This is a genomic window from Microbacterium sp. W4I20 (genome assembly GCF_030816505.1).
In the GTDB taxonomy this organism is placed as follows: domain Bacteria; phylum Actinomycetota; class Actinomycetes; order Actinomycetales; family Microbacteriaceae; genus Microbacterium.
Map to the genome: position 1 here is coordinate 1 of NZ_JAUSYB010000001.1, position 57,671 is coordinate 57,671.

Sequence of the window (57,671 nt, forward strand, 5' to 3'; positions counted from 1 at the left end):
GGGTGAGAATTCCTTTGGATCAAAGACCAACCTCCTTGTGGGGTTGGCATTCGGATGAAGTCAGCAATGATGTCATCTCTTTGGTCAGCATCAAACTCGCTGCGTCACCGTTTTCCCGGTGGGGTATGCATTTCTTTTTTACGGAGAGTTTGATCCTGGCTCAGGATGAACGCTGGCGGCGTGCTTAACACATGCAAGTCGAACGGTGAAGCCCAGCTTGCTGGGTGGATCAGTGGCGAACGGGTGAGTAACACGTGAGCAACCTACCCCTGACTCTGGGATAAGCGCTGGAAACGGCGTCTAATACTGGATATGTACCACGATCGCATGGTCTGTGGTTGGAAAGATTTTTCGGTTGGGGATGGGCTCGCGGCCTATCAGCTTGTTGGTGAGGTAATGGCTCACCAAGGCGTCGACGGGTAGCCGGCCTGAGAGGGTGACCGGCCACACTGGGACTGAGACACGGCCCAGACTCCTACGGGAGGCAGCAGTGGGGAATATTGCACAATGGGCGCAAGCCTGATGCAGCAACGCCGCGTGAGGGATGACGGCCTTCGGGTTGTAAACCTCTTTTAGCAGGGAAGAAGCGAAAGTGACGGTACCTGCAGAAAAAGCGCCGGCTAACTACGTGCCAGCAGCCGCGGTAATACGTAGGGCGCAAGCGTTATCCGGAATTATTGGGCGTAAAGAGCTCGTAGGCGGTTTGTCGCGTCTGCTGTGAAATCCGGAGGCTCAACCTCCGGCCTGCAGTGGGTACGGGCAGACTAGAGTGCGGTAGGGGAGATTGGAATTCCTGGTGTAGCGGTGGAATGCGCAGATATCAGGAGGAACACCGATGGCGAAGGCAGATCTCTGGGCCGTAACTGACGCTGAGGAGCGAAAGGGTGGGGAGCAAACAGGCTTAGATACCCTGGTAGTCCACCCCGTAAACGTTGGGAACTAGTTGTGGGGTCCATTCCACGGATTCCGTGACGCAGCTAACGCATTAAGTTCCCCGCCTGGGGAGTACGGCCGCAAGGCTAAAACTCAAAGGAATTGACGGGGACCCGCACAAGCGGCGGAGCATGCGGATTAATTCGATGCAACGCGAAGAACCTTACCAAGGCTTGACATATACGAGAACGGGCCAGAAATGGTCAACTCTTTGGACACTCGTAAACAGGTGGTGCATGGTTGTCGTCAGCTCGTGTCGTGAGATGTTGGGTTAAGTCCCGCAACGAGCGCAACCCTCGTTCTATGTTGCCAGCACGTAATGGTGGGAACTCATGGGATACTGCCGGGGTCAACTCGGAGGAAGGTGGGGATGACGTCAAATCATCATGCCCCTTATGTCTTGGGCTTCACGCATGCTACAATGGCCGGTACAAAGGGCTGCAATACCGTGAGGTGGAGCGAATCCCAAAAAGCCGGTCCCAGTTCGGATTGAGGTCTGCAACTCGACCTCATGAAGTCGGAGTCGCTAGTAATCGCAGATCAGCAACGCTGCGGTGAATACGTTCCCGGGTCTTGTACACACCGCCCGTCAAGTCATGAAAGTCGGTAACACCTGAAGCCGGTGGCCTAACCTTTTTGGAGGGAGCCGTCGAAGGTGGGATTGGTAATTAGGACTAAGTCGTAACAAGGTAGCCGTACCGGAAGGTGCGGCTGGATCACCTCCTTTCTAAGGAGCATCTGACACCTCTTGTAGGTGTCCAGAACCCAGATCGAAGGCGTTCGTTCTTCGCTGGGAGCTCATGGGTGGAACATTTGACATGGCATCAGGATCTGATCCTGGAATTAGTACACCGCTTGCGGTTGGAAGGTTCTGGGTGAGGGGGTGGGTGTCTGCACGCTGTTGGGTCCTGAGGGACCGGATGCGGGTCTTCGGATCCGAATCTGTACCTCTGGACCTTTTGTCGTTTCCCCGGTTGGGGAGATGGTGAGGGGTACCGCCCGTACTTTGAGAACTACACAGTGGACGCGAGCATCTTGCAACATCCTTTGGGGTGTTGCACAAGATGATCTTAAAGATCATTAGTCAATTTCAATGTCCGGATCCTTCGGGGTTCGGTGTCGATTCTGATTCAAACTCATGTGATTTATCAAGTCTTTAAGAGCAAACGGTGGATGCCTTGGCATCTGGAGCCGAAGAAGGACGTAGCAATCTGCGATAAGCCTCGGGGAACTGATAAGCAAGTTTTGATCCGAGGGTGTCCGAATGGGGAAACCCCGCTGGGCGGCGTGCCGACCTAGTGACTCCCGCCTGAATATATAGGGCGGGTAGAGGGAACGTGGGGAAGTGAAACATCTCAGTACCCACAGGAAGAGAAAGCAACCGCGATTCCGTTAGTAGTGGCGAGCGAAACCGGAACAGGCTAAACCTAGCGTGTGTGATAGCCGGCAGGTGTTGCACGTTGGGGGTTGTGGGACTTTTCAGTCATCTCTGCCGAGGTGGCAGCGTTACAAGAAGGTATAGACGAACGGTCTTGAAAGGCCGGTCATAGAGGGTGCCAACCCCGTAGTCGAAATGCCTTGCTTGGCGCGAAGAGTATCCCAAGTAGCACGGGGCCCGTGAAATCCCGTGTGAATCTGTCAGGACCACCTGATAAGCCTAAATACTCCCAGATGACCGATAGCGGACAAGTACCGTGAGGGAAAGGTGAAAAGTACCCCGGGAGGGGAGTGAAATAGTACCTGAAACCGTTTGCTTACAAACCGTTGGAGCCTCCTTAGTAGGGGTGACAGCGTGCCTTTTGAAGAATGAGCCTGCGAGTTAGCGATATGTGGCGAGGTTAACCCGTGTGGGGTAGCCGTAGCGAAAGCGAGTCTGAATAGGGCGATTCAGTCGCATGTCCTAGACCCGAAGCGAAGTGATCTATCCATGGCCAGGTTGAAGCGACGGTAAGACGTCGTGGAGGACCGAACCCACTTAGGTTGAAAACTGAGGGGATGAGCTGTGGATAGGGGTGAAAGGCCAATCAAACTTCGTGATAGCTGGTTCTCTCCGAAATGCATTTAGGTGCAGCGTTGCGTGTTTCTTGCCGGAGGTAGAGCTACTGGATGGCCGATGGGCCCTACAAGGTTACTGACGTCAGCCAAACTCCGAATGCCGGTAAGTGAGAGCGCAGCAGTGAGACTGTGGGGGATAAGCTTCATAGTCGAGAGGGAAACAACCCAGACCACCAACTAAGGTCCCAAAGCGCGTGCTAAGTGGGAAAGGATGTGGAGTTGCCTTGACAACCAGGAGGTTGGCTTAGAAGCAGCCACCCTTGAAAGAGTGCGTAATAGCTCACTGGTCAAGTGATTCCGCGCCGACAATGTAACGGGGCTCAAGCACGCCACCGAAGTTGTGGCATTGACATTATTGGTAGGCCTTCGTGGTCCAGCCGTGTTGATGGGTAGGAGAGCGTCGTGTGGCCAGCGAAGCGGCGGTGTGAACCAGCCGTGGAGGCTACACGAGTGAGAATGCAGGCATGAGTAGCGAATGACGTGTGAGAAACACGTCCTCCGAAAGACCAAGGGTTCCAGGGTCAAGCTAATCTTCCCTGGGTAAGTCGGGACCTAAGGCGAGGCCGACAGGCGTAGTCGATGGACAACGGGTTGATATTCCCGTACCGGCGAAGAACCGCCCAAGCTAATCCAGTAGTGCTAAGTGTCTGAATCCCAGTGACTGATCCCTTCGGGGTGACGCTCTGGGCCTAGCGCACGACCCCATTCTGGTGCGGTTAGCGTATTAACAGGTGTGACGCAGGAAGGTAGCCCAGCCCGGCGATGGTTGTCCGGGTGCAAGTGCGTAGGCCGAGTCGTAGGCAAATCCGCGACTCATACAGGCTGAGACACGATGCGAATAAAAAGTGGGTGATCCTATGCTGCCAAGAAAAGCATCGACGCGAGGTTCTAGCCGCCCGTACCCCAAACCGACTCAGGTGGTCAGGTAGAGAATACCAAGGAGATCGAGAGAATCGTGGTTAAGGAACTCGGCAAAATGCCCCCGTAACTTCGGGAGAAGGGGGGCCATCCACTTATACGGACTTGCTCCGAAAAGGGTGTGGTGGCCGCAGAGACTAGTGGGTAGCGACTGTTTACTAAAAACACAGGTCCGTGCCAAGTCGCAAGACGATGTATACGGACTGACGCCTGCCCGGTGCTGGAAGGTTAAGAGGACCGGTTAGCCGTAAGGCGAAGCTGAGAATTTAAGCCCCAGTAAACGGCGGTGGTAACTATAACCATCCTAAGGTAGCGAAATTCCTTGTCGGGTAAGTTCCGACCTGCACGAATGGCGTAACGACTTCCCAACTGTCTCAACCGCGAACTCGGCGAAATTGCATTACGAGTAAAGATGCTCGTTACGCGCAGCAGGACGGAAAGACCCCGTGACCTTTACTACAGCTTGGTATTGGTGTTCGGTGTGGCTTGTGTAGGATAGGTGGGAGACTGTGAAGCATGGACGCTAGTTCGTGTGGAGTCATTGTTGAAATACCACTCTGGTCACTCTGGATATCTAACTTCGAACCGTAATCCGGTTCAGGGACAGTGCCTGGTGGGTAGTTTAACTGGGGCGGTTGCCTCCCAAAAAGTAACGGAGGCGCCCAAAGGTTCCCTCAACCTGGTTGGCAATCAGGTGTCGAGTGTAAGTGCACAAGGGAGCTTGACTGTGAGACTGACAGGTCGAGCAGGGACGAAAGTCGGGACTAGTGATCCGGCAGTGGCTTGTGGAAGCGCTGTCGCTCAACGGATAAAAGGTACCTCGGGGATAACAGGCTGATCTTGCCCAAGAGTCCATATCGACGGCATGGTTTGGCACCTCGATGTCGGCTCGTCGCATCCTGGGGCTGGAGTAGGTCCCAAGGGTTGGGCTGTTCGCCCATTAAAGCGGTACGCGAGCTGGGTTTAGAACGTCGTGAGACAGTTCGGTCCCTATCCGCTGCGCGCGTAGGAAGTTTGAGAGGATCTGACCCTAGTACGAGAGGACCGGGTTGGACGAACCTCTGGTGTGTCAGTTGTTCCGCCAGGAGCACCGCTGATTAGCTACGTTCGGGATGGATAACCGCTGAAAGCATCTAAGCGGGAAGCCGGCCTCAAGATGAGACTTCCATACCTTCGGGTGAGAGGCTCCCAGCCAGACTACTGGGTTGATAGGCCAGATGTGGAAGTGCAGTAATGCATGCAGCTGACTGGTACTAATAAGCCGATGACTTGATAACACACCGTTTGTTGGTGCTACGCGTCCACTGAGTGGTTCTCGATGTACGGTCGAGAACCGCATGACAACATTGATTTTGTTATGTGTTTTGGTTGAAACATCAATAGTGTTTCGGCGGCCATAGCGTGAGGGAAACGCCCGGTTACATTCCGAACCCGGAAGCTAAGCCTCACAGCGCCGATGGTACTGCAGGGGGGACCCTGTGGGAGAGTAGGACACCGCCGGACTTCTTTTAGACAAAATGGCCACCCAACGCTGGGTGGCCATTTTGCGTTTATACGAGAACAGGGAGCATCATGCCGGAAGAAGAAGAGCGCCGTCCGCGTCGCAATGACGATGGTGGATCGCGCGGTCAGCGTCCTTCCGGCGGTCGCCCCGCATACAACCGCGACAGCGCGCCTCGCCGCGAGGGCGGCGGTTACAACCGCGACTCTGCCCCTCGTCGTGAGGGCGGCGGTTACAACCGCGATTCCGCTCCGCGTCGCGATGGTGACAGCCGCTCTGGCGGCGCTCCGCGTCGTGAGGGCGGCGGTTACAACCGCGACAACGCTCCGCGTCGCGACGGTGACAACCGGTCGGGCGGCGCTCCGCGTCGTGAGGGCGGCGGTTACAACCGCGACAGCGCTCCGCGTCGCGAAGGTGGCTACAACCGGGACTCCGCTCCCCGCCGTGAAGGTGGCGGGTACAACCGAGACTCTGCTCCGCGTCGCGAGGGCGACAACCGCTCCGGCGGCGCTCCGCGTCGCGAAGGCGGCTACAACCGGGACTCCGCTCCCCGTCGCGAGGGCGGCGGCTACAACCGGGACTCCGCTCCCCGTCGCGAGGGCGGCGGCTACAACCGGGACTCTGCTCCGCGTCGCGAGGGTGGCGGGTACAACCGTGACTCTGCACCGCGTCGTGAAGGTGGCGGGTATAACCGTGACTCTGCTCCGCGTCGTGAAGGTGGCGGGTACAACCGTGACTCTGCTCCGCGTCGCGAGGGTGGTGGGTACAACCGTGACTCCGCTCCGCGTCGCGAGGGCGACAACCGCTCCGGCTCCGCTCCGCGTCGTGAGGGTGGCGGGTACAACCGCGACTCTGCACCGCGTCGTGAGGGTGGCGGGTACAACCGGGACTCTGCCCCGCGTCGTGAGGGTGGCGGGTACAACCGCGACTCTGCACCGCGTCGTGAGGGTGGCGGGTACAACCGCGACTCCGCTCCTCGTCGCGACGGCGACAACCGCTCTGGTGACCGCGCTCCCCGTCGTGAAGGCGGTTTCGATCGCGACCGCGCGCCGCGTCGCGACGCCGACAGCGATCGCTCGCGTTCCTACCCGCAGCGCGGGGGTGCCGGCCGTGAGCGTCCGGTGCAGGCGTCGGACGATCGTCCCCGCTTCAACGACCCGCACATTCCCGATGAGGTCACCGCACGCGATCTGCACACGTCCGCGCGCAACGAGCTCAAGACGCTGAGCAAGGAGAATGCCGAGCTCGTCGCTCGACACCTCGCCATGGCTTCTCGTCTCATCGACGAGGACCCCGCGCTCGCTCACGAGCACGCACTGGCGGCCTCGCGTCGCGCCGGGCGTATCGCGATCGTCCGGGAGACTCTCGGCATCACCGCCTACGCGACCGAGGACTTCGCGCTCGCACTTCGCGAGCTGCGCACGTACCGGCGCATCTCCGGCAAGGACGACCAGATCGCTCTCATGGTCGACAGCGAGCGGGGGATCGGGCGGCCGGACCGCGCGCTCGAGACCGGACGCGCCGTCGACCGTTCGACGCTCGCGACGCCCGTCCGCGTCGCGCTCGCGATCGCGATGTCGGGCGCCCGTCTCGACCAGGGAGACCTCGAGCTTGCTCTCGGTGAACTGGAGATCCCCGAGCTGGATCCTGACCGCGCCTTCGAGTGGAGTCCCTCGCTGTTCGCCGCTCGCGCCGCCGTGCTCGAAGACCTCGGACGCGACGAAGAGGCTGCGTTCTGGGCTCATCGTTCCGAGGTCGCTGCCGAAGCCCTGGGCGTCGACGAGGCCGGCGATGAGGAGATCATCATCGAGGACGGCATGATCGAGGGCGAGTTCGACGACGAGGACGACGAGCCCGAAACGGACGATGATTCGGATGCCGCTGCGTCCGATGACCTGGCCGTCGACGAGTCGGCGCTCGAGGATCCTGTGCCTGACGCCCCTGTCGACGAGCCGACGGTTGAAGACGAGGTGCGCGAGCTCCTCGGCGAAGACGACGACGAACCCGAGGACGAGTCCGGAGAGCCGGAGCAGGAGGCGTAAGTGGCGCTCTTCTCCCGGAAGCGCCCCGCCGCGTCCACCCCGCTCGATGGCGTCGACACCGTCCTCGCCGATCTGGATGGGGTCGTCTACGCGGGTCCGGGGGCTCTGCCTCACGCGGTCGACAGCCTGAACCGCGCCGGTGAGTCTGCCCGCCTGGGCTACATCACCAACAACGCGTCACGGACCGATGCGTCCGTCGCGGCACATCTGAGCAGTCTCGGCCTCGATGTCGCAGCATCCGATGTCGTCACCAGTCCGCAGGCCGCCATGCGCCTCCTGGCCACCATGATTCCGCCGCCCGCGACCATCCTGGTGGTGGGCGGCGAGGGCCTGGTCGACGAGGTCACCAAGGCCGGCTACACCGTCACCCGCAGCGCGGAGGACTCGCCGGATGCCGTCGTGCAGGGCTTCGCGCCCGAGGTGGCGTGGACGGATCTCGCCGAGGCGGCGTTCGCTCTCAAGCTCCCGGAGGACGCGGGCGGCATACCGTGGATCGCCACGAACACGGACTGGACGATCCCGCGCGAGCGCGGTGTCGCGCCCGGAAACGGCACGCTGGTGTCGGCCGTGCACACCGCCATCGGCCGCCTCGCGACCGTCGCCGGGAAGCCGGAGGCACCTATCTTCGAAGAGGCGCTCGCCCGGTTCGGCGCGCAGAAAGCGCTGTTCATCGGCGACCGTCTCGACACCGACATCATGGGCGCGTGCCGGGTCGGCATCGACTCAGTGCTCGTGCTCACCGGCATCGATCGTCCGAAGCACGTCCTTGCCGCCCCCGAGGGCTCGCGTCCCACGTACATCCTCGGCGACCTGCGTGAACTGCACCAGCCGTACCCCGAAGTCGTCGAGAAGGACGGTGTCTTCCACGTGAACGGCGCCGCGGTGCGGGTCACCGGCGCGGACGTGGAGATCGTGGCCGAATCGGACGCGCAGATCGATCTGCTGCGCGCCGGCGCCGCGGCGATCTGGGCCTCCGGCACGCCGGTCTTCGTGCTCCGGGTGCCCGAACGCCTCTATGACGATCCGTTCCACCGTCCCTGACCCTGTCGTCGTCGTGCCTCCCTCCTCCGTCCGAGGCGCCGCGTACAGTAGGAGCTGTGACTGATGAGACGACGAGCGCGCCGACCGACGGCCTGTGGAGTCGCCTGCGGTTGATCGAGGGGCAGCCTCTCGCGGCGCGGGCAGACGCCTACTCTTCGCTGCATGACGAGCTCTCGCGCCGCCTCGACAGCGGAGCCAGGGCCGATCAGCGGGACGCCTCGGGATCCCGATGACGCGACTCGACGCCGCCCTCGCCGCGCGAGGACTCGCCCGTTCGCGCAGCCATGCAGCCACTCTCATCTCCGACGGTCTCGTGAGTGTGAACGGCCGGCCGGTCGTGAAGTCGTCCACCCCGGTCGATGACGCCTCCGAGATCACGATCGCGGGTGCCGACCACTACGTCGGGCGCGCCGCCCACAAGCTCATCGCCGGCCTCGACGGCTTCGACATCCCCGCGGATGGACGTCTCGCGCTCGACATGGGTGCGTCCACCGGCGGCTTCACGCAAGTGCTCCGCGAACGGGGCGCGCGACGGGTGCTCGCCGTCGATGTCGGGCACGGTCAGCTCGCTCCGGCGATCGCAGCCGACCCCGCGGTCATCGCGGTCGAGGGCTACAACGTCCGGTACATGACGGCCGAGAACCTCGCCGACGCGACCGGGGAGCGCGAGGCTCCGGACCTGATCGTCGGCGACCTCTCCTTCATCTCGCTCGAGCTCGTGCTGCCCGCCGTCGCGGCGGTCGCCGCCCAGGCATCCGACATCCTGCTGCTGGTGAAGCCGCAGTTCGAGGTCGGAAGAACGGCGGTGCGCGGCGGACTCGTCACGGATCCTGCGACACGCGCAGACGCCGTGGCGCGCACGGTGTGGAGCGCCTGGGACACCGGCCTCGGCATGCTCGGCATCCTTCCCTCCCCGATCCTCGGCACGCACGGCAACGCCGAGTACCTTGTGCACCTCGCGCCGGGGCGGGGCAGCAATCCGACAGAATGGTTGGACAGCATCAATCGACTGGCAGGAGGACGATGAACGCGCGCATGATCCTGGTCGTCGCCCACGCCGGCCGAGTCGAGACCGTGGAAGCCGCACGTCGAGTGATCGGTGCGCTGCGCGAAGCGGGAGCTCACCCCGTCCTCGCGCCCGATGACCATGACGCCCTGGCTGCCGTCGACGACTTCTTCAGCGACGTCGGCGTGCTCGGGGCGTCCGCGGATGCGACCGAGCTGGAGCTGGCGATCGTGCTCGGTGGCGACGGGACGATCCTGCGCGCGGCTGAGCTGGTCCGCGACAGCGGCGCACCCGTGCTCGGCATCAACATGGGCCATGTCGGGTTCCTCGCCGAGATCGACCGCGACGACATGGACGACGCGGTGCGCCGGGTGATCGCCCGCGACTACGAGGTCGAGGAGCGTCTCGCGCTGTCGGTGCGGGTCAAGGATGCTGCCGGCGCCGTCGTCTACGACACCTGGGCGCTCAACGAGGCCACGGTCGAGAAGGCCAGCCGGGAGCGGATGATCGAGGTCGTGCTCGAGATCGACGGCCGCCCCCTGTCGAGCTTCGCCTGCGACGGCATGGTCATCTCGACCCCCACCGGATCGACCGCCTACAACTTCTCTGCCGGGGGACCGGTGATCTGGCCGAGCGTCGAGGCGATCGCCGTGATCCCGCTCTCGGCCCATGCGCTGTTCGCGAAGCCGCTGGTGGTCAGTCCTGACGCCGCGGTGGCCATCGAGATGCTCGAGCGCACCGACGGCTCCGGCATCCTGTGGTGCGATGGCCGACGCTCACACGATCTGCCGCCCGGCGCCCGCGTCGTCGTCCGACGGTCCTCCCGTCCGGTGCGCCTGGCGCGCCTGCACCACGCCGCCTTCACCGACCGCCTCGTGCGCAAGTTCCGGCTGCCCGTCGAGGGATGGCGCGGCCAGGAACCGGGGAAGACCTCGTGATCGAGGAGATGCGCTTGCAGGGCCTCGGCGTCATCGCCGACGCTGTCCTGCCGCTGGGCCCCGGGTTCACGGCCATCACGGGCGAGACCGGTGCGGGCAAGACCATGGTCGTCACGGGACTCGGGCTCCTGCTCGGCGCGCGGGCCGACTCGGGCGCGGTGCGCGCTGGCTCGGCGCAGGCTTCTGTCGCCGGGGTCTGGATCGTGCCGCAGACGGGCGACGTCGCCGACATCGTCACGGATGCCGGGGGCGAGCTCGAACCTGCGGGCCAGAACCGGGCTGAGCTGTACGTGTCGCGCACTCTGAGCGCCGAGGGGCGCAGCAGAGCGAGCGTCGGCGGTCGCGCGGCGCCCGCGGGCGTCCTGTCGGCTCTCGCCGAGGAGCTCGTGGTGGTGCACGGTCAGTCGGAGCAGCTCCGTCTGCGCTCGGCGGCGGCCCAGCGCGATGCGCTCGACCGCTTCGGCGGCGCACCGGTGGCGACGGCGCTCGGCACCTACGCGGCATCCTTCGCCCGCTGGCGTGCGCTCGACGCCGAGATCACCGAGATCTCCGAGAACCGCGACCGTCGCGCCGAAGAAGCGGCGCGACTGCGTGAGGCGCTCACGCTCATCGAGGCCACCGCGCCCGAGCCGGGGGAGGACCAGGAGCTCAGTGAACGCGCCGAGCGCCTGGCGAACTCGGAAGAGCTGCGACTGGCGGCGACCCTCGCGCACGGCGCGCTGTCGAGCGAGGAGGGCGAGCCGGATGCCTCGGCCCTGGTCGCCGAGGCTCGCCGACTGCTCGAACGGGTCACCGACTCCAAGCTCGCCGAGATCTCCGAGAGCCTCGCCGACATCGGCTACCGCATCGCCGACGTCGCCGGACTCCTCTCTGCCTACCTCGCCGATCTGGACGAGTCCGGACCGCATGAGCTTGCCGCGGTCGAAGAGCGCCGTGCCGCGCTCGGAACGCTGATCCGCGCGCACGGCTCGCTCGATGAGGCGCTCACGGTGTGGCAGACCGGATCCGCGCGCCTGGCCGAACTCGACGATGACGGAGAGCGCATCGAGCGGCTGGTGGCGGAGCGCGACGTCGTGCGTGCCGAACTCGACGAGCACGCGGCGGCTTTGACCGCCGAACGGACGTCCGCGGCTGCCCGCCTCGGCGCGGCCGTCAGCGAAGAACTTCACGCTCTCGCGATGCCCGATGCCCGTCTCGAGGTCGCGGTCACTCCGGGCACGGAGAGCGCTCACGGCCGCGACGATGTCGCCATTCTGCTCGCTCCGCATCCGGGCGCCGAACCGCGCTCCGTCGGGAAGGGCGCATCCGGCGGCGAACTCTCCCGGGTGATGCTGGCGATCGAGGTCGTCATCGCGGGAACCGATCCCGTGCCGACGTTCGTGTTCGACGAGGTCGACGCCGGCATCGGCGGCGCCGCCGCGATCGAAGTCGGTCGGCGACTCGCCCGACTCGCCGAGAAGTCGCAGGTCATCGCCGTCACGCACCTCGCGCAGGTCGCCGCCTTCGCGGGCAACCATCTGTCCGTCGTGAAGTCCAATGACGGCGCGGTCACCGCCTCCAGCGTGCGGGCGCCTGGAGGGTTCGGAGCGAGAGGCCGAGATGGCCCGACTGCTGTCGGGACTCGCGGATTCGGATGCTGCGCTCACCCACGCCCGAGAACTTCTCAGCCTCGGCACCTCCGACGCCTGATAGGATCGAAGCCCGTGATGAACTCTTCTTCCGCGGGGCCCCAGAACGACACGACCAAGCACATTTTTGTGACAGGTGGTGTCGTTTCGTCTTTGGGTAAGGGCCTCACGGCGGCCAGCCTGGGCAACCTCCTCACCGCTCGCGGACTCCGCGTCGTGATGCAGAAGCTCGACCCGTACCTGAACGTCGATCCCGGCACGATGAACCCGTTCCAGCACGGCGAGGTGTTCGTCACGGACGACGGCGCCGAGACCGACCTCGACATCGGTCACTACGAGCGGTTCCTCGACATCAACCTGTCGCAGGCCGCCAACGTCACCACCGGTCAGATCTACTCGCAGGTCATCGCCCGCGAACGGCGCGGCGAGTACCTCGGCGACACCGTGCAGGTCATCCCGCACATCACCGACGAGATCAAGCGCCGGATGCGCCTGCAGGCCAACGAGGACCCGCGACCCGACGTGATCATCACCGAGGTCGGCGGCACCGTGGGTGACATCGAGTCCCAGCCGTTCCTCGAGGCCGCCCGTCAGCTCCGTCACGAGCTCGGCCGCGACAGCGTCTTCTTCGTGCACGTGTCGCTGGTGCCCTTCATGGGCGCCTCCGGGGAGCAGAAGACCAAGCCCACCCAGCACTCGGTCGCAGCCCTCCGCCAGGTCGGCATCCAGCCGGATGCGCTGGTGCTCCGCAGCGACCGTCCGGTGAGCGCGAGCAATCGCAACAAGATCGCCCTGATGTGCGATGTCGAGGTCGAGGGCGTCATCAACACCGTCGATCTGCCGAGCATCTACGACATCCCGTCGACGCTCAACGATCAGGGGCTGGACTCCTACATCGTGCGCCGCCTCGGCCTCGACCAGAAGGCCGCGGACGAGGTCGACTGGACCCGCTGGAGCAAGGTGCTGCACGCCGTGCACAACCCCAAGCACGAGGTCACGATCGGACTCGTCGGCAAGTACATCGATCTCCCCGACGCCTACCTGTCGGTGACCGAGGCCCTCAAGGCCGGTGGCTTCGCGCAGGAGACCAAGGTCAACATCCGCTGGATCCCGTCCGACCTCTGCGAGACGCCGGAAGGCGCGCAGGAGCAGCTCGCCGAGCTCGACGGCATCTGCGTGCCCGGCGGCTTCGGCATCCGCGGCATCGAGGGCAAGCTCGGCGCGCTGAAGTTCGCGCGCGAGCAGGGCATCCCGACGCTGGGGCTCTGCCTCGGCCTGCAGTGCATGGTGATCGAGTACGCGCGCGACATGGCCGGCATCGCCGGAGCCTCGTCGAGCGAGTTCGACCCGGAGACCTCCGAGCCGGTGATCGCGACCATGGCGGAGCAGATCGAGATCCTCGACGGCGGCGACCTGGGCGGCACCATGCGACTCGGTCTGTACCAGGCCGCTCTCGCGGAGGGATCCCTCGCTCGCGAGCTCTACGGCACGCCGGAGGCATCCGAGCGCCACCGCCACCGCTACGAGGTCAACAACGCCTACCGCGATCGTCTGTCCGAGGCCGGCCTGGTCTTCTCCGGCCTGAACCCGGAGCTCGACCTCGTCGAGTACGTCGAGCTGCCGCGCGACGTGCACCCGTACTACATCGCCACCCAGGCGCACCCCGAGCTGCGCTCGCGTCCCACCGCCCCGCACCCGCTGTTCCGTGGACTCGTCGGCGCAGCGATCGAGCGTCACCGCGCCAGCGAGCTGTTCGACGTCAGCGCCGATGACTGACCAGGCGATGACTGACGGGCCGTCGACTGACGCGTTCGCAGAACTCCGCGACGAGTCGTTCGAGCCGGAGATCCTCCGGAGCGACCTGGCGTACGAGGGCGCGGTCTGGAACGTCCGCGACGACCGCGTGCGGTACGGCGACGGCGAGATCCGGCGGCAGTACGTCGCGCACACCGGCGCGGTCGCGATCCTCGCCCTCGACGACCAGGAGCGCGTGCTGCTGATCCAGCAATACCGGCATCCGATCCGTCACCGCGACTGGGAGCTGCCGGCGGGCCTTCTCGACGTCGAAGGCGAGGAGCCGCTCGAGGCGGCCCGACGCGAGCTCGCCGAGGAAGCGGACCTGGTCGCCGCGCACTGGGAGCCCCTGGTGTCGTCGTGGACCACGCCCGGCGGCAACGACGAGCTCATCCACGTCTTCCTGGCCACCGGCATCTCGACGACCGATACCGCCCACGACCGCGAGGACGAGGAGGCCGACATCCGCGTCGAGTGGGTCCCGCTCACCGCCGCCGTCGACGCGGTGCTCGCCGGACGGATGCGCAACGGCATCCTCTCGATCGGGGTGCTGGCGGCGTCGCAGAGGCTGCGCGACCGGAGCTGACGATGCTGCTGCAGCGCGCGCTCGACGCCTACCTGCGTCACGTCACGGTCGAGCGCGGCCTCAGCGAGCACACGATCGGCGCGTACCGGCGAGATCTGGGCGGCTACCTGGATTGGTTGACCGCCGAGGGGATCGTGGAGTCCGGGGAGGTGACCCCGGCCGTGATCGGACGGTTCTTCGCGGAGCGGGCCACGGCCGATCCGCCGCCCGCGTCGTCGAGTCTCGCCCGCCTGCAGTCCTCGGTGCGGGGCTGGCACCGGTTCCTCGCCCGCGAGGGCATCGAGGTCGACGACCCGAGCGGTCGGCTGCGTCCGCCCAAGGCGGCGCGCCGGCTTCCGAAGGCCCTGACGATCGACCAGGTGGAGCGGCTGCTCTCCGCGCCGTCGGCAGAAGAGCCCATCGGCATCCGCGACCGCGCACTGCTGGAGCTGCTCTACGCCACCGGCGCCCGCGTCTCCGAGGCGATCGGGCTCGACGTCGACGACCTCGCTCACGGCGACGTGCTGCGGCTGATCGGCAAGGGGTCCAAGGAGCGGATCGTGCCGATCGGCTCGTACGCCCGGGACGCGGTGGACGCGTACCTGACGAGGGTGCGTCCGGGGCTCGCGGCCAAGGGTCGAGCATCCGCGCGTCTGTTCCTCGGAGCCAGGGGAGCACCGCTCTCGCGGCAGAGCGCCTGGCTCGTCATCCGCGCCGCCGCCGAGGGCGCCCAGATCACCTCCGAGGTGTCTCCGCACACCCTGCGGCACTCATTCGCCACGCATCTGCTCCAGGGCGGGGCCGATGTGCGCGTCGTGCAGGAGCTGCTCGGGCATGCATCCGTCGCGACGACCCAGATCTACACGCATGTCTCCGTCGACGCGCTGCGCGACATCTACGCGACCTCGCATCCGCGCGCCCGCTGAACGACCGGGAGCCGGGCGGCTAGAATCGACCGAGCACGAAGGAGCAGGAGAACCGGTGGCTGAGAAAACGGCGAAGTCCAGGGCGAAGGCAGAGACGGCCGACGAGACCCCCATGGGACCCACCGGCCGCCCGTATCACGGGTTCGCGATCCCCGAGCCGCTGAAGTCCCACGGTCCCGCCCGCATCATCGCCCTCTGCAACCAGAAGGGCGGCGTCGGCAAGACGACGACCACCATCAACCTCGCCGCGGCTCTCGCCGAATACGGTCGCAAGGTGCTCGCGGTCGACTTCGATCCGCAGGGCGCACTCTCCGCGGGGCTCGGTATCCAGACGCACGACGTGCCGACGATCTACGACCTCCTGCTCGACACCAAGCGCAACGCGCACGACGCGATCGTGTCGTCCGGCGTCGAGGGTCTCGATGTGATGCCGGCCAACATCGACCTGTCGGCGGCCGAGGTGCACCTGGTCAACGAGGTCGCCCGTGAGACGATCCTCGCCCGCGTGCTGCGCCAGGTGGCGGGGGAGTACGACGTCATCCTGATCGACTGCCAGCCGTCGCTCGGTCTGCTCACGGTCAACGCGCTCACCGCGGCGCACGGTGTGATCATCCCGCTCGAGTGCGAGTTCTTCGCTCTGCGCGGCGTGGCGCTGCTGATCGAGACCATCGACAAGGTCCGCGACCGCCTCAACCCCTCGATCACGATGGATGGTCTGCTCGCGACCATGTACGACTCGCGCACGCTGCACTCCCGCGAGGTGCTCGAGCGCGTGGTCGAGACGTTCGGCGACGACGTGTTGGAGACCGTGATCGGCCGTACCGTGAAGTTCCCGGACGCCTCGGTCTCGGGCGTGCCCATCACCGAGTTCGCGCCGGAGCACGCCGCCGCCCAGGCCTACCTGCGGCTGGCGCGGGAACTGGTCGCCCGTGGCGCCGTCGCCTGACGAGAACCTCGACGTCGGGGTTCCCGAGCCTGTCGAAGGGCCGGACGAGAGCGCGGGCTTCCGCGTCTCCCTGTCGAACTTCGACGGCCCGTTCGACCTGCTGCTGAACCTCATCTCGAAGCACGAGATGGACATCACCGAGGTGTCGCTGAGCGCGGTCACCAATGAGTTCATCGCCTATCTGGGTCAGCTCGACGACGATGAAGAGCTCGAGCAGGCCTCCGAGTTCCTGGTCGTGGCGGCCACCCTTCTCGACATGAAGGTCGCCGGCCTTCTGCCGCAGGGCGAGCTGGTGGATGCCGAGGCGGTGGCGCTGCTCGAGGCGCGCGACCTGCTGTTCGCGCGGTTGCTGCAATACCGCGCCTTCAAAGAGGTGTCGATCTGGTTCGCACGCTGCCTCCAGCGCGAGGACCGACGGCATGTGCGTGCGGTCCGCCTCGATGAGAAGCACCGCAAGCAGACACCCGAGCTCGTATGGACGCTCACCGTCGACGACTTCGCGGCCCTCGCACTCCTCGCCTTCACACCGAAGGAGATCCCGCACGTCGGGCTCGACCACCTGCACGCGCCGCTGGTCAGCATCCGGGAACAGGCGGCGATCGTCGTCACGCTGCTGCGGGGAACCGAGTCCGTGAGCTTCCGCGAGCTGGTCGCGGGGGTGACGGAGCCGGGGATCGTGGTCGCCCGCTTCATCTCGGTGCTCGAGCTCTATCGCCACGCGGCGCTGTCCTTCGAACAACTGGAACCGCTCGGCGAGCTCACGCTCCGCTGGGCCGCTGATACCTGGTCGGACGAGACGCTGGCCACACTGGGAGCCGACTATGACAAATGACCCTCAGACAGCTCCCGAGATCGAGGGCGACGAGCCCGCGGTCGAGCGCACCGTCGAGCCGACGACGCCGCTCACCGAGCGCCTCGAGGCGATCCTGCTGATCGTCGACGAACCCATCGGACTGATGGCGCTGGCCGCTGCCGTCGGCTCGCCGGTGCCTGCCGTGCGGCAGTCGCTGGAGACCCTCGTGGACGACTACGACGGCCGAGGCCAGGGTCCGCGCCGCGGCTTCGAGCTGCGTGAGGTCGGCGGAGGGTGGCGCCTGTACGTGCGCGAGGACCACGACGACCTCGTCGCCGAGTTCATCGGCGGGCAGGCACCGGCGCGATTGTCGCAGGCGGCGCTCGAGACGCTCGCGGTCATCGCCTACAAGCAGCCGGTGACCCGCAGCCAGGTCGCCTCCATCCGCGCCGTGAACGTCGATTCCGTGGTGCGCACGCTCCTCGCGCGCGGGCTCATCACCGAGCTGTTCGCCGACTCCGAGACCGGCGCCATCAACTACGGCACGTCTGACGCGCTGCTGCAGCACCTGGGCATCAACTCGCTCGACGAGCTGCCCCCGATCTCTCCGCTGCTCGACGACGGTGCAGACGGCTTCGACGAAGGAGTCATCCGATGACTGAAGTCTCTCCGTCCACTCGTTCGGCGACCCGGGCTGCGGATATCCATTTCGATGAAGGAGTTATCCGATGACTGATTTCCCGGCCCAGGAGGGCGCTTCCTCTCCCGACCTGCCCGACGGCGTGCGCCTGCAGAAGGTGCTGGCTGCGGCGGGCGTCGCTTCGCGGCGCGTCGTCGAGAACTACATCACCGAGGGACGTATCCGCGTCAACGGCGAGGTCGTCACCGAGCAGGGCCGGCGCATCGACCCCGAGCACGACTTGGTCGACGTCGACGGCACGGCCATCCAGCTCGACGTCTCCAAGCGCTACGTGATGCTCAACAAGCCCACCGGTGTCGTCAGCAGCATGAAGGACGAGAACGGCAGACCGGACCTCCGTCGCTTCACCGCGGACTACGAGGAGCGCCTGTACAACGTCGGCCGATTGGATGCCGAGACGAGCGGTCTGCTGATCCTCACGAACGACGGCGACCTGGCCCACGTGCTTGCCCACCCCTCTTTCGGGGTCACGAAGGTGTACATCGCCAAGGTCGAGGGAACGGTCACGGCGCAGACGATCGCGAAGCTCACGAAGGGGATCGAGCTCGAAGACGGCCCGATCGCCGCCGACAAGGCGCGCCTGCTGGACACCTCTCGTGGGTCGAGCCTGGTGGAGCTGACCCTGCACTCCGGGCGCAATCGAATCGTGCGACGGATGCTCGCGGCGGTCGATCACCCGGTCACGGAACTCGTGCGACGCCAGTTCGGTCCTCTCCACCTGGGAACCCTCCCGGCGGGGAAGACGCGGGAACTGAGTAAAATCGAACTCGGCGCGCTTTTGACCTTGTCGCGCAGTGATTCCGGTGTCGCCGAGGCGCCAGGCGAGCAGCAGGAGAACGAGTGACCGATACGACGAGTGCGCCCACGGTGCGGAAGGCCGGTGCTGTCGCGCCCCGCCTCTCCGGCACCGTCCGCATCGTCGGCGCCGGTCTGCTCGGTGCGAGCGTCGGGCATGCCCTCCGAACGAAGGGGATCGACGTCGTCCTCACCGACGCGTCGCCCGCACAGCTGCGCCTCGCCGTCGACTACGGCGCCGGCCGGCTCGCCGATGACGCGGATGCCCCGACGCTGATCGTCGTGGCTGTGCCGCCGGACGTCACGGCCGACGTCATCGAGGCCGAGCTCGCGCGCTACCCGGACGCCGTTGTCACGGATGTCGCCAGCGTCAAGCTCGAGCCTTTCCGAACCCTCCAGGCCCGCGGAGTCGACCTCACGCGCTACATCGGCTCGCATCCGCTGGCCGGCCGAGAGCGCGGCGGAGCGATCTCCGCCCGCGCCGATCTGTTCATCGGCCGCCCCTGGGTGGTCTGCCGCGACGAGGACACGAAGGCCTCCGACCTCGCGCTCGTCGAGGCGCTCGCGCTGGACGTCGGCGCGATGCCGCTGGAGATGACGCCGGAGGAGCACGACCGCTCGGTCGCCCTCACCTCGCACGTGCCGCAGGTCGTGGCCAGCCTGCTCGCTGCGCGGCTCGCCGGGGCTGAGGAGGGCGCTCTGCGCCTCGCTGGCCAGGGCGTGCGCGACACGACGCGCATCGCGGCATCCGCTCCCGAATTGTGGGTGCAGATCCTCGGTGCGAACGCCGGGCCGGTCGTCGAGATCCTCGACGCGCTTGCCGCCGACCTCGGAGAGATCTCCGACGCGCTGCGCGAGCCCGGAGCGCCGGGTGCGCGCCGCGTCGTCGCCGAGACGATCCGTCAGGGCAACGACGGTGTCGAGCGGCTTCCGGGCAAGCACGGGCAGAACCGGCGCTTCGAGTCCCTCGTGGTGATGATCGACGACACCGCCGGTCAGCTCGGGCGCCTCTTCGGAGAGCTCGGCGAACTCGGCGTGAACGTCGAAGATCTGCGGTTGGAGCACTCGCCGGGCGCACAGTTCGGTCTCGCCGAGATCAGCGTCGAGCCGGCGGCTCTGCACGGCGCGATCGCAGGACTTCAGGAACGCGGATGGCGGATTGCAGGGAACACGAATGACTGACACCTCCCTCTCGTCCACGGACGCCACCAAGTTCATCGCGATCGACGGTCCTGCCGGTTCCGGAAAGTCCAGCGTGTCGAAGGCTGTCGCCCGTCGGCTCGGCCTCGGCTACCTCGACACCGGTTCGGCGTACCGCGCCCTCGCGTGGCACGTGCTCGACCGTGGGGCCGACACGGCGGATGCCGATGCCGTGCTCGCCGCAGCATCCGAATTCCCCGTCGTGCTCGGACTCGATCCCGACGACCGCACCGTGCGCGTCGGCGACCTGGAGGTGACCGACGCGATCCGCGATCCGCGGGTCTCCGGAGCGGTGAGCGGTGTGGCCCGGGTGCCCGCCGTGCGTGCACAGGTGAACGAGCTGTTCCGCGCGCTCGTCTCCGATGCTCCGTACTCGGCCGTCGTCGTCGAAGGGCGCGACATCACGACCGTCGTGGCTCCCGATGCGCCGGTCCGCATCCTCTTGACCGCCGCGCCCGAGGTGCGCGCGGCACGTCGAGCCGGCGAACTCGCCGGTGAGAACGCGGATGCCGTCGCCGCGGCGTTGCACAAGCGTGACGCCTCCGACAGCGCCGTCGTCGACTTCCTCAACGCCGCAGACGGCGTCGAGGTCGTCGACTCGACGGACCTTGACTTTTCCCAGACCATCGACGCCGTTCTCTCGGTGATCGAGCAACACCGAGGAGCACACAGTGGCTGACGACGAATACGAAGGCGGCCCCGACCAGCTCGCCGAGAAGATGGACCAGATCGACGAGGAGCTCGCCGAGCAGCGCGCGGAGACGCTGCGCGCCGGCCTCGCCGACTACGACCTGGACGATGAGGATGCAGCGCTGCTCGCCGGTATCACGCAGGGCGAGGACGGCATCCTGTTCACCCCGGCGCTGCCGGTGGTGGCGATCGTCGGACGGCCGAACGTGGGCAAGTCCGCGCTCGTCAACCGCATCCTCGGCCGCCGCGAGGCTGTCGTGGAGGACACCCCCGGTGTGACCCGCGACCGCGTGACGTACAAGGCCGAGTGGGCCGACCGCCGCTTCTCGCTGGTGGACACCGGCGGCTGGGAGCCCGACGCCCGCGGCATCGACCGCTCGGTCGCCATGCAGGCGGAGGTCGCGATCGACCTGGCCGACATGGTCCTCTTCGTGGTCGACGCGATGGTCGGCGCCACGTCGACAGACGAGCACGTCGTGAAGCTGCTCCGCAAGAGCGGCAAGCCCGTCTTCCTCGTCGCGAACAAGATCGATGACACGCGTCAGGAGCCGGAAGCGGCGGCGCTGTGGAACCTGGGTCTCGGCGAGCCGTACCCCGTCTCGGCCATCCACGGCCGCGGTGTCGCGGATCTGCTGGACGCGGTCCTGAAGAAGTTGCCGGAGGTCTCGGCCGTCGCGAAGCAGGAGTTCGGCGGACCGCGCCGGGTCGCGATCCTCGGCCGTCCGAACGTCGGCAAGTCGTCGCTGCTGAACAAGGCGGCGGGCGAAGAGCGCGTTGTCGTGAACGAGCTCGCCGGTACGACCCGCGACCCGGTGGACGAGGTGGTGGAGCTCGGCGGGAAGATGTGGCGCCTGGTCGACACCGCCGGCATCCGTCGTCGCGTGCACATGGCGCAGGGGGCGGACTTCTACGCGTCGCTCCGTACCTCTGCCGCGCTGGAGAAGGCGGAGGTCGCTGTCGTCGTGCTCGACGTGTCGGAGACGATCAGCGAGCAGGACGTGCGGATCATCGACCTCGTGCTGGAGTCGGGCCGGTCGCTCGTGCTCGCGTTCAACAAGTGGGATCGCCTGAACGACGACGACCTGGAGAACCAGGACCGACGCCGCTACCTCGAGCGTGAGATCGAACAGGACCTCGCGCACGTGGCGTGGGCGCCGCGCGTGAACATCTCGGCGAAGACCGGTCGTCACCTCGACAAGCTGGTTCCGGCGCTGGAGACGGCGCTCGAGAACTGGGATCGCCGTATCCCGACGGGCAAGTTCAACGCGTTCCTCGCCGAGCTCGTGGCCGAGCACCCGCACCCGCTGCGCGGTGGCAAGCAGCCGCGCATCCTGTTCGGCACGCAGGCGTCGACGCGTCCGCCGACGTTCGTGCTGTTCACGACCGGATTCCTCGACCCCGGCTACCGCCGCTTCATTCAGCGTCGTCTGCGGGAGCTGTACTCGTTCGAGGGAACGCCGATCGTCGTGAATATGCGCGTGCGTGAGAAGCGCCAGCGCTGACCTGTTCCCGCCTGTGTCGCGGTGTGGTGCCGATAGCCGGATGCTGTGAAAGGCTGAAGGGGTGACTGTCGTACCTCCTGCTGCCGGTGAGCCGCGTCGCCCCGAGGGTCCGCGGAACCCGGGCGATGCCTGGGTGGTCGCCGAGTCGGGGGAGAAGTACTGGGGGCGTTTCGGCGCCGCGGGACTTCTCGCCTTCGACCCCGCGCGCGGCATCCTGCTGCAGCATCGCGTGTCATGGAGTCACTTCGGTGGCACGTGGGGGCTGCCGGGCGGCGCTCTGCACGAGGGCGAGACGGCGATCGTCGGTGCGATCCGCGAGGCGCAGGAAGAAGCGGGCGTGCCCGATGGCGCGGTGCGCGCGCGGTTCATCAGCGTGCTCGATCTCGGGATCTGGGCGTACACGACAGTGGTCGCCGATGTGGTCAGACCGTTCGACCCGGTGATCAGCGACCCGGAGAGCGTTGCGCTCGGATGGGTGCCGGTCGACGAGGTCGCGGCACTTCCGCTGCACCCCGGGTTCGGGGCGGCGTGGCCGGCGCTGCGCGCGCAGCTCGAGGTGTTCCCGGCTGTCGTGGTCGATGCGGCGAATGTGGTCGGCTCGGTGCCGGACGGGTGGTGGAAAGATCGTGCCGGAGCAGCCTCTCGACTACGCGGGCGTCTCGAGGGTCTTGCTGTGCCGGGGACGGATCTGGGCGTCGACGGGGACCTGTGGTTCCCCGAGGTGTCGATGGTGGTCGAGGGCCAGGCGCGAGGTCTCAATACAGGCGGCGATTCGGCTTCCGTGTCGGTGATCAAGGCGGATGCTGCCGGCGATGACGCGATCGTGACCGAGGTCGAGCGTCAGGTTGCGGCCGGACGGACGGTCGTGGCGGTGACGAGCGATCGGGCGCTGCGCGAGCGTGTCGAGCGTGCAGGTGCTGCGCGTGTGCAGTCGGCGGGGTGGCTCGTCGATCTGCTGGCCCGGGCCGAACGCGCGAGCGGCTGACTCGAGCGGGTGACCCGAGCGGCGCGAACAGCTGACGCAGACGCACGGGTGACTCGCACGAACGGCTGACGTTCTCGTCAGGCGAACATCACTCGCCGTGGTGGCTGGTCGGTGTAGGTGCGGCCCAGGGGGCTGTGCCAGGTGATGGTGCCGTCTTGTCGTTGTTGTGCCGTCCACCGGTACGGTTCGGGGATGTCGGGGTGTTTCAGGGTGTGGTGGGAGCGGCAGAGGTGGCTGAGGTTGTCGAGCCGGGTTCTGCCGCCTTTCGCGTGATCATGGGTGTGGTCGATGTCGCACCGGTGGACGGGCATGCGGCAGCCGGGGAAGCGGCAGTGCTGGTCGCGGGCGCGGAGGAACCGGCGCATCCCCTCGGTCGGCGTGTAGGTGTCGGTGTGGGTGATCATGCCGGTGCCGTTGAGGAACAGGCGGCTCCAGCCGGTGTTTCGTCCGGCGAGGTCGCGGGCGATGTCGGGGTGGAGGGGGCCGTGGCCGTCGAGCTCCGCGGGGCGCTCATCCGCGCCGGCGAGGGTGGACGCTGCGACGGTGACCTGGATGCGTCCCTGGATGTTGTCGAGGCCGTCGCCGTGGACCGCGCTCGGGTCGGCGGCGAGGAGCAGGTCGGCGAAGATATCGGCCTTCACCTGATCCTTCGTGCGGGTGTCTGCGGGGATGTGGATCACATCGGGGTCGGTCGTGAACGTTCCGTCGCCGAAGATCGCGTCGGCATAGGGGTCGAACGCGTAGGGGTCGAAGGCGGGGTCGGCGAACGCCGGGTCGTCGAGGGCGAAGTCTTCGGGGAACAGGGAGTCGCCGGACTCGTCGGCCGTCCACGGGTCGAGGACGGGCTCGCGGTCGTCGCGGGTGTCGATGACCTGGCGTGCCATCTGATCGAGCCGGTCGGCGATCGCGTTCGCCATCCACTCGGGCAGCACCGCGGTCAGGATCGCGAGACCGTCATCCACCGACCGCACCTTCACGCACCGCTCGTCCGCCGCGCGGCGGTGCCGGTCGGTGACCGTCTCACCCACCAGGGCCGCGGCGACCTGCTTCGCGTGCGCGCTCGTGCGGGCCGCGGTCTCCCGCTCCGCGAAGAGCAGTACCGCGGTCTCGTAGAGACCCATCACCGCAGCATCCGCCTTCTTGTTACGGATCGCTTCGGACACGATCGCACTGGCGCGGGCGATCTCCCGCATATGCGCGGCACTGATCCCGCCTTTCGCGAACGCCGCCCGCACCGACGGCAACTCCGTGCTCAACGAACGCGCATCCGAGAACGCATACTCGATCGACCCCTTCGGCATACGACCCGCCGCAGAGAACTCCGCGACCATCGACCGATAGATCGCATCGCGGTGATACGGACTCTCAGCGACGTCGGAATCATGGATCGCGATCTGTCGCACCAGGAGCTCCGTCGCCTCCGCCTCGAGCACCGCGATCCGCCGCCTCGCCTCCACCCACGAGTCGAGCACACGGCGACGCTCCTCAAGATCGAGGGAGAGATCGGTCGGCTTGTCCATACTCCAAGATTAGAACAAAGCTTCGAATCAAGCAATATTCTAGTCGGGGGGAAACTCGACCCGTCCGCGGAGCTTGTCGATGTCGCGGCGCTCCCGTTTGGTGGGTCGTCCTGCGCCGCGATCGCGAAGCCCGAGAGCTGCCTGAGGCTCGCGAGCCGGCGTCCGATCCTCGAATGCGAGCGCGGCGACCGGGGCTCCGACGCGCTTCACCAGGATCTGCCGCACGCCCAGAATCCGGTCGAAGCCGGAGATCCGGATCCTGATTTCGTCGCCGACCTTGATCGACTGGGCGGCCTTCACCTTGTCGCCGTTGACTCGTACATGCCCCGCACGGCATGCGGTCGTTGCCGCCGAGCGCGTCTTGAACGCGCGAACCGCCCACAGCCAGCTGTCGACACGTGCAGCATCCGGCATCAGGTGGTCCTCTTCCTCAGAGAGATCAGGGCACCCGCGACGATCAGGCCCTGACCGATCGTATAGGCGAGCATGATCGCCGGGTTGCTCCACGGGGGGAGGGAGTCGGGGAGGAACAGTCGAAATGCGAGGAGCGTGTCGCTGGCCAGGAAAAACGCCCCGCCGACGGCGATGACCCGGTGGCACCGCGCCGAGAACGCTGCCGTTCCCCCGAGAACGAGCCCGTAGATGGCGACCGCGATGAGCAGTCCACCGGTGTGCGGGCCGAGTACCGCGAGCATCGCCACCCACCACGCCGCATACATGAGTGCCCACCACGGCATCCGTCGGCGAGGGAGGAATCGCACGAACAAAGCGATATATGCCAGATGTGCGATGCCGAAGAAGAGAAGCATGAGGGGGAGTTCCGGGGCTGCGGGGAAGAAGGCGCCGACGCCGTCTCCGAGCCAGGAGAACAAGAGTGCGGTCACGAGCAACACGGTCGCGAACGGCGGGCGAAACCGACGAGCCGAAATCACCACGGGGATGGCGAGGAGCGGCATCAGCAGCAGCTTGGTCGTGCCGGCGACAGGGCTGTCCACCCCGAGCAGGATGACATGGAGCGCGGACACCGCGATGTAGGGCAGAAAGGCCCACACGATCGTCGGGGGAAGTGCGCGGCGCTGCATCCCTTCATCGTAGGCGCGGGAATCGTTCACGCCGCCCGATCAGGACTCGACGGTGACCTGCTCGATGTCACCGTTCGCGCCGAGGTGCACCGCCGGCCAATAGCCATTGGGGAAGTGCTGTCCGCAGCGGTCGGTGAAGTGCAGGATGACGGTGCCGTCGGAGGCCGCTTCGATCGTCTCGAGCGCAAGGTCGGATGCTGCCTCCTCGAGTTCGTGCGGTTCAGGTTCGCCGTTGCTGAACTTCGTGACGACGGCATCCGATGCGATCCGGCCGAGAGAGGCGAGATCGGCGACCGTGGCGCGCAACCGGGGGAGGAGTGGCGTGACCTCGTCGGCGCTCGTGCCCTCCACCATGAGGTCGAGTTCGGCGCCGTCGACGGTCACCGTGCCGGCGAACCAGTCGTGCGTGAGGATCTCTCCGTCCGTCAGCTCGGTGGTCGCCCGGGTGAGGGTGCCGAGTTCCGGGTCTTCGATGGTCGGCTGCTCGTCGCTCATGTCTTCACGCTAGCGTCCGGTCAGGGTGCGAGGTGTCGCCCGTCGGGCTCAAGGTGTTCGCGAAGGATGCGGATCGCTTTCGGCCCGACGCCGTGGATCGCGAGCAGCTCCTTCGCGGAGCGGCCGTCGAACTGCTCGAGGCGTGTGAGGCCGTGCAGGGCCAGTTCGCGGCGAGCCACCTTGCCCATCTCGGCGGGGAGGTCGCTCTCGTCGGTCACGGGTTCAGCTCCATTGTGACGAGGATGCGGCCCGGCTTGAGTTCGGCAGCTTTCGCGAACCCCGCGGAGAGGAACATGCTGACCATGCCGTGATACAGGTCGTTGGCGTGCTGCTTCTTGCCGGCCGTATCGACGGCATAACCCTCGATCAGTCGCGCTCCGGACTTCCGGGCATAGTCGACCGCAGCGCGCAGCAGCTCGCCGTTGAGTCCCTTCCCGCGGTGCTCGCGACGCACGACGAAGCACGTCACCGCCCAGACCGATTCGTCGTCGAAAGGCTCCTCCGTCGCGGCCGTGATCATGCGCGTGTGCGCGAGCCGTGCCTGCCTGGTGCGGGGACCGATCCGGATCCAGCCCGCTGCCTCACCGTCGACGTAGGCGATGATCCCGGGCGGAGGTCCCTCGTCGATCTCGGACCGCAGCATCTCGGTGCGCTGCGGAGTGGTCGTCTCGTTCCAGTCCTTGTTGCGCAGGAGGGGCCAGATGCACTGACAGCTGGCTCCGTCGCCGCCGCCCGTGAGTGCGTGCTGAACATCGTCCCAACGGGCGGTCGTCGCCACCTCGGTCGTGATCGTCGGCATGCACGCGACGCTACGCCGAGCGTCCGACACCCGCAACGGACCGGTTCGCGGAGGGCCGCCGGGTCAGGCTAAGATAGTGGAGTTGCCCGCGCGTAAGTGCGGAACAACGGGCTGTGGCGCAGCTTGGTAGCGCACTTGACTGGGGGTCAAGGGGTCGCAGGTTCAAATCCTGTCAGCCCGACCGAGAAGGGCCCGGAAACTCGCAAGAGTCTCCGGGCCTTCTGCATGTCCGAGTGAGAGCGACCCGCCATGCGCCAGGGCTTTGCGCCCATGGATCAGACCTCACCCGCGGCCCCGGTGCATAGTGGTGTCATGGACGAAGACCGCAAACTCAGACGACAGCAGGTGCTCATGCTCGTGGTCGGAGGGGTGTCGCTCGCGGTCGTTCTGATCGTCGGTATCGATCTCGTCGTCAACGGCGGAAGCGGCGGCCGTTGGTGGACGGTGATCGGATCAAGCCTCACGGCCACCGCGATGGTTCTCGGATGGTTCAACCTCCGCTCCGTGCGCCAAAAGCTCCGGGACGCGAACGACGCGCGACCAACCGAAACGCTCTAGCCGACGCCCACCTCACCCCGCGTCAATCGCCTCCCGCAGCCTCCCCGCCGCCAACCCCAGCGCCCACTCGGCCACATCCGCGACCACGCGCGTGTGAGCTGGATGCTCGATCGCGACCGACGAGTTCACGTACGACCCGCCGCCGTCGAGCGCGATGAGGATGCGGATGCAGGCGGCCTCGGCATCCGCTCCGGGGAAGTCGCCGGAGGCTATGCCGTCCTCGAGGATCGCAGTGAGCTGCTCGCGGTCCAGGGCGTCCTGCACCTGCAGTTCGGCGTCGAGCGTCGGGCTGAAGCGCGACAGGTGCCGGGCGTTCAGCCAGAGTCGCGCCAGCGGCAGCGAGCGGCCGCGCTCGACGTGTCCGACGAACCGGGCCAGGCGCTGCAGGGGAGTGCCGCCCTTCGCGAAGAACTGCTCCCGTTCGAGCACGGCGGCGCGCGCGAACGCCGCGACCACGAGGTCCTCCGCCACGGGGAAATAGTGGGTGATCAGCCCGGGACGAACGCCGAGCCGAGCAGCGACAGCCCGCAGCGTGATGCGCTCGAGGCCCTCTTCGATGGCGATCGCGGCGGCGCCGGCGAGGATCTCCTCCCGCCGCTCCTCGGGCAGTTTCCGAGTACGCGGCGGAGCTGTCTGAGAAGAAGTGCTTGACGTCACCCCACCGATGCTATTGAATAAGTGACCAATAGTCTATTGGGCATGTGACCAATAACACGGCGACTGATAGCAATGACGCTCCTCCCGAAAGGAACTCCATGACCCAGCATCCGACCGTCGACGCGGAATCGCTCGACGCCGCGACGCGTCCCGAGACCCGCGGCATCGAGCTGATCGACGATGCGGAACGCCACGGCCGAGCTCGCGACCTCTTCCTGATCTGGGCGGCCCCCAGCGTCAGCATCCTCAATCTCACGATCGGGGCCTCGCTGATCCTCCTCGGTCTCGAGATCTGGCAGGCGATCGCGACGATCATCGCCGCCTCGCTGCTGTGGGTGCTCCCGGGCATCATCGCGGGGAGCGGACCGGCCTCGGGCACCTCCGGCTCGGTCGTGACGCGGGCGATGTACGGCGTGCTCGGCAACCGGCTGTTCGTCGCCGTCGTCGGCTGGTTCATCGGCGCCGTGTTCCTCTCGCTGACCTGGCTCGCGTCGTCGTTCCTCGGCGCTGATCTGCTGCGGCGGGCGGGCATCAACGACCCGATCTGGGTGCCGATCGGCGTCACGATCGTCGTGGCGGCCGTCACGATCATCGTCGCCATCTTCGGCCACGGACTCATTTTGCGCGCATACCCGTACATGGCCGCCGCGCTCTTCGTGATCTTCCTGGCGGTGGCCGGATTCATCCTGCCGACCGTCGACTGGCAGTACGCGGCACCGGAGCCGCTGACCGGCCCCGCCCTGTGGTCCGCGATCTCGATCGGCTTCACGATCCTCGCCTCGACACCCCTGTCGTTCATGAACAGCCCCGACATCGCCCGCTACCTCCCGCGCGACACCAAGCCCTCGCACATCACCGCCGCGACGGCCCTCGGCGGCGCCCTGCCGTTCATCGTGTTCACCATCGTCGGCGTGCTGCTCGCGACCGGTCTGAGCGCCGCGGCGTTCGACTCCGGCATCGACGTGGCCCTGCTCGACCTGCTGCCCGCCTGGCTCGGCCCCGTGCTCGTGGTCGGCGTCGTCATCAACACGATCGCCCTGAACGCGATGACCACCTACACGTCGAGCATGGCTTTACAGGCCATCGGATTCCGCCTGCGCCGCATCCCCGCCGCGATCATCGTCGGCATCGTGGGCACCGCGCTGACGATCTACCTGGTGCTCTCGTCGAGCCTGCTCGAAGCCGCGAATCTCATGCTGCAGTTCCTCGTCATCGTGTCGGGGCCGGCGATGGCGATCTTCGTCGTCGACGTCATCCTGCGCCGCTACGACTATGACGGCGTCGACCTCTTCCACGATCGCCCCGGCGGACGGTACTGGTACTCCGCAGGCTGGAGCATCCCCGGCATCACCGCGCTGCTGGCCGGCGGAATCGCCACCGCACTCTGCCTGTCGACGAGCGTCTGGTCGGGCCCGATCGCCGAGCTGACCGGCTTCATCGACCTCTCCGTGCCGGTCGGTATGCTCGTCGCCGCGGCGCTCTACCTCGGCCTCTTGCGCACACCCCTCGGAAAGGACGGTCGACCGTGACCACCCGCTACCTCAACGGACGTATCTTCACCGCCGACACCGATCCGGAACGCACCTGGGCCGAGGCCTTCACCGTCGACGGCGAGACGATCACCTTCGTCGGCTCCACCGCCGATGCCCCCGACGCGGACGAGACCGTCGACCTGGAGGGCCGCCTCGTGCTGCCGGGCTTCACCGACGCCCACACGCACCTGCTGATGGCCGGCTCCGCGCTCGGACAGGTCCCGCTCACGGCCGCCCGCACGCTCGACGAGATCCAGACGCTGCTGCGCGACGCCAGAGCGGCGAATCCGGATGCGGTGGCGTTGCGCGGCCGCGGATGGCTCTTCGACTCCGTGCCGGGGGGAGCGCCGACGGCCGCGATGATCGATGAAGCCGTCGCCGACATTCCGGTGTATCTCGACGCGAACGACTATCACTCCTGCTGGGTCAACACCGCCGCCCTGGTCGAACTCGGCATCACCCGGGACACGGCCGATCCGATCGGCGGGCGGATCGCGCGGGATGCCGAGGGCGAGCCGACCGGGCTGCTCTTCGAGACCGCGGCGACCCAGTACGCCTGGGCCCACAACGATGCGACGACCACCGACGCCGACCGCGACGCCGATGTCGAGCGCGTGATCGCCGCCTACCTCGACACCGGGGTCACCGGCGCCATCGACATGGCCTTCGACGAGTACGGACTCGCCGCGCTGCAGCGTGCCCAGGAGCGGCACGGGGGAGAGCTGCCGATCCGCGTCGCCGCGCACTGGATCATCGTCAACACCGGTGAGGACGAGGCGAATCTGGCGCAGGTCGCCCGGGCCGCCGAACTCGCACGAGACGACTCGTCGCCGTGGCTCCGCGTCGTCGGGATCAAGCTGGTCCTCGACGGAGTGATCGACGCGTGCACCGCGGCGATGCGGCATCCGTACGCCGACGGCACGAATGCCGAACCGATCTGGCCGGTCGGGCAGCTCAATCCGGTCGTTGCGGCGGCGGATGCTGCGGGACTCCAGGTCGCCCAGCACGCGATCGGCGACTACGCCAGCGAGATCGCCCTGGACGCGATCGAGCACGCCATCGCCACCAACGGCGATCGGGCGCGTCGCCACCGCATCGAGCACCTCGAGTACGCGGCGCCCGGCACGGCCGAGCGGATGGCGCGACTCGGCGTGACGGCATCGATGCAGCCCGTGCACAGCGATCCCGCGATCTTCGCGAACTGGGCGGAGATGCTCGGCGATGATCGCGTCGACCGTGCGTTCCCCTGGCCCGAGTACGAGGATGCCGGCACGCTGCTGGCCTTCTCGACCGATGCGCCGACCGCTCCGCACGAGGCGCTGGCGAACATGTACGTCGCGACGACCCGGGCCTCGGCCCTCGACCGGTCGGTCCCCGCCATCCACCCGCAGTTCGCCCTTCCGCTGGCATCGGCGATCGGGCACGCGACGCGGGATGCCGCGGCATCCGTCGGCGATGGAGACTGGCGCGGACGCCTCGCGCCGGGATTCGCCGCCGACTTCGTCGTGGTCGACACCGATCTGTTCAGCGAGGAGCCGTCGTCGCTCCTCGAGGCGCGCGTGATCGAGACGGTGGTCGCCGGAAGATCGCGGTATCGGGCGGGGTAGGCGCGGCGGAACTCAGCCTCGCGCGTGATCGCCGTGCATCGGCGATTGACGGGAGTGATGAGCCGTGCGCCGGAGGGGTATGCCCTCTCGACGCCCCGTCCCCAGACGGATGCCGAGAGGGCCACCGTCCATCCCGGACGGCGGGGAGGCGGCGAAGATATCGCTGCGCTCAATGGCTGATTCCCCAGTCCTCAGCCCGTAGCCCCCGCTACTCATAGCAGAATAGCGCGCTTTTGTCTTGTCCGCCATTTGGGGGACAAAGAAACCTACGAAACTTATCGGTACGCAGAGCCGGTTGTCTTTCTCGCGGCGTTTCATAGGGTGTAGTCATGGACAGATTGCTCGTACTCGCCGCCCAGGTCGCCATCCCGCACGGCCATCGAGTCGAGGTGACCGAGCAGCTCGACCCGCTCACGGACGAGCCCGTCCTCGTCGCCGTGGCCGATCTCGACACCGGCATCCGCTATCGCCGCACGGACGATCCGCGAGGCGACGTCTCGCGGTGGATCGGCAGGGTCCTCGAGTGTTCGATCACGTTCGGGAGCGGTGCAGCCCGCACGGTGCTGCGAGTCGATCCGATCTCTCCGGGCGCGACGGGAGCGAAGGTGGCTCTGCGTGACGCGGATGCGGCGGCGGATGCTGCGAAGGCCGAGGCCGACCGCTGGGGTGGAACCGACCGTCCGCCGGTGGAGGAGCCCGAGCGGTTCTGGTGAACGCACGGCGCTCGGGTTCTGCCGACGCCGCCGCCCCGGGACTCACCGGAAGTCCCTGGATCGATGGGTCAGACCGGTGCGGAGGTCTTCGAACGCGTCGGCGAGCACATTGATCACGCCCTCCTCCGAGCGTTCCAGGATGCCGCGGATGATGAGAGCGGGAGAGTCCCTGGCCACGCGGCGATAGCGGCTCCACACCCCCGTCGAGCAGACGACGTTCACCAGCCCGCTCTCATCCTCGAGGTTCATGAAGGTGATGCCGGATGCCGTGGCGGGACGCTGGCGGTGAGTGACGAGGCCGGCGACCTCGATGCGTCTGCCGGGCTCGTTCGACCGCAGAGCGGCGGCGGTCAGAACTCCTCGATCGTTCAGGGCGCTGCGGAAGTGCGCCATCGGGTGGTCGTCGGTGGACACTCCGGTCGCCCAGAGGTCGGCGGAGAGTCGCTCGTAGCTGGTCTGATCGGCGAACAGGGGCGGCTGCACGGCGACCGATGTTCCGGGGAGGAACCGTGACCGGTCGTCTGCGGCGGCACCGGCCAGCCAGATCGCCTCCCGCCGCTCCAGGCCGAGGCAGGCGAATGCGCCGGCGGTGGCGAGGGCCTCCACCTGTGCGGCGGTGGCATCCGTTCGACGCACCAGATCGTGCAGGTCGCGGTAGAGGCCGTGCGCCTCGCGCTCGGCGACGATCTTCTCGGCCAGCGGGACGCCGATCCCGCGGACGCCGCTGAGCCCGAGCCGCACCGCATAGGCGCCGTCCCTGCGGTGGGCCCCCGACTCGTCGGGCGCGTTCCGGTCGAACCGGAGGGTCGGCGGCTGCGGATCGGCGAGGCAGCCGTCCAGCCCGGTCGGAGCCCGAACCCCAGGCTCGGTCAACGGCTCCAGAGTCTCGGTCGCCCCGGATGCGTGCAGGTCGGGTCGGCGCACCTCCACGCCATGGCGCCGTGCATCTGCCGTCAGGCTGCTGGCGGAGTAGAAGCCCATCGGCTGGGAGCGCAGGAGCCCGGCGAGGAACGCGGCGGGATAGTGCAGCTTCAACCAGGAGCTGGCGTACACCAGCAGAGCGAACGACAGCGAATGGGACTCGGCGAACCCGAAGTTCGAGAACGCTTGGATCTGCGCGTAGATGCGATCGGAGGCCTCGACGTCGAGCCCTCGCCGTGCCATGCCCGCGTACAGCTTCTCGCGCACCCGCTCGATCTTCTCCAGACCGCGCTTGGACCCCATCGCCCGTCGCAGCAGGTCGGCCTCGTCGGCCGTGCAGTCGCCGATCGCCGTGGCCATCTGGATGAGCTGCTCCTGGAAGATCGGGATGCCGAGGGTGCGTTCCAGGATCGGCTCGAGGTCGCTGTGGGGGTAGGGGATGGGGAACGCCAGCGGAGCCTCACCGCGTGCCGCGCGTTCGCGGTTCTCCTCGTCGAGGCGGTCCTTGGCCATCTTGCGCCGGACGAACGGATGCACGGCACCGCCCTGGATGGGCCCGGGGCGGATCAGGGCGATCTGGATGGTGAGGTCGTAGAACCGCCGCGGCTGCAGCCGGGGGAGCAACCCGATCTGCGCGCGGGACTCGACCTGGAACACGCCGATGGAATCCGCGCGGCAGAGCATGTCGTAGACGGCCGGCTCCTCCTTGGGGAGGGTCTCCAGCGTCCAGGTCTCGCCGGTGGCCTCGAGGATCATGTCGAAGCAGTGCTGGAGCGCGGCGAGCATCCCGAGACCCAGCAGGTCGAACTTGACCAGTCCCATGAAGGCGGCGTCGTCCTTGTCCCACTGGATCACCGTGCGATCCTCCATGCGGGCATGCTCGACCGGCACGACCTCGCCGACAGGGCGGGCCGTGAGCACCATCCCGCCGGAGTGGATGCCGAGATGGCGCGGCGCCTTCAGCAGCTCTCCCGCATAGGCGAGCACGTTCTCGGGGATGTCGTGCCCTTCGGCGGGCTCCAGCCCCGTGCTCCAGCCGTCGACCTGACGCGACCAGGCGTCCTGCTGGCCCGGCGAGTGGCCGAGTGCTCTGGCCATGTCGCGCACCGCGTTCTTCGGACGGTACTGGATGACGTTCGCCACCTGGGCCGCACGCTCCCTGCCGTACTCCCGGTACACCCACTGGATGATCTCCTCACGGCGGCGGGAGTCGAAGTCGACGTCGATGTCGGGCTCCTCGGTGCGGGTGGTGGCGAGGAACCGCTCGAACGGCAGGCCGTACAGGATCGGGTCGACGGCGGTGATGCCCAGCAGGTAGCAGACGGCGCTCGCGGCCGCGGACCCTCGACCCTGGCAGAGGATCCCGAGCCGCCGCGCCTCGGTCACGATGCCGTGCACGATGAGGAAGTAGCCGGGGAAGTCCTTCTCCTCGATGACGTCGAGCTCCCGTTCGATCCGCCGATGCTCGTCGTCCTTCAGTCGCGGGTACTTGGCCGGAACCGCGTCCCACACGAGGCGACGCAGCCAGCTCATCGGAGTGTGTCCTTCCGGCACCTTCTGCTGCGGCAGTGCGGGGCGGGCGAGGCGCAGCGGGAAGGCGGATGCCGCAGCCAGCTCGAGCCCGTAGGAGATCGCACCCGGATAGCGCTGGAACCTCGCCGACATCTCCGCTCCGCTGCGCAGATGGGCGCCGCCGTGCGCGGGCAGCCACCCGTCGAGCTCGTCCATGCTGCGCACCGCGCGAACGGCAGCAACCGCCTCGGCGAGCGGGGCCTGTGCGGGGGTGGCGTAGTGCACGTTGTTCGTCGCCACCACGGGCAGTCGCATCCGTCTGGCGAGGTCGGCGAGGGTGTCGTTGCGGCGGGTGTCCTGCGGGTCTCCGTGGTCGAAGAGCTCGACGGCGACATGGTCGGCTCCGAACAGGTCGACGAGGTGCCGGAGCGGAGTCCCGGCATCGCCGACCTCGAGCCCGCGCCGCACGGCGCCCTTGCGGCATCCGGTCAGGATCGTCCAGTGCCCGCCCGCGCTCGCCGCGAGTTCGTCGATGTCGTACACCGGACGGCCCTTCTCACCTCCGCGGAGCTGGGCCGTGGTGATCGCACCGGAGAGCCGGTGATACCCCTCCATCCCGCGAGCGAGGACCAGCAGGTGCTCACCCGCGGGGTCGGGACTGCCGCGCTGCGGAGCCGGCAGGTCGAGCGACAGCTCGGCGCCGTACACCGTCTGCAGCTTCGACTCCATCAGCTCTGCCTGGTCGGCGAAGCGGGCGGCGCCGTAGAAGCCGTCGTGGTCGGTGAGGGCGAGAGCGCTGAGACCGAGACGCTCGGCTTCGGCCAGGAGATCTTCGGGGGAGGAGGCGCCGTCGAGGAACGAATAGGCCGAGTGCGCATGCAGCTCGGCATAGGGCACCGCGTCGTCCGGTCGGTGGATACCGGTGACCGGAGTGCGCTGCCGACGCCGACTCACCGGTCCTGGATCGGGTCGGACGCCGCGGGGATCGGGCCCGGCCGGCTTCGGAACGGGCTCACCACTGAGGGTGCGCTCCAGTTCGTCCCAGGTCTGCGGGGGATTGTGCCATCCCATCAGCGATACCTCCCCTCAGCCCACCAGCGCTCGCCGGAGCGGAAGACCAGCCAGGCTCGATCACGGTCGTCGACGATCTGCAGCCGGTGGCCGGTCTTCCCGCCATCGGATGCCCAGCGACGCTCGTGGACGGGCCAGGGACCGGCCCACGCCTGCACGGCGACGCCGTCGATCCGGGCGGGGTCCTGGGAGAGCACGCCCCGCTCGTCGACGCCGATCAGGGCGCCATCGGCCGCGACCACACCGATGGGCCGGGGCGGCCGGAACACCTCGGCGGGAAGCGGATCGGGCAGACTCCCCGGCCACGGCGAGCCGGGATCCCGAGGGGCGACCGCGCGCTCTCCCCACGGGGTGAGCACCTGCCGGTCGGCGAGCCAGCGGCCACCGGCGAGAGCCGCGGTGACCACCCCCTGGTGGCCCAGCATCGTCTGCACGCGGGAGACCGCGTGATGCAGTCGCTCATCGGTGCCGGAACCGAAGAGGCCGGGCTGATGGTGGGCGGCATCGTCGACCGCGACCGGGACGATGCGCACCGCCACGATGCCGCCGAACGCCCGTGCCTCGTCGACGGGCTCCTTGGCCGACTCCGCGGCCAGCGCCTCCAGCTGCCAGCGCACCCGGTCGACGAGGTCGGAGGCGTCGAAGCAGGTCGGATGCAGCCAGGTGCGGGAGAACACCGACCCGTTGTCGTCGGTCATGTCGATCCGGACCTCGGTGCAGACGACCGAGGCGTCGGCGAGGGCGAGCAGCACGGAATCGGCTGTCTGCCGGACGGCGAACGCCACCTGATCGGTCCCGCCCAGCGGAGATTCGAACTCGATGTTCCGCACCAGTTCGGGGTCGGGCGGTCGAGGAGTCAGCGGACGGGAATCGGCCCCGCCGGCGAGTGCGTGCAGGCGGGCGCCGTGCTCTCCGAAGCGATCGCGCACGTCGAGCGGCTCCAGTGTGGTGAACTCGCCGAGGGTGCGCACGCCGAGCCGCACGAGGAGACCGGCGATCTGCTCGTCGCGCAGCACCTGCACCGGGTAGGGAGCGAGGAACTCCTGGGATCGGCCGGGCGGGACGACCGTGCACGCGTCGGGCCCCCGCGCGGCGATCTCGGCGGTGAAGGGCCCGTCGGCGACACCGATGCGCACCTCGGGCAGCCCTGCTTCCGAGAGCACGGCGGCGAGGGCTCCGGCTGCCTCGCTCTCACCGCCGTGATACCGGGAGATGCCTCTGGCACGGAGGACGGCGAGTCCCGGTCGCAGCAGGGTGGCACCCGGCGCGTGCTTCTCGATCAGCTGCAGCACGGGGAGGAAGGCCCGTTCGTCCCTGGCCGGGTCATGGGGAAGCACCCGCAGCGTGGAGAGGTGCCCCTGCGCGACCCGCCGCCTCTGACCGGAACGCACGCCGTGCTCTCTCGCCGAGGCCGTGCAGGCGACGATGGTGTTCGCCTGTACCAGCGCCGTGGGCGGATGCGGGGGTGCGCCACCGAGAGCCGCCCGCAGCGGCCAGTCCGGGAACCACAGCACGAGGACGCGCAGCGGGGCGTTCATCCGGCCTCCGCCCACTGCAGGAGCTCCGGCGGAGCCGATCTGTCGGAGGAGGCGAGACCGGGAGAGCTGATCTCGAGCGGGAGCGCGGGCAGTGCGGTGAGTTCGGCGGCGGCAGCCTCGACCGCACCGTGCCCTCCGGGCAGCTGCACGCGGATGCTCGATGGTCGGGGGCTGTGCCTGGTCTGTGCCGTGACCGTCACGGTGCAGTCGGAGAGCAGGCCCCAGCCTGCGCCGAGACCGTGCCACCGCGGGTCGTGGAGGCGGATCGAGCCCTCGCTCTGCGGCCAGCGATCGGTTCCGGTCGATTCGGTGACCAGGAGCGTGCACCCGCGGTCGCGCAGACGCGCACTCAGCCGGGAGACGTCGGCATCGCGTGCCCGTGAGCCGGGGTGCACGACGATCAGGGGGATGACCTCGGCCAGGGCGGAGGTCGCCGCGAGCCACCGTTCTCCCGGTTCGGGGACGAGGATCAGCCGGCTCAGGTCGATGCCGAACGCGGCGGCCGCCTCGACGCCGAGTGTGGGCATTCCGACCACGGCGCACCAGTGCCCCTTCTGTGAGGCGGCGCTGAGCAGGGCGAGCACGAGGCTCGGCGAGGGGGAGACCGTGTAGGAGGTGCCCGTCTGCAGCCCTTCTTCGGGCAACAGTGCGGCGAAGGCGGGGTCGAGGGGGAGCAGGGTGTGCTCGCTGCGCCGGCGCTGCATCCTGCTGATCTCGCGGCGCAGTCGCAGCACCTCTCCGGCGCGAGTATCGCTGGTCGGAGAGAGCGCGGTCACTGCATCGAGCCCGATCCCCATGAAACCATCCTCGAAGATATGTACGAATAAATCAAGTGATACTGATGACGCTAATTCGTACATCGGACATTGGCGTGCGCGAAGGAGGCGGGGTTATCCACACCCGCCTCACGGGCCGTTCCCCGATCTCCTAGCCTGCCGGGATGGACCTCCGGATGGCGCTCGTCGCGCTCGTGCACGTCGCGCTGCTGGGTGTCGGAGGGTGGCTGGCCGTCATCGACGCCCGCACCCACCGACTTCCCCAATCGCATCGTGCTGCCGACCCTGGCGGCTCTGCTCCTGCTCCTGCTGATCGATGCCGTCGTCACGATGCGGAGCGGACAGCTGATCCGTGCGCTGATCGGAATGCTCATCCTCGGCGGGTTCTACCTGGTGCTGCGGATGATCAGCCGGTCCGGGATGGGCGGCGGCGATGTGAAGCTCGCCGCGGTCATCGGGCTCGTGCTCGGCTGGCACGGCTGGCAGGAGCTCGCCATCGGCGCGGCATCCGCCTTCGTGATGGGCGCTCTCTTCGCCCTCGCACTGCTCCTGCTGCGACGGGCCGACGGCGCCACGCGCATCGCCTTCGGACCCTGGATGATCGCGGGCGCCTTCGTCGGCGTCGTCGTCGGGTGACCTGTGGCCGATGAGTCCGATGCGCGCGCCGATGTCGGAGAGACGGGTTACTCTGAACGCATGGCACTCGCACGACTTCACGGCGGCCCGCTCGACGGGCAGATCATCCCTCTCGACGACGCGGACGACAAGCTGATCGTCCCCTACAGCGAGACGCAGGTGGTGTACAACCGCCGCGGCGAGCCGCAGAACACGGGGGCCGAAGACGGGCCGACCGAGATCGACTACTGGTTCGACGAGGCACTCGAGGATCTCACCCTCAACGATGACGACTGAGCCGTCCCGCACCGTCGAGGTCGAGCGCAAGTACGACGTCGACATCGAGACGCCCCTGCCGGACTGGGACGCGATCCCCGGGGTCGATGACGTCACGACGGGGGAGGCCAGGGCGCTCGACGCCCGGTACTTCGACACCGCCGACGGCGCTCTCTCTCGTGCCGGCGTCGCTCTGCGTCGCCGCACCGGTGGCCCGGACGAGGGTTGGCACATCAAGGGTCCTCGACAGGGCGACGGACGACTGGAACTCGGCTGGCCGCTCGGCGAGGGCGATGCTCTTCCGGACGCCGTCGTCGCGACCGTCTCCGAGTGGACGACAGAAGGCCTCTCGCCCCTCGCTCGGATCGAGAACGACCGCACGGCGTACCTCCTGAGGGGGCCTGGTGGGGTGGTGGCCGAATTCGTCGACGATCGCGTGCGAGCCACCGACCTTCGCAGCGGCACGCAGCGAGAGTGGCGTGAGTGGGAGATGGAACTCGGCCCAGCCGCTCCCGCCGATGACGACGGCCGCGCCGTCTTCTTCACTGCCGTGGAGCGCGCCGTTCAGGCTGCGGGCGGACGGGCCTCGGCATCCGGTTCCAAGCTCGCCCGGGCGCTCGGATTCTGAACGCGACCCTGTTGTCATTGCCGCGCACGACACGCGGGCACAACCCCCTTGGACCGACACGTCCCGGCGTGCTTGAGTGACGATATGAACCACCCCGCCATCCTCCGATCCCTGCAGACGATCGTCCCCGACACCCAGCTGACGCAGGACGAGGTGCGGGACGTCTTCGCCGCGCAGCCCGAACTCGGACGCCTCGCGAAGCGGATCGTTTCGGCGTCGTTCAACGGGTCGGGCATCGACACCCCGCTACACGGTCCTCGAGGAGCTGTCCTTCTCGGCAGAGGTCGAGACGCCGCTGTTCTTCGATCGGGAGAACGGGCTGCTCCTCTCTCCGGGGACGAAGGCGCGCAACGAGGTCTATGTCCGAGAGGCCTGGAAGCTCTACGTCGATGCGGCGCAACGGTCGGTGGATGCCGACCCCGACATCACCGCCGCCGATGTGACGCATGTCATCACGGTCTCCTGCACCGGGTTCTACGCCCCGGGGCCGGACTATGAGATCGTCCGGTCGCTCGGCCTCGCCGAGAACGTCCGCCGCTATCACCTGGGCTTCATGGGGTGCTACGCATCGATGCCGGCGCTGCGGATGGCGAGCGAGATCTGCGCGGGGAATCCCGACGCCGTGGTGCTCATCGTCAGCGTGGAGCTCTGCACGCTGCATCTGCGCTCCTCGGAGGACCCCGACATGATCGTCGCCACCTCCCTGTTCGCCGATGGCGCGGCCGCGGGCCTCGTGACCGCGCGGAGCTTCGACTCCGACGTCCCCGGCCTCGCACTGGACGGTTTCCACACCAGCATCATCCCGGAGGGGAAGAAGGACATGTCCTGGACCATCGGCGATGCCGGCTTCGAGATGGTCCTCTCGACGGCCGTCCCGCAGCTCATCGGCGAGAACATCCACGGCGCGCTCCGCCCCCTCTACGAGCCGGAGGGTGCGCTCGTCGAGGCGTTCGACGATGAGCGGATCGGGGAGCAGGTCCAGCATTGGGCGATCCACCCCGGCGGGCGCAGCATCCTCGACCGCGTCCAGGACCGACTGCACCTCACCGACGACCAGCTGCATCCGGCGCGCGAGGTGCTGCGTCAGTACGGCAACATGTCCAGCGCCACGGTGCTGTTCGTGCTGCGGCGCATCCTGGAGGAGGCGGACGCCCACGACGGTGATCGCGTCGCAGCCATGGCGTTCGGCCCCGGTCTCACGGCGGAGTCCGCCCTGATGACCGTCGTCTCGCCCGCTCGCGCATGAGGCACGACCTCTCGGCTCGAGACGTCGCCGCCATCGAGTTGATGGACGATCCGCATGCTGATGAGCGGATGCTGGCGCGGACCTACGGACGCTTCGGTTTCGTGAACGCCGTGGTCTCGCGACCCGGCCTGCTCTACCGGCGCGACATCCGTCCGCGAGCGCGACCCGACCGGCCGCTGCGGATCCTCGATGTCGGAGCCGGTGGGGGAGATCTGTGCCGCCTGATCGCGGGACGCCTGCGCCACGACGGCATCGCGGCCGAGGTCACTGCACTCGATGCCGATGAACGCGCGATCCGGTGGGCGTCCGCGCAGGACAGAGGTGCGGGAGTGCGGTATCGGCGCGCGCTGACGGCCGAGCTCGCGGAGGCGGGCGAGACCTTCGATGTCGTGCTCTCGAACCACGTGCTGCACCACCTCGATGCGGCGGAGCTGCAGACCGTGCTCGACGACTCCCTCCGGCTCATCGACGAGGGCGGGCTGGTCTCGCACCACGACATCGCGCGCAGCAGGACCGCGTATGCCCTCTTCGCCGCGGCCACCTGGCCGCTGTCGCGGAGCCTCCTCGCGGACTCGTTCATCCGCGTGGACGGGCTCATTAGCGTCCGCCGCTCGTACACCGTGGCGGAACTCGCTGCCGTGGTGCCGTCGGGGTGGACGGTTCGCGGCGGGGTTCCCTCGCGCCTCGAGCTGCGATGGGAGGACACGGGTGCCCGATCATGACGTGCTGATCGTCGGAGCGGGGCCGGTGGGCCTGCCTGACCTTCGCGCCGGAGCGTCCGGTCCTGATCCTTCCGCAGCCGGAGACGCACTCACTTCTGCAGGAGCGTCTGCTCGTGCTGTCAGAGGAGACCCTGCGCCCGAGGCACACCGTGCGGGCTCTCCGCGATGAGGGCGATGCCGTGCGAGTGACCGTCGACACCCCTGCGGGCCCGCACGACCTCACGGCAGGCGTGGTCGTGGTGGCCGACGGCGTGCGCAGTCCGCTCCGAGGGGCCGGCCGGTTCGGGTGGCGTCGCCGGGGCGGGAGCGCCACCTACGCGATGATCGATGTCGCGGATCCTACGCCGGACCGTCGTGCGGTCCTGCACTGCGAGCCTGCGGGGCTTGTGGAATCCTTCCCGTTGCCGGGTGCGCGTCGCCGATGGGTCGCTCGGCAGGGACCGGAGGGTGCATTGGACGACCCGGTGGCCTTCCAGGATGCTATCGAGTCACGCACCGGCATCCGTCCGGAACTCGCGCCCGGCGAGAACCCCACCGTCTTCGTCGCGGCTCAGCACACCGCGGCGCGCCTGGTCCGGGGACGGGTCGTGCTCCTGGGCGATGCCGCGCATGAGATCAGCCCGATCGGCGGCCAGGGGATGAATCTCGGGTGGGCGGACGCCGTGCACCTGGATGCCGCCCTGCGCCGGTCCCTTCCACGAGAAGCGCCGCACCTCGCCGCGTATGAGCGGCACGTTCAGCGCTCGGCGCGGACCGCGCAGCGTCGTTCCGCCTTCTACATGGCCATGGGTGCGCCCGCGCCTGGCATCGCGGTGCGCGGCAGGGAGCCACTCATCCGAGTGCTGGGGTCGCCGCCGTTGCGCGCAGCGACCGCGGGGCTGATCACGATGCGCGGTCTCTGACGCACGAAGACCCCGGTCCTCCGAGAGGGCCGGGGTCTTCGTGTGCAGCGTCAGAAGTTGATCATATGACCCGCGAGACCGTGGAAGCCCTCCTGCAGCGCCTCCGACAGCGTCGGGTGGGTGTGCACGTTGCGGGCCAACTCGAGCGCGGTGAGGTCCCACTTCTGCGCGAGCGTCAGCTCGGGAAGCAGCTCTGCCACGTCGGGACCGATCATGTGGGCGCCGATGAGCTCGAGGTGCTCGGCGTCGGCGATGAGCTTGACGAAGCCGACCGGCTCGCCCAGTCCGTGCGCCTTGCCGTTGGCCATGAACGGGAAGCTGACGACCTTGATGTCGCGCCCCTCGTCCTTCGCCTGCTGCTCGGTGAGGCCGAACGAGGCCACCTGCGGCGAGCAGAACGTCGCGCGGGGCATCATGCGGTAGTCGCCGAGGGTCATGGTCTCGGCCTTGCCGATGGTCTCGGCGGCGACGACGCCCTGCGCCTCCGCGACGTGCGCGAGCTGCAGCTTCGCGGTGACGTCGCCGATGGCGTAGATGCCCTCGACGTTCGTGCGCATGTGGTCGTCGATGTCGATGGCGCCGCGTTCGGTGAGCTTCACACCCGTCGCGTCGAGGCCGAAGCCCTCGGTGTTCGGGGCGAAGCCGACGGACATGAGCACCTTGTCGGCCTCGATCGACGACTGCTGCCCGTCCTTGCCCGTGTAGGTGACGGTGACGGACGATCCGTTGTCGACGACGGTCTCGACCTTGGTCGAGGTGAGGATGTCGACGCCGTAGTTCTTGTACTGCTTCGTGATCTCCTTCGACACGTCGGCATCCTCATTGGGAAGCGCACGGTCGAGGAACTCGATGATGGTGACCTTCGTGCCGTAGTTCGTCATCACATAGGCGAACTCCATGCCGATGGCGCCGGCACCGACGATGACGATCGACTTCGGCAGCTCGCGGCTGAGGATCTGCTCCTCGTACGTCACGACGTTGTCGCTCAGCTCGACTCCCGGCAGCAGCCGCACGCGCGAACCGGTCGCGATGATCGCGTTGTCGAACGTGACCTCCTCGGTGGAGCCGTCGGTCTTGGCGACCGAGATCGCCTTCGGGCCCGTGAAGGTGCCGCGACCGTCGTACTCGGTCACCTTGTTCTTCTTCATCAGGAAGTGGATGCCCTTGACGCGGCCGTCGGCGACGACACGGCTGCGGTCGAACGCCTTGCCGTAGTCGATCGTGAACTCGCCCGAGATGCCGAAGAAGTCGGCCTTGTGGTTCAGCGTGTGCGCGAGTTCCGCGTTCTTGAGAAGGGCCTTGGAGGGGATGCAGCCGACGTTGAGGCAGACACCGCCCCAGTACTTCTCTTCGATGATCGCGGTGGACAGGCCGAGCTGCGCGCTGCGAACCGCAGCGACGTATCCACCAGGACCAGCACCGAGGATGACGACGTCGTAATGAGGCATGTGTTAAGCCTATCGCTCCGACGGGGGCTCGGAACCGGTCTCGGAGCCGGTCTCCGTGCCGTCGCGACGACGGCGAACCGAGTACCAGACCATCAGTGCCACGATCACCAGGATGCCGCCGATCGAGAGCACCCAGATCCAGGCGCTCGCGCCGGATCCGTCGTTCGTCGCCGGCTCGTCGGGGGCCGCGGTCTCGGGCGTCGCCGATGCCGCTTCGCTGGGCGTTGCGGACGTCGGGGCAGCGCTCGGCTGATTGGTCGCGCCGGCGTCTGAGCCGGTCGTCACGGTGAAGAAGTACTCATCGGAGGTCGGGTGGCCATCGCTCGAGACGACCTTCCAGATCACGTGGTACTCACCGGCCGGAGCCGCAGCGAGGAGCGGCTGAGTGACGATCGCGCCCTCCACAGTCGCGGGGCCGTCGGTGGCTTTCTCGCCATCGGGTCCCGTCACGACCACCTCGGTGGCCCCCTCGCCGTCGATCAGCTTGGCGCTGAACGTGAGCGTGAGCTCCGCCGGGAGCACATCCACCTCGCTGTCGGCGGCGGGTGATGACGACACGAGGGAGTCGTGGGCGGAGGCGGAGAGAGGGGAGAAGAGCACCAGGAAGGCGGCGAGGAGCGTCACGGCGAGGGCTATGGAGGCGGCGGGCAGGCGCAGAGCTTTGGTCTTCACAGGTCCACCCTATGAATGCGCGGTATGTGACGGCTGAGTATGCATGCGGCCTCCCGCGAGCGGCTCGGCATCCGTTAGTCTGGACAACCTAGGAGGGCACAGTGACAGACAGCGACAGCCGCCCGGCCGGAGAAGCCGCAATCCACCGCTCCGGCGAGCAGAGGCACGACGTGACGCAGACGTTCGGACACGATTCCGATCTGTCCTTCGTGCCGTTCGGCGTGGAACTCACCGACGTCGAGCAGACCGCGATCGCGGCCCTGCCGTCGGGCTCAGCCCTGCTCCTGGTGCGCTCCGGCGCGCTGGCCGGAGCACGATACCTTCTCGACACCGACGTGACGACGGTGGGCCGGCACCCCGAAGCCGACATCTTCTTCGACGACGTGACCGTCTCGCGACGCCACGCGGAGATCACCCGCACCGGAACGACGTTCGAGATCATCGATCAGCGATCGCTCAATGGAACATACGTGAACGGCGAGCGTGTCGACCGCAGCGCGCTGGTCGACGGTTCCGAGCTCCGCGTCGGCAAGTTCCGACTGAACTTCTTCGCCTCGCCGCACGACCGGGCGGCGGCGAACGCCTGATGGCGGCCTCTCCCGCCCGCGAACGCTCTGCGTCCGCGGGCCTGCTGAGTATCGGGCAGGTGCTCGCTCGGCTCACTCCGGAGTTCCCGGACCTGACCTCCAGCAAACTACGGTTCCTCGAGGTGCAGGGCATCGTCAGCCCCTCCCGCACCGAATCCGGCTATCGCAAGTTCTGTGCGGCCGACATCGAGCGGCTCCGCCTCGGTCTCACCCTGCAGCGCGACCACTATCTGCCGCTGAGCGTGATCCGCGAACAGCTCGACGAGGCGGAGGCCGGGGGAGAGTCGAACTCGCTCGTGGCGCCGCCGTCGATCGCCCCGACGCCTCGACGCTACCGGCGGGCCGAGCTTCTGGCCGCCGCCGGCGCCGGACCCCAACTGCTCAACGACGCGATCAGTACCGGTGTCATCACAGCGCAGGAGAGCTACCCGGAGGCCACGGTCACGCTGCTGCGCGGCCTCGTCGCGCTCGACCGCCACGGCATCGAACCCCGCCACCTGCGCTCGCTCCGTCAGGGCGCGGAGCGCGAGGTCGCTCTCATCGAGTCCGCGATGTCGTCGCTGCTGCGCCGCACGGATGCCGCGTCGCGGGCGAAGGCCAGCGAACTGGCCCCCGAACTCGCGACCAAGATCGATGAAGTGCGTTCGCTCTTCATCAAAGACGCGCTGTCGCGGGTGCTTTCGTAACGAACTGGTTGCGACACACCTTCGACGTCCCACGGATGTCATTGCCGGTGCCCGAGCACTGCTCTACCGTGGAGATAACCGTTCCAGGGAGGATTTCAGATGAATGCGGATGAGCTCACAGGCGACCCGCGGTTCGTACCCGAACTCCTCTTCACGGACGGTCTCCCCGCCATGGACGACGAGGTCGGATACCGCGGAGCGGTTGCCGCTCGTGCCGCCGGCATCACTTACCGTCAACTGGACTACTGGGCGCGTACCGAGCTGGTGGAGCCCACCGTCCGCGGCGCGAGCGGCTCCGGCTCGCAGCGCCTCTACGGCTTCCGCGACATCCTGGTCCTGAAGCTCGTCAAGAGCCTCCTCGACACCGGTATCTCCCTGCAGCAGATCCGCACGGCGGTCGAAGAGCTGCGTCGTGCCGGCATCCGCGATCTGGCCGGCACCACGCTGATGAGCGATGGTGCATCGGTCTATCTCTGCACGTCGAACGATGAGGTCATCGACCTCGTCAGCCGCGGACAGGGCGTGTTCGGCATCGCCGTCGGGAAGGTGCTCCGCGAGGTCGAGTCGACTCTCGTCGCCTTCGATCCGACCGCTCCGGACCCGGTCGACGAGCTCTCGGCGCGGCGCTCCAAGCGCTCCGCCTGACCCCTTCGACAGGCTCAGGGACCCAAGGGGACTTCTCTGCCCACGAGAAACGGCCACCCTCGATGAGGATGGCCGTTTTGCTGATCGCTGCGCGTCAGGCGCTCTCCGGCAGGGCGATGCGCCCGGTGCGGATGATGCGGTCGAGCAGCTGATCGAAGTCGGCGGCGAGTTCCTGCGCGGAGTCGCCCGGCCAGATGTGCAGCGGTTTGGCGGCGCCCTGCGCCTGCTGCAGTGACGTGCGCTCCGGCAGCTGCGGGGCGAGCACGAGCGGGCCGAACATGTCGCGCAGCTCCTTGATGCGGAACTGGTGCTCGATCGACTGCGGACGCACGCGGTTCACGACGATGCCGAGGGGCTGGAGGCGGGGGGAGAGTCCTCGACGGATCTCCTCGATGGCGCGAAGCGCGCGGTCCGCCGCGGCGACGGAGAACAGTCCGGGCTCGGTGACGACCATGACGCGGTCGCTCGCCGCCCAGGCGGTGCGGGTGAGGGCGTTCAGCGAGGGCGCGCAGTCGACCAGCACGAGGTCGTAGTCGGCCTCGACGGCGGCAAGAGCCTCTTCGAGCTTCCAGACGTCTCGGACGCTCGGGTGCGGGCCGTCGAAGTTGATGGCGGACGGGCTGCCGATGAGCACGTCGATCGTGCCCGGGTGCACCTTCGCCCAGCCGCTGGAGGTGATCGCCTGACGGACGACCTTCTCCTTCGGGTTCGCCAGCACATCGGCGATGTTGAGTCGTCCGGCCACCTGGATGTCCATCCCGGTGGAGACGTCGGACTGCGGGTCGAGGTCGACGACGAGAGTCCGGACTCCCCGGGCGAAAGCCGCTGAGGCCAGCCCGAGTGTCACGGTCGTCTTGCCGACGCCCCCCTTGAGAGAGCTGACGCTGAGTACGTGCACGGACTCCACGTTACCTTCCCCTAGGCTGAGGGGACACTCAGCCCCGCCCCTGCACGCCGAAAACGCCGTGCATCGAGCTCTCAGAGGTGTGCATGTTCCAGAAGATCCTTGTGGCCAACCGCGGCGAGATCGCGATCCGGGCCTTCCGAGCGGCGTACGAGGTGGGGGCGCGCACCGTCGCGGTGTTCCCGCATGAGGACCGCGGTTCCGTGCATCGGCTCAAGGCCGACGAAGCCTACGAGATCGGCGAACGCGGGCATCCCGTCCGCGCCTACCTGAACGTCGATGAGATCATCCGTGTCGCACTCGAGGCGGGTGCCGACGCGATCTACCCCGGGTACGGGTTCCTCTCGGAGAACCCGGAGCTCGCAGAGAAGGCCGCAGCGAACGGCATCGTCTTCATCGGACCGCCGTCGAAGGTGCTGGAGATGGCTGGCAACAAGGTCGAGGCGAAGCGCCACGCGATCGAGGCCGGCGTTCCGGTCCTCCGCTCGACGGAGGCGTCGGACGACATCGAAGCCCTCGTCGCCCAGGCCGAGGACATCGGGTTCCCGCTGTTCGCCAAGGCAGTGGCCGGTGGAGGCGGGCGCGGTATGCGCCGTGTGGAGACCCCGGGCGAGCTCGCCCCGGCCCTCGCTGCGGCCATGCGCGAGGCTTCGAGCGCGTTCGGCGATGCCCGGATGTTCCTGGAGCAGGCGGTCGTTCGTCCTCGGCACATCGAGGTGCAGATCCTCGCGGACAAGACCGGCGAGACCGTTCACCTGTTCGAGCGCGACTGCTCGGTGCAGCGCCGCCACCAGAAGGTGGTCGAGATCGCTCCTGCCCCCAACCTCGATGACAGCGTCCGCACCGCGCTGCACGGCTACGCGGTCGCCTTCGCCCGCTCGATCGGGTACGAGAACGCCGGCACGGTCGAGTTCCTGCTCGAGACCGCGGGGGGAGCGCACCGGTGAAGTCGTCTTCATCGAGATGAACCCGCGCATCCAGGTCGAGCACACGGTCACCGAGGAGGTCACCGACGTCGACCTCGTGCAGAGTCAGATGCGTATCGCCGCCGGGCAGACGCTCGCCGACCTCGGGCTGCAGCAGCAGAACCTGCACCTGCGCGGCGCCGCCCTGCAGTGCCGGATCACGACCGAGGATCCGACCCAGGGATTCCGCCCCGACACCGGAAAGATCACCACCTACCGGTCGCCGGGTGGCGCCGGCATCCGCCTCGACGGCGGCACCGTGCATCAGGGTGCGCAGATCAGCCCGCACTTCGACTCCATGCTGGCGAAGCTGACCTGCCGCGGTCGCGACTTCCCCGCGGCCGTGGCTCGCGCGCGACGCGCACTGGCCGAGTTCCGCATCCGCGGTGTGTCCACGAACATCCCCTTCCTGCAGGCGCTGCTCGACGACGACGCGTTCATCGCCGGCGACGTCAGCACGTCCTTCATCGATGAGCGTCCGGAACTGCTGCGCGGTCGCGTCTCGAAGGACCGCGGCACGAGGCTCCTGAACTGGCTGGTCGACGTCACCGTCAACAAGCCCCACGGTTCCCACCCGGGTGTGATCGACCCTGCCGCCAAGCTGCCCGCCGTCGACCTCACGACCGAGCCGGTGGCGGGCTCCCGCCAGCGACTTCTGGAACTCGGGCCGGAGGGCTTCGCGCGCAGCCTCCGCGAGCAGACCGCACTGGCGATCACCGACACCACGTTCCGCGACGCCCACCAGTCACTCCTGGCCACCAGGGTACGGACGAAGGACCTGGTCGCCGCGGCGCCCTATCTCGCCCGGCTCACACCCGGCCTGCTCTCCGTCGAAGCCTGGGGTGGCGCAACCTACGACGTCGCGCTCCGATTCCTCGGCGAGGACCCGTGGGAGCGTCTCGACAAGCTGCGGGCGGCGCTGCCGAACGTCGCGATCCAGATGCTGCTGCGCGGGCGCAACACGGTGGGCTACACGCCGTACCCCACTGCCGTCACCGAGGCGTTCGTCGCCGAGGCCGCAGCGAGCGGCGTCGACATCTTCCGCATCTTCGACGCGCTGAACGACGTCGAGCAGATGCGGCCCGCCATCGAGGCCGTGCGCAACACCGGCACGGCTGTCGCCGAGGTGGCGCTCTGCTACACCGGCGATCTGCTCGACCCGGCGGAAGACCTCTACACGCTCGACTACTACCTGGGCCTGGCAGATCAGATCGTCGCCGCCGGTGCGCACATCATCGCGATCAAGGACATGGCCGGTCTGCTCCGTCCCGCCGCGGCCGCGAAGCTCGTGTCGGCGTTGCGCGAGCGCTTCGACCTTCCGGTGCATCTGCATACGCACGACACCCCCGGTGGTCAGCTCGCGACGCTGCTCGCGGCGAGTGCGGTGGGCGTCGACGCGGTGGATGCGGCATCCGCTCCGCTTTCCGGCACGACCAGCCAGCCGTCCCTGTCGTCGCTCGTCGCGGCGCTCGCCCACACGGAGCGCGACAGTGGGATCTCCCTCGGCGGGGTCTCGGACCTCGAACCGTATTGGGAGGCCGTACGCCGGCAGTACGCGCCGTTCGAGTCCGGCCTGCCCGGACCCACGGGCCGTGTGTACCACCACGAGATCCCCGGTGGACAGCTGTCCAACCTCCGCCAGCAGGCGAAGGCACTAGGCCTGGCGAACGACTTCGAGCTGATCGAGGACATGTACGCCGCGGCCGACCGCATCCTCGGCCGGGTGCCGAAGGTGACCCCGTCGTCGAAGGTGGTCGGCGACCTCGCCCTGCACCTCGCAGCGGTCAAGGCCGACCCGGCGGACTTCGAGGCGAACCCGGAGAAGTACGACGTCCCGGACTCGGTCGTCGGCTTCATGGCGGGGGAGCTGGGTGACCTGCCGGGCGGGTGGCCCGAGCCCTTCCGCACTAAGGTGCTGGCCGGACGCTCCGTGCGCGTCGGTCTCACCGAGATCTCGGCCGAAGACGAAGCGGCTCTCGCCGGATCCAGCGCCGAGCGCCGCGCACGTCTCAACGCGCTGCTCTTCCCCGCGCCGACGAAGGAGTACCTCGAGCGCCGTGAGCGGTTCGGCGACCTGTCGGTTCTCGACACGAGCGACTACCTCTACGGTCTGGTGCAGGGGCAGGAGCATGTGATCGAGATCGACCGCGGAGTACAGCTCTACATCGGGCTGGAGGCCATCGGCGACGCCGACGACAGGGGCATGCGCACGGTCATGACGACCCTCAACGGACAGCTCCGACCAGTGTTCGTTCGCGACCGATCCATCTCCGTGGATGCCCATGAGGTGGAGAAGGCGGATACCTCGATACCGGGTCAGGTGGCCGCCCCCTTCTCGGGCGTGGTCACGCTGAAGGCCGAGGTCGGCAGCACGGTCAAGGCCGGTGAGCCCGTCGCATCCATCGAGGCGATGAAGATGGAAGCGGCGATCACGTCGCCGGTCGACGGCGTCCTCGAACGTCACGCGATCGCCGGCACCCAGCAGGTGGATGCCGGAGATCTTTTGGTCGTCATCCGTCCCGCGCACTAATCTTGGGCGGGCGAGGGCCGCGCCGCGTGCGCACCCGAGGCTCGCGCAGGCTTGGAGTGCATCGTGACCCCGAAGAACACCGCAGACCACGAGGACAACCCGCTGGGGGTGCTCGATGACGCCGCGTCTCTCGACACGGCCGGCATCGGCATCCTCGGCGGGACCGCGCAGGTGAGCGTGACATTGCCCAAGGATGAGGACGACGATCTCGCCGACGACGGTGTCGTCGACGGCGAGGTCGTGGATCTGATCCTCGATGAGGCACCGGTGGCGCTCGCTCCGCGGCCATCGATCTTCATCGACTCGATCGTGATCGACGTTCCGGCGGTCCCTGCGTCTTCGAACGAAACGGTCAAGGAGCCCGAGAAGGCCGACGAGCCCGAGGTCGTCGCGGAGGACGCTGACACCACGGACACCGAGGAAGCCGAGATCGTGGAGAGGAGCCCGAGTCTTCGGAGGTCGAGCCTTCCGAGACCGAGACTCCCGAGACCGAGGATTCCGGGATCACGGTCGAGACCGAGACCGACACTGAGGCCGACGCACCGGTCGCCGCACACGCCGCGGAGGAAGAAGTCGCGGCCCGTTTCCTCGCCCAGGCGGATGCCGATGCGGCCACGACCGTGGCCCCCGCCCCGACCACGACTGCGATTCCGAAGGAGACCACCGCCGTGTCCAGACCCGAGCCGAAGGCCGTCGCCCCGCAGAGGGGACGCGCCGCGGCGCGCGCCGACGTGACGCTCACCTCCAAGCGATTGGACGATCTGGGGGATTCCTCGCGCGAGTCGGCCGATCTGCTCACCGCCGACCGGTTGCTCGACCCGAGCCGGATCGCCAAGCCGGAGCCCGAGGGGGCCTGGAGCCACTTCCTCTACACCGTGTCCGGTCGTCGCATCAACATCGGCGATGGGCGGCGCGCCCGTGATCGCAAGGCGCTCTCCGCACGGATCGCCGCGCCGCTGACCGGCGGCGCACGATTCGTCCCGGTCCTCTCCCGCAAGGGCGGCGTCGGCAAGACCACCATCACAGCGCTGCTCGGCATGGCTCTCGCCGACGCGCGAGACGACCGGGTCATCGCCGTCGACGCGAACCCCGACCGCGGCACCCTCGCCGAGCGCGTGGTGCGACCGCATCACAACAAGTCGGTGCGCGACCTCGTCCGCATCCACGAAGAGGTCAAGGGCTACCACGACATCTCCGCGATCGTCGCACGCGACGCGACTCGCCTGGATGTGCTCGCCTCCGACTCGGATCCGCGCATCGCGGAGGCTTTCAGCGACAGCGACTACCGGGACGTCGCCGGGGTCGCGGCGCATTACTATTCGCTCGTTCTCACGGACACCGGAACCGGGATCGTGCACTCGGTCATGTCGGCGACGCTCGATCTCGCCGACCAGATCGTGATCGTGTCGGGACTCAGCGTGGATGAGGCGCGGTTGGCCTCGGAGACGCTCACCTGGCTCGAGACCAATGGCTACGAGGAGCAGGCGCGTGAGGCGATCGTGGTGCTGAACCAGTCGACGCCCGGCGCACCCCTCGTGCGGCTGAATGAGCTGCAGGCGCACTTCGCCACGCGCGCGAAGAGCGTGATCCGGATGCCGTACGACCCGCAGATCGCGGGCGGAGGAACGATCGTGTTCGCCAACCTGCAGCCCGAGACGCGCATCGCTGCGCGCGAGCTCGCAGCGGTGCTGGTCGAGGGTCTGCGGGCGAGGGTCGCCTGATGACGGTGCGCGAGATCCGCATTTTCGGCGACCCCGTTCTCCGCACCGTGTGCGCTCCGATCGACCAGATCGACGACGGTGTGCGGGCTCTGGTCGCGGACCTCGTCGAGACCGTCGAGCTGCCCGGTCGCGCCGGTGTCGCGGCGCCGCAGATCGGCGTGGCGCTGCGCGCCTTCAGCTACAACATCGACGGCGACATCGGGTACGTTCTCAACCCGGTCCTCACCGAGGTGCGCGGTGAGCCGGTGCCGACGGGCGAGGGCTGCCTGTCGGTGCCCGGTCTCTGGCATGACGCGCTGCGTCACCCGTGGGCCCGCGTCGAGGGGATCGATCTCGACGGGAATGCCGTGGTGCTCGAGGGCGAGGGCCTGCTCGCCCAGGCGCTGCAGCACGAGACGGATCATCTCGACGGGAAGCTGTTCCTCTCCCGGCTCGATCCGGAGACCCGAAAGCAGGCGATGCGCGAGGTGCGCGAGAGCTCCTGGTTCTGAGGGGCGCTCGCGCTGAGCCGCCCCTTTCTCATATGAACGGCCCCCTTGTGCGCGTGCGCAAGGGGGCCGTTCGTATCGAAGCGGGCGGCTCGACCGGCGAGATCAGCCGCCGATGGCGACGTTTGTCGTGGAGACCGGCTCGTCGTAGATCGCGGCGACCTCGTCCGCGAAGTCGTTCATGATGACATTGCGCTTGATGGACAGCTTGGGCGTCAGGTGTCCGGAGGCTTCCGTCCACTCCGAGTCGAGGATGGTGAACTTCCGGATCGACTCGGCGCGCGACACCCGTGCGTTCGCGCCGTCGACGGCACGCTGCACCTCGTCGCGCACGGCCGCGTTGGTGGATGCATCCGCCAGCGACATCTTCGCGTCGAGGCCGTTGTTCGCGAGCCAGGTCGGAAGCATCTCGGGGTCGAGGGTGACCAGCGCGGAGATGAACGGGCGCTGGTCGCCGACGACGACGACCTGGCCGATGATCGGGTTGGCGCGGATCGGGTCCTCGAGCGCGGCCGGGGCGACGTTCTTTCCACCCGCCGTGACGATGATCTCCTTCTTGCGGCCCGTGATCGTGAGGAAGCCCTCGGAGTCGAAGCTGCCGATGTCACCGGTGCGGAACCACCCGCCTTCGCTGAACGCCTCCGCCGTGGCCTCCGGATTGTTCCAGTACTCCTTGAACACGTTGACGCCGCGGACCTCGATCTCGCCGTCTTCGCCCAGACGCACTCCGACGCCGGGGAGTGCGGGACCGACGGTGCCGATCTTCGACTTGTCGGCCAGGTTCACGGTCGCGGGTGCCGTGGTCTCGGTGAGGCCGTAGCCTTCGAGGATCACGACGCCGAGGCTGTGGAAGAAGTGGCCGAGGCGCGGACCCAGGGGCGCGGAGCCCGACACCGCGTAGACCACGTTTCCACCCATCGCTGTGCGCAGCTTGCTGTAGACGAGCTTGTTGAACAGGGCGAATTTGAGCTTCATCCCGAACGGGATCTTCTTGCCCTCTTCGAGCAGCTTCGAGTGCTCGATGGCGACGTCGGCGGCGGCGCGGAAGATCTTGCCCTTGCCACCGGCCTCCGCCTTCTGCTCGGCGGAGTTGTAGACCTTTTCGAACACGCGGGGGACGGCGAGAAGGAACGTCGGCTTGAAGGAGCCGAGTGCCGGCAGGAGCTGGCGGGTGTCGGGCTGGTGCCCGGTGCGCACGCCGGCGTGGATGTCGAGGATGGAGATGAAACGCGCGAACACGTGGGCGGTGGTGATGAACAGCAGGGTCGAGGCGCCCGGCGTCTCCACGACGGCGTTCAGCGCCTTCGCCGAGTTGCGCGTCAACTCGACGAAGTTGCTGTGCGTGAGCACGCAGCCCTTCGGCCGGCCCGTCGAGCCCGAGGTGTAGATGAGCGTGGCGATGTCGGAGCCGACCGCGAGGTTGCGTCGCCGCTCGATCTCCTCGTCCGTCACTGACGACCCCTGAGCGGTGAGCGTGTCGATCGCGCCGAGGTGCAGCTGCCAGATCTCGCGGATCAAGGGGAGATCGCCGCGCACCTCGTCGACGCGGGCGAAGTGCTCGGGGGACTCCACCATGAGGGCGATCGCGCCGGAGTCCTCGAGGATCCACTGGATCTGGGAGGGGGAGCTGGTCTCGTAGATCGGCACCATCACCGCACCGGCATAGAAGAGCGCGAAGTCGACGAGCGTCCACTCGTAGGTCGTGCGAGCGAGGAAGCCCACCTTCTCGCCGGGCTGGATGCCGGCGGCCGCGAATCCCTTCGCCAGAGCGACGACGGCGGTCTGGAAGTCGGCTGCGGAGATGTCGCGCCAGCCGTCGCCACCGTCCGGGACGGAGAACAGGGCGCGGTCGGGGGTCGCCTGGACGCGCTTGACCAGAAGGTCGGAGACGTTCGCGTCGGGATCGGCGGGGACGATCGCGGGGACTTCAAACTGGACCACGGCAGCTCCTTCGGTACCGGACGGGCACGGTGTGCTGTCGAGTCTAGGGCATGACACCGCGTCGCACTCTTGATGGGACTGAGTCGCGATCAAGGATCCCGCGGAGAAGAACATCGGAGCGGATGCCGGGGCGGCGCTAGACTTCACCACGATGTTCTACTGGCTGATGAAGTATGTCGTGATCGGCCCCGTGGTCAAGGCGATCTTCCGCCCCTGGATAGCGGGACGGAACAACGTGCCCGCGAATGGTGCGGCGATCCTCGCCAGCAACCATCTCTCCTTCGCGGACTCCATCTTCCTGCCGCTGGTGATCGACCGTCCGATGTCGTTCCTCGCGAAGAGCGACTACTTCACCGGCCGCGGCCTCAAGGGATTCGCGACCAAGTTCTTCATGAAGGCCACCGGACAGATCCCGATCGATCGCTCGGGAGGCAAGGCCTCGGAGGCCTCGCTCAACACCGGGCTCCAGGTGCTCGGCGGGGGAGACCTGCTCGGCATCTACCCGGAGGGAACCCGCAGCCCCGACGGCAAGCTGTACCGCGGGCGCACCGGCATCGCGCGCATGGCTCTCGAGGCCAAGGTCCCCGTCGTCCCCGTGATCATGGTCGACACCGACACGGCCATGCCGATCGGACGCCGCCTGCCCCGGATCATGAGGGTCGGCATCGTCATCGGAGAGCCTCTGGACTTCTCCCGCTACGCGGGTATGGAGAACGATCGTTACATCCTGCGATCCGTCACGGACGAAATCATGGTGGCGCTGCACAGGCTCGGGCAGCAGGAGTACGAGGACGTCTACGCGTCGACCGTGAAGGACCGGCTTCCGGCCCGCGTCACACAGCGCTCGTAGCGAATCCGAGGGGCACCCCGACCACTAGGCTTGAGGCATGCTCCCGCACCACATCGACGCCCTTGATGCTTGGCGCTCGCTTCCCATCAAGCAGCAGCCGCAGTGGCCTGACGCGGACCGCGTCGCCGAGATCTCCCGACAGATCTCGACCCTCCCTCCTCTGGTCTTCGCCGGTGAGGTCGACAACCTCCGCGATCGCCTTGCGCGCGCAGCATCCGGCCAGGCGTTCCTGCTGCAGGGCGGCGATTGCGCCGAGACGTTCGCCGGCGCCACCGCCGAGCAGATCCGCAACCGCATCAAGACGGTGCTGCAGATGGCCGTCGTCCTCACTTACGGTGCGTCGATGCCGATCGTGAAGATGGGGCGAATGGCGGGACAGTTCGCCAAGCCCCGTTCGAGCGACACCGAGACCCGTGGCGATGTCACTCTTCCGGCGTACCGGGGCGACATCGTCAACGGGTACGACTTCACCGAGGGCTCCCGCCAGCCCGATCCCGGTCGGCTGCTGCAGGGCTACCACACGGCCGTCTCCACGTTGAACCTCATCCGGGCCTTCACTCAGGGAGGGTTCGCCGACCTCCGCGAGGTGCACTCGTGGAACAAGGGCTTCGCGCAGAACCCGGCCAATCAACGCTACGAACGCATGGCCGCCGAGATCGATCGCGCGATCAACTTCATGGAGGCCGCCGGAGCCGACTTCGACGAGCTCAAGCGCGTCGAGTTCTTCACCGGCCATGAGGGCCTGCTGATGGACTACGAGCGCCCGATGACGCGGATCGACTCGCGCACGGACACGCCCTACAACACGTCCGCCCACTTCCTGTGGATCGGGGAGCGCACCCGTGAGCTCGACGGCGCGCACGTCGACTACTTCTCGAAGATCCGCAACCCCATCGGTGTGAAGCTCGGCCCGACCACGACGCCCGAGACGGCGCTCGCCCTGATCGACAAGCTCGACCCCGAGCGCGAGCCCGGACGACTCACCTTCATCACTCGCATGGGCGCCGGCAAGATCCGCGATGCCCTGCCGCCGCTGCTGGAGGCCGTGCGCGACTCGGGGGCCCAGCCGCTGTGGGTCACCGACCCGATGCACGGCAACGGCATCACGACGCCGACCGGGTACAAGACGCGTCGCTTCGACGACGTGGTCGACGAGGTGCGTGGCTTCTTCGAGGCGCACCGCGCCGTCGGCACCTTCCCCGGCGGCATCCACGTGGAGCTCACCGGTGACGATGTGACCGAATGCCTCGGCGGATCCGAGCACATCGACGAGGCGGCTCTCGCGACGCGCTACGAGAGCCTGTGCGACCCGCGCCTGAACCACATGCAGTCCCTCGAGCTGGCGTTCCTCGTCGCCGAGGAGCTCGAGAAGCGCTGAGCAGACAGAAAAGGGGCCGGAACATCGTTCCGGCCCCTTTTCCGTGCTCTCGATCAGGCGACGTGCTCCCGATCAGTTGAGGTGCGCGCGATCAGCCGGAGAAGCTCATCTTCAGCGTGATGGTCGTCCCCTTGCGTTGAGGCTCCGACGGACTGTACGAGTCGACGTTCGTGTTCTCGTTCGCCAGCAGGTCCCATACGGAGTCGGGGAGCCCGGTGTCGCTCGTGTACGACCACTTGAAGCCGGCACCCTCGAGGGCCTGGGTGGCCTCGTCGCGGGAAAGGCCCTCGACGTTCGGCACGTCGAACAGGGGAGGTCCGCTGGAGATGATCAGCTGCACAGTGTCGCCCGGGCGCCAGGGGCCCTTCTCGGAGCGGTCGGCGTGACCGATCACCCGGTCCTTGCCGATGCTGTCGCTGGGCTGGTACTGGCTCTCGGCCGCCACCTTGAGGCCCTTGCCCGTCAGGGCGTCGGTGGCCTGCTGCACGCTCAGGTCGCTGATGTCGGGGAGCGGCCCGCGGGACACCTGGATGGTCGCGGTGTCCTTCTCGAACACCGTGCACCCCTTATCGCAGCCGAAGGTGTCGCCGCCCGCGCTGGGCGTGATGCGGACGTTGAGCACCTTGCCGTCTGCCAGTTCGTCGAAGTACTCCTCGTCGTCGGCGATCTCGAGGTTCGCCGCGTCGAGTGAGGCGCGCACGACCTCGAGATCGAGCCCGGTGACCGGG

Annotated in this window: 46 protein-coding genes, 1 tRNA gene, 3 rRNA genes and 4 pseudogenes (1 of these 54 running past the window's edge); 39 read left to right on the top strand and 15 right to left on the bottom strand. The window is 67.6% G+C overall.

All coding sequences use genetic code 11. From position 1 onward, the window contains the following. Positions 1-137 precede the first annotated feature (137 nt). The 20 genes and pseudogenes from QFZ21_RS00005 to QFZ21_RS00100 all read left to right on the top strand — a co-directional run bounded on the left by QFZ21_RS00005 (position 138) and on the right by QFZ21_RS00100 (position 22,958). A 16S ribosomal RNA gene (locus tag QFZ21_RS00005) occupies positions 138-1,660 on the top strand. 419 nt (positions 1,661-2,079) lie between these two features. Next, positions 2,080-5,183: ribosomal RNA gene (locus QFZ21_RS00010) — 23S ribosomal RNA — on the top strand. Positions 5,184-5,292: 109 nt separating this feature from the next. Then, positions 5,293-5,409, top strand: a 5S ribosomal RNA gene (gene rrf, locus QFZ21_RS00015). The 16S, 23S and 5S rRNA genes sit together here, the layout of an rRNA operon. A 69-nt stretch (positions 5,410-5,478) precedes the next feature. Beyond that, on the top strand, positions 5,479-7,449 hold the full coding sequence (locus QFZ21_RS00020; protein ID WP_307373128.1) for a primosomal protein: 1,971 nt from the start codon (positions 5,479-5,481) through the stop codon (positions 7,447-7,449). Further along, on the top strand, positions 7,450-8,490 hold the full coding sequence (locus QFZ21_RS00025; protein WP_307373131.1) for an HAD-IIA family hydrolase: 1,041 nt from the start codon (positions 7,450-7,452) through the stop codon (positions 8,488-8,490). It abuts the gene before it with no gap. A 56-nt stretch (positions 8,491-8,546) separates the two neighbouring features. Next, positions 8,547-8,723, top strand: coding sequence for a hypothetical protein (locus tag QFZ21_RS00030; protein WP_307373133.1), 177 nt, complete (start codon positions 8,547-8,549; stop codon positions 8,721-8,723). After that, positions 8,720-9,517, top strand: coding sequence for a TlyA family RNA methyltransferase (locus QFZ21_RS00035; RefSeq protein ID WP_307373135.1), 798 nt, complete (start codon positions 8,720-8,722; stop codon positions 9,515-9,517). Before QFZ21_RS00030 ends, QFZ21_RS00035 begins: the two co-directional genes overlap by 4 nt. Continuing rightward, positions 9,514-10,434, top strand: a complete 921-nt coding sequence (locus QFZ21_RS00040; protein ID WP_307373137.1) for an NAD kinase — start codon at positions 9,514-9,516, stop codon at positions 10,432-10,434. Before QFZ21_RS00035 ends, QFZ21_RS00040 begins: the two co-directional genes overlap by 4 nt. Beyond that, positions 10,431-12,123: pseudogene (gene recN / locus QFZ21_RS00045) on the top strand (DNA repair protein RecN). Before QFZ21_RS00040 ends, recN begins: the two are co-directional and overlap by 4 nt. 17 nt (positions 12,124-12,140) lie before the next feature. Continuing rightward, positions 12,141-13,838 carry a CTP synthase gene (locus tag QFZ21_RS00050; RefSeq protein WP_307373139.1) on the top strand — a complete coding sequence of 566 codons (1,698 nt, stop codon included), beginning with the start codon at positions 12,141-12,143 and terminating at the stop codon, positions 13,836-13,838. Positions 13,839-13,845: 7 nt separating this feature from the next. Then, complete coding sequence (locus tag QFZ21_RS00055) at positions 13,846-14,442, top strand: NUDIX hydrolase (protein ID WP_307373141.1); 597 nt, start codon at positions 13,846-13,848, stop codon at positions 14,440-14,442. A gap of 2 nt (positions 14,443-14,444) precedes the next feature. Beyond that, positions 14,445-15,347: a site-specific tyrosine recombinase XerD gene (gene xerD / locus QFZ21_RS00060; protein ID WP_307373143.1), complete on the top strand. Its 903-nt coding sequence runs from the start codon at positions 14,445-14,447 to the stop codon at positions 15,345-15,347. Between the two features lie 112 nt (positions 15,348-15,459). Next, the gene (locus QFZ21_RS00065; protein ID WP_307381160.1) at positions 15,460-16,293 is read left to right on the top strand and encodes a ParA family protein; all 834 of its coding nucleotides are present in this window, start codon (positions 15,460-15,462) and stop codon (positions 16,291-16,293) included. After that, positions 16,277-17,125: a ScpA family protein gene (locus tag QFZ21_RS00070; RefSeq protein ID WP_307373144.1), complete on the top strand. Its 849-nt coding sequence runs from the start codon at positions 16,277-16,279 to the stop codon at positions 17,123-17,125. Before QFZ21_RS00065 ends, QFZ21_RS00070 begins: the two co-directional genes overlap by 17 nt. Then, the gene (scpB, locus tag QFZ21_RS00075; RefSeq protein WP_307373146.1) at positions 17,115-17,744 is read left to right on the top strand and encodes an SMC-Scp complex subunit ScpB; all 630 of its coding nucleotides are present in this window, start codon (positions 17,115-17,117) and stop codon (positions 17,742-17,744) included. Before QFZ21_RS00070 ends, scpB begins: the two co-directional genes overlap by 11 nt. 70 nt (positions 17,745-17,814) lie before the next feature. Continuing rightward, positions 17,815-18,630 carry a pseudouridine synthase gene (locus QFZ21_RS00080; RefSeq protein ID WP_307373148.1) on the top strand — a complete coding sequence of 272 codons (816 nt, stop codon included), beginning with the start codon at positions 17,815-17,817 and terminating at the stop codon, positions 18,628-18,630. Continuing rightward, complete coding sequence (locus tag QFZ21_RS00085; protein ID WP_307373150.1) at positions 18,627-19,763, top strand: prephenate dehydrogenase; 1,137 nt, start codon at positions 18,627-18,629, stop codon at positions 19,761-19,763. Before QFZ21_RS00080 ends, QFZ21_RS00085 begins: the two co-directional genes overlap by 4 nt. Beyond that, positions 19,756-20,460: a (d)CMP kinase gene (cmk, locus tag QFZ21_RS00090; RefSeq protein WP_307373153.1), complete on the top strand. Its 705-nt coding sequence runs from the start codon at positions 19,756-19,758 to the stop codon at positions 20,458-20,460. The genes QFZ21_RS00085 and cmk overlap by 8 nt, the downstream gene beginning before the upstream one ends. Before the next feature lie 40 nt (positions 20,461-20,500). Then, entirely contained in the window at positions 20,501-21,973 is a 1,473-nt protein-coding gene (gene der / locus QFZ21_RS00095; RefSeq protein ID WP_307381162.1) for a ribosome biogenesis GTPase Der, read from the top strand. A gap of 61 nt (positions 21,974-22,034) precedes the next feature. Then, positions 22,035-22,958: an NUDIX domain-containing protein gene (locus QFZ21_RS00100; protein WP_307373155.1), complete on the top strand. Its 924-nt coding sequence runs from the start codon at positions 22,035-22,037 to the stop codon at positions 22,956-22,958. A gap of 77 nt (positions 22,959-23,035) precedes the next feature. Here the strand turns inward: QFZ21_RS00100 and QFZ21_RS00105 are convergent, their stop codons facing one another. Genes QFZ21_RS00105 through QFZ21_RS00130 form a run of 6 tightly spaced genes read right to left on the bottom strand, consistent with a single transcriptional unit; the run spans position 23,036 to position 26,854 of the window. Next, positions 23,036-24,478 (bottom strand): HNH endonuclease signature motif containing protein, encoded by a 1,443-nt coding sequence (locus QFZ21_RS00105; RefSeq protein ID WP_307373157.1) that lies wholly within the window; start codon positions 24,476-24,478, stop codon positions 23,036-23,038. Between the two features lie 39 nt (positions 24,479-24,517). Next, positions 24,518-24,892 (bottom strand): RNA-binding S4 domain-containing protein, encoded by a 375-nt coding sequence (locus tag QFZ21_RS00110; RefSeq protein WP_307373159.1) that lies wholly within the window; start codon positions 24,890-24,892, stop codon positions 24,518-24,520. Further along, on the bottom strand, positions 24,892-25,560 hold the full coding sequence (locus tag QFZ21_RS00115) for a lysoplasmalogenase (RefSeq protein WP_307373161.1): 669 nt from the start codon (positions 25,558-25,560) through the stop codon (positions 24,892-24,894). The genes QFZ21_RS00110 and QFZ21_RS00115 overlap by 1 nt, the downstream gene beginning before the upstream one ends. Positions 25,561-25,599: 39 nt before the next feature. After that, positions 25,600-26,055 (bottom strand): hypothetical protein, encoded by a 456-nt coding sequence (locus tag QFZ21_RS00120; protein ID WP_307373163.1) that lies wholly within the window; start codon positions 26,053-26,055, stop codon positions 25,600-25,602. Between the two features lie 20 nt (positions 26,056-26,075). Continuing rightward, positions 26,076-26,273: a hypothetical protein gene (locus tag QFZ21_RS00125; RefSeq protein WP_307373166.1), complete on the bottom strand. Its 198-nt coding sequence runs from the start codon at positions 26,271-26,273 to the stop codon at positions 26,076-26,078. After that, complete coding sequence (locus QFZ21_RS00130; protein ID WP_307373168.1) at positions 26,270-26,854, bottom strand: GNAT family N-acetyltransferase; 585 nt, start codon at positions 26,852-26,854, stop codon at positions 26,270-26,272. Before QFZ21_RS00130 ends, QFZ21_RS00125 begins: the two co-directional genes overlap by 4 nt. Before the next feature lie 107 nt (positions 26,855-26,961). Here QFZ21_RS00130 and QFZ21_RS00135 point away from each other — a divergent pair. Continuing rightward, positions 26,962-27,035: transfer RNA gene (locus QFZ21_RS00135), tRNA-Pro, on the top strand. A 131-nt stretch (positions 27,036-27,166) separates the two neighbouring features. Beyond that, positions 27,167-27,412 carry a hypothetical protein gene (locus QFZ21_RS00140; protein ID WP_307373170.1) on the top strand — a complete coding sequence of 82 codons (246 nt, stop codon included), beginning with the start codon at positions 27,167-27,169 and terminating at the stop codon, positions 27,410-27,412. 12 nt (positions 27,413-27,424) lie between these two features. On the opposite strand, the gene QFZ21_RS00145 is transcribed toward QFZ21_RS00140, so the two are convergent. Then, a complete protein-coding gene (locus tag QFZ21_RS00145; RefSeq protein ID WP_307373172.1) occupies positions 27,425-28,069 on the bottom strand; it encodes a TetR/AcrR family transcriptional regulator in 645 nt (214 codons plus the stop codon). Between the two features lie 98 nt (positions 28,070-28,167). Here QFZ21_RS00145 and QFZ21_RS00150 point away from each other — a divergent pair, with 98 nt between their 5' ends. The 3 genes from QFZ21_RS00150 to QFZ21_RS00160 all read left to right on the top strand — a co-directional run bounded on the left by QFZ21_RS00150 (position 28,168) and on the right by QFZ21_RS00160 (position 31,921). Next, entirely contained in the window at positions 28,168-29,598 is a 1,431-nt protein-coding gene (locus QFZ21_RS00150; protein WP_307373174.1) for a cytosine permease, read from the top strand. Then, the gene (locus QFZ21_RS00155; protein ID WP_307373176.1) at positions 29,595-31,208 is read left to right on the top strand and encodes an amidohydrolase; all 1,614 of its coding nucleotides are present in this window, start codon (positions 29,595-29,597) and stop codon (positions 31,206-31,208) included. Before QFZ21_RS00150 ends, QFZ21_RS00155 begins: the two co-directional genes overlap by 4 nt. Positions 31,209-31,537: 329 nt before the next feature. Next, a complete protein-coding gene (locus QFZ21_RS00160; RefSeq protein ID WP_307373178.1) occupies positions 31,538-31,921 on the top strand; it encodes a hypothetical protein in 384 nt (127 codons plus the stop codon). Positions 31,922-31,963: 42 nt separating this feature from the next. On the opposite strand, the gene QFZ21_RS00165 is transcribed toward QFZ21_RS00160, so the two are convergent. The 3 genes from QFZ21_RS00165 to QFZ21_RS00175 are packed head-to-tail and all read right to left on the bottom strand — an operon-like array spanning position 31,964 to position 37,760. Further along, the gene (locus QFZ21_RS00165) at positions 31,964-35,425 is read right to left on the bottom strand and encodes an error-prone DNA polymerase (protein ID WP_307373179.1); all 3,462 of its coding nucleotides are present in this window, start codon (positions 35,423-35,425) and stop codon (positions 31,964-31,966) included. Then, positions 35,425-36,963: a DNA polymerase Y family protein gene (locus QFZ21_RS00170; RefSeq protein WP_307373180.1), complete on the bottom strand. Its 1,539-nt coding sequence runs from the start codon at positions 36,961-36,963 to the stop codon at positions 35,425-35,427. Before QFZ21_RS00170 ends, QFZ21_RS00165 begins: the two co-directional genes overlap by 1 nt. Beyond that, positions 36,960-37,760, bottom strand: coding sequence for a hypothetical protein (locus QFZ21_RS00175; protein ID WP_307373181.1), 801 nt, complete (start codon positions 37,758-37,760; stop codon positions 36,960-36,962). Before QFZ21_RS00175 ends, QFZ21_RS00170 begins: the two co-directional genes overlap by 4 nt. Positions 37,761-37,952: 192 nt before the next feature. On the opposite strand from QFZ21_RS00175, the gene QFZ21_RS00180 reads away from it, so the two are divergent. From QFZ21_RS00180 to QFZ21_RS00205, 6 genes and pseudogenes are all read left to right on the top strand, one after another. Further along, positions 37,953-38,375, top strand: coding sequence for an A24 family peptidase (locus tag QFZ21_RS00180; protein WP_307373182.1), 423 nt, complete (start codon positions 37,953-37,955; stop codon positions 38,373-38,375). 60 nt (positions 38,376-38,435) lie between these two features. Beyond that, the gene (locus QFZ21_RS00185; protein WP_307373183.1) at positions 38,436-38,651 is read left to right on the top strand and encodes a response regulator; all 216 of its coding nucleotides are present in this window, start codon (positions 38,436-38,438) and stop codon (positions 38,649-38,651) included. Next, the gene (locus QFZ21_RS00190; protein WP_307373184.1) at positions 38,641-39,258 is read left to right on the top strand and encodes a CYTH domain-containing protein; all 618 of its coding nucleotides are present in this window, start codon (positions 38,641-38,643) and stop codon (positions 39,256-39,258) included. The genes QFZ21_RS00185 and QFZ21_RS00190 overlap by 11 nt, the downstream gene beginning before the upstream one ends. A gap of 84 nt (positions 39,259-39,342) precedes the next feature. Next, a pseudogene (locus tag QFZ21_RS00195) lies at positions 39,343-40,504 on the top strand (type III polyketide synthase). Next, positions 40,501-41,226 carry a methyltransferase domain-containing protein gene (locus QFZ21_RS00200; RefSeq protein WP_307373185.1) on the top strand — a complete coding sequence of 242 codons (726 nt, stop codon included), beginning with the start codon at positions 40,501-40,503 and terminating at the stop codon, positions 41,224-41,226. The pseudogene QFZ21_RS00195 and the gene QFZ21_RS00200 overlap by 4 nt, the downstream one beginning before the upstream one ends. A 65-nt stretch (positions 41,227-41,291) precedes the next feature. After that, entirely contained in the window at positions 41,292-42,128 is an 837-nt protein-coding gene (locus tag QFZ21_RS00205) for an FAD-dependent monooxygenase (RefSeq protein WP_307381167.1), read from the top strand. A 50-nt stretch (positions 42,129-42,178) separates the two neighbouring features. Here the strand turns inward: QFZ21_RS00205 and lpdA are convergent, their stop codons facing one another. Together lpdA and QFZ21_RS00215 are read right to left on the bottom strand one after the other, a co-directional pair. Continuing rightward, positions 42,179-43,576 carry a dihydrolipoyl dehydrogenase gene (gene lpdA / locus QFZ21_RS00210; protein WP_307373186.1) on the bottom strand — a complete coding sequence of 466 codons (1,398 nt, stop codon included), beginning with the start codon at positions 43,574-43,576 and terminating at the stop codon, positions 42,179-42,181. Between the two features lie 9 nt (positions 43,577-43,585). Next, entirely contained in the window at positions 43,586-44,248 is a 663-nt protein-coding gene (locus QFZ21_RS00215; RefSeq protein WP_307373187.1) for a copper resistance CopC family protein, read from the bottom strand. A gap of 101 nt (positions 44,249-44,349) precedes the next feature. Between QFZ21_RS00215 and QFZ21_RS00220 the strand changes: the two genes are divergently transcribed. The 3 genes from QFZ21_RS00220 to QFZ21_RS00230 all read left to right on the top strand — a co-directional run bounded on the left by QFZ21_RS00220 (position 44,350) and on the right by QFZ21_RS00230 (position 46,166). Next, on the top strand, positions 44,350-44,835 hold the full coding sequence (locus QFZ21_RS00220) for an FHA domain-containing protein (protein WP_307373188.1): 486 nt from the start codon (positions 44,350-44,352) through the stop codon (positions 44,833-44,835). After that, positions 44,835-45,521 (top strand): MerR family transcriptional regulator, encoded by a 687-nt coding sequence (locus tag QFZ21_RS00225; protein WP_307373189.1) that lies wholly within the window; start codon positions 44,835-44,837, stop codon positions 45,519-45,521. The genes QFZ21_RS00220 and QFZ21_RS00225 overlap by 1 nt, the downstream gene beginning before the upstream one ends. 99 nt (positions 45,522-45,620) lie before the next feature. Further along, positions 45,621-46,166, top strand: coding sequence for a MerR family transcriptional regulator (locus QFZ21_RS00230; protein WP_116636800.1), 546 nt, complete (start codon positions 45,621-45,623; stop codon positions 46,164-46,166). Between the two features lie 94 nt (positions 46,167-46,260). On the opposite strand, the gene QFZ21_RS00235 is transcribed toward QFZ21_RS00230, so the two are convergent. Then, positions 46,261-47,064: a ParA family protein gene (locus QFZ21_RS00235; RefSeq protein WP_307373190.1), complete on the bottom strand. Its 804-nt coding sequence runs from the start codon at positions 47,062-47,064 to the stop codon at positions 46,261-46,263. Between the two features lie 92 nt (positions 47,065-47,156). Between QFZ21_RS00235 and QFZ21_RS00240 the strand changes: the two are divergent. From QFZ21_RS00240 to def, 3 genes and pseudogenes are all read left to right on the top strand, one after another. Further along, positions 47,157-50,565, top strand: a pseudogene (locus QFZ21_RS00240) (pyruvate carboxylase). Between the two features lie 63 nt (positions 50,566-50,628). Next, positions 50,629-52,286, top strand: a pseudogene (locus QFZ21_RS21020) (MinD/ParA family protein). Beyond that, positions 52,286-52,777, top strand: a complete 492-nt coding sequence (gene def, locus QFZ21_RS00250) for a peptide deformylase (RefSeq protein ID WP_307373192.1) — start codon at positions 52,286-52,288, stop codon at positions 52,775-52,777. The pseudogene QFZ21_RS21020 and the gene def overlap by 1 nt, the downstream one beginning before the upstream one ends. 102 nt (positions 52,778-52,879) lie before the next feature. On the opposite strand, the gene QFZ21_RS00255 is transcribed toward def, so the two are convergent. Beyond that, a complete protein-coding gene (locus tag QFZ21_RS00255) occupies positions 52,880-54,715 on the bottom strand; it encodes a long-chain fatty acid--CoA ligase (RefSeq protein WP_307373194.1) in 1,836 nt (611 codons plus the stop codon). A 151-nt stretch (positions 54,716-54,866) separates the two neighbouring features. Here QFZ21_RS00255 and QFZ21_RS00260 point away from each other — a divergent pair, with 151 nt between their 5' ends. Continuing rightward, on the top strand, positions 54,867-55,565 hold the full coding sequence (locus QFZ21_RS00260) for a 1-acyl-sn-glycerol-3-phosphate acyltransferase (protein WP_307373196.1): 699 nt from the start codon (positions 54,867-54,869) through the stop codon (positions 55,563-55,565). A 37-nt stretch (positions 55,566-55,602) separates the two neighbouring features. After that, on the top strand, positions 55,603-56,943 hold the full coding sequence (locus QFZ21_RS00265) for a class II 3-deoxy-7-phosphoheptulonate synthase (protein WP_307373197.1): 1,341 nt from the start codon (positions 55,603-55,605) through the stop codon (positions 56,941-56,943). Positions 56,944-57,034: 91 nt separating this feature from the next. On the opposite strand, the gene pknB is transcribed toward QFZ21_RS00265, so the two are convergent. Continuing rightward, positions 57,035-57,671, bottom strand: the 3' portion of a protein-coding gene (gene pknB / locus QFZ21_RS00270) for a Stk1 family PASTA domain-containing Ser/Thr kinase (protein WP_307373198.1). 1,319 nt of this gene lie beyond the right edge of the window; 637 of the gene's 1,956 nt are visible here — the last part of the coding sequence; its start codon lies beyond the right edge, outside the window; its stop codon occupies positions 57,035-57,037.

Bases quoted from the DNA above. Each gene is read 5' to 3' on its own strand.
- QFZ21_RS00020 (WP_307373128.1), top strand. From the start codon at position 5,479: ATGCCGGAAGAAGAAGAGCGCCGTCCGCGTCGCAATGACGATGGTGGA.
- QFZ21_RS00035 (WP_307373135.1), top strand. From the start codon at position 8,720: ATGACGCGACTCGACGCCGCCCTCGCCGCGCGAGGACTCGCCCGTTCG.
- QFZ21_RS00040 (WP_307373137.1), top strand. From the start codon at position 9,514: ATGAACGCGCGCATGATCCTGGTCGTCGCCCACGCCGGCCGAGTCGAG.
- QFZ21_RS00050 (WP_307373139.1), top strand. From the start codon at position 12,141: ATGAACTCTTCTTCCGCGGGGCCCCAGAACGACACGACCAAGCACATT.
- QFZ21_RS00055 (WP_307373141.1), top strand. From the start codon at position 13,846: ATGACTGACGGGCCGTCGACTGACGCGTTCGCAGAACTCCGCGACGAG.
- xerD (WP_307373143.1), top strand. From the start codon at position 14,445: ATGCTGCTGCAGCGCGCGCTCGACGCCTACCTGCGTCACGTCACGGTC.
- QFZ21_RS00065 (WP_307381160.1), top strand. From the start codon at position 15,460: ATGGGACCCACCGGCCGCCCGTATCACGGGTTCGCGATCCCCGAGCCG.
- scpB (WP_307373146.1), top strand. From the start codon at position 17,115: ATGACAAATGACCCTCAGACAGCTCCCGAGATCGAGGGCGACGAGCCC.
- QFZ21_RS00080 (WP_307373148.1), top strand. From the start codon at position 17,815: ATGACTGATTTCCCGGCCCAGGAGGGCGCTTCCTCTCCCGACCTGCCC.
- cmk (WP_307373153.1), top strand. From the start codon at position 19,756: ATGACTGACACCTCCCTCTCGTCCACGGACGCCACCAAGTTCATCGCG.
- der (WP_307381162.1), top strand. From the start codon at position 20,501: ATGGACCAGATCGACGAGGAGCTCGCCGAGCAGCGCGCGGAGACGCTG.
- QFZ21_RS00105 (WP_307373157.1), bottom strand. From the start codon at position 24,478: ATGGACAAGCCGACCGATCTCTCCCTCGATCTTGAGGAGCGTCGCCGT.
- QFZ21_RS00110 (WP_307373159.1), bottom strand. From the start codon at position 24,892: ATGCCGGATGCTGCACGTGTCGACAGCTGGCTGTGGGCGGTTCGCGCG.
- QFZ21_RS00115 (WP_307373161.1), bottom strand. From the start codon at position 25,560: ATGCAGCGCCGCGCACTTCCCCCGACGATCGTGTGGGCCTTTCTGCCC.
- QFZ21_RS00120 (WP_307373163.1), bottom strand. From the start codon at position 26,055: ATGAGCGACGAGCAGCCGACCATCGAAGACCCGGAACTCGGCACCCTC.
- QFZ21_RS00130 (WP_307373168.1), bottom strand. From the start codon at position 26,854: ATGCCGACGATCACGACCGAGGTGGCGACGACCGCCCGTTGGGACGAT.
- QFZ21_RS00140 (WP_307373170.1), top strand. From the start codon at position 27,167: ATGGACGAAGACCGCAAACTCAGACGACAGCAGGTGCTCATGCTCGTG.
- QFZ21_RS00150 (WP_307373174.1), top strand. From the start codon at position 28,168: ATGACCCAGCATCCGACCGTCGACGCGGAATCGCTCGACGCCGCGACG.
- QFZ21_RS00160 (WP_307373178.1), top strand. From the start codon at position 31,538: ATGGACAGATTGCTCGTACTCGCCGCCCAGGTCGCCATCCCGCACGGC.
- QFZ21_RS00165 (WP_307373179.1), bottom strand. From the start codon at position 35,425: ATGGGATGGCACAATCCCCCGCAGACCTGGGACGAACTGGAGCGCACC.
- QFZ21_RS00170 (WP_307373180.1), bottom strand. From the start codon at position 36,963: ATGAACGCCCCGCTGCGCGTCCTCGTGCTGTGGTTCCCGGACTGGCCG.
- QFZ21_RS00175 (WP_307373181.1), bottom strand. From the start codon at position 37,760: ATGGGGATCGGGCTCGATGCAGTGACCGCGCTCTCTCCGACCAGCGAT.
- QFZ21_RS00185 (WP_307373183.1), top strand. From the start codon at position 38,436: ATGGCACTCGCACGACTTCACGGCGGCCCGCTCGACGGGCAGATCATC.
- QFZ21_RS00190 (WP_307373184.1), top strand. From the start codon at position 38,641: ATGACGACTGAGCCGTCCCGCACCGTCGAGGTCGAGCGCAAGTACGAC.
- QFZ21_RS00200 (WP_307373185.1), top strand. From the start codon at position 40,501: ATGAGGCACGACCTCTCGGCTCGAGACGTCGCCGCCATCGAGTTGATG.
- lpdA (WP_307373186.1), bottom strand. From the start codon at position 43,576: ATGCCTCATTACGACGTCGTCATCCTCGGTGCTGGTCCTGGTGGATAC.
- QFZ21_RS00225 (WP_307373189.1), top strand. From the start codon at position 44,835: ATGGCGGCCTCTCCCGCCCGCGAACGCTCTGCGTCCGCGGGCCTGCTG.
- QFZ21_RS00230 (WP_116636800.1), top strand. From the start codon at position 45,621: ATGAATGCGGATGAGCTCACAGGCGACCCGCGGTTCGTACCCGAACTC.
- def (WP_307373192.1), top strand. From the start codon at position 52,286: ATGACGGTGCGCGAGATCCGCATTTTCGGCGACCCCGTTCTCCGCACC.
- QFZ21_RS00260 (WP_307373196.1), top strand. From the start codon at position 54,867: ATGTTCTACTGGCTGATGAAGTATGTCGTGATCGGCCCCGTGGTCAAG.
- QFZ21_RS00265 (WP_307373197.1), top strand. From the start codon at position 55,603: ATGCTCCCGCACCACATCGACGCCCTTGATGCTTGGCGCTCGCTTCCC.